The sequence below is a fragment of the Bacillus salacetis genome, from assembly GCF_049177075.1.
Lineage (GTDB): Bacteria > Bacillota > Bacilli > Bacillales > Bacillaceae_B > Rossellomorea > Rossellomorea salacetis_A.
Genome location: NZ_CP185377.1, coordinates 1 through 57,671, shown reverse-complemented (window position 1 = coordinate 57,671; position 57,671 = coordinate 1). Strand labels below are relative to the sequence as shown.

47 protein-coding genes, 5 tRNA genes, 6 rRNA genes, 1 other RNA gene and 1 other annotated feature (1 of these 60 running past the window's edge) are annotated in these 57,671 nt (G+C 44.9%); of the genes, 8 read left to right on the top strand and 51 right to left on the bottom strand.

Annotation, left to right across the window (positions count from 1 at the left end; genetic code table 11):
• Positions 1–15: the beginning of a biofilm formation stimulator Veg gene (veg, locus tag ACOJQI_RS00295; RefSeq protein WP_409252466.1), read on the bottom strand. Its footprint begins 252 nt before the window's first position; 15 of the gene's 267 nt are visible here — the first part of the coding sequence; its start codon is at positions 13–15; its stop codon lies off the left edge, out of view.
• A 403-nt stretch (positions 16–418) separates the two neighbouring features.
• Entirely contained in the window at positions 419–1,312 is an 894-nt protein-coding gene (yabG, locus tag ACOJQI_RS00290) for a sporulation peptidase YabG (protein ID WP_421382528.1), read from the bottom strand.
• Positions 1,313–1,499: 187 nt separating this feature from the next.
• Between yabG and ACOJQI_RS00285 the strand changes: the two genes are divergently transcribed.
• Entirely contained in the window at positions 1,500–1,901 is a 402-nt protein-coding gene (locus tag ACOJQI_RS00285; protein ID WP_421382526.1) for a VOC family protein, read from the top strand.
• 46 nt (positions 1,902–1,947) lie between these two features.
• On the opposite strand, the gene rsmA is transcribed toward ACOJQI_RS00285, so the two are convergent.
• From rsmA to metG, 5 genes are all read right to left on the bottom strand, one after another.
• A complete protein-coding gene (rsmA, locus tag ACOJQI_RS00280) occupies positions 1,948–2,826 on the bottom strand; it encodes a 16S rRNA (adenine(1518)-N(6)/adenine(1519)-N(6))-dimethyltransferase RsmA (protein WP_421382524.1) in 879 nt (292 codons plus the stop codon).
• Positions 2,819–3,379 (bottom strand): ribonuclease M5, encoded by a 561-nt coding sequence (gene rnmV / locus ACOJQI_RS00275; RefSeq protein ID WP_421382523.1) that lies wholly within the window; start codon positions 3,377–3,379, stop codon positions 2,819–2,821. The genes rsmA and rnmV overlap by 8 nt, the downstream gene beginning before the upstream one ends.
• A gap of 151 nt (positions 3,380–3,530) precedes the next feature.
• Positions 3,531–4,751 (bottom strand): ubiquitin-like domain-containing protein, encoded by a 1,221-nt coding sequence (locus tag ACOJQI_RS00270; RefSeq protein WP_421382521.1) that lies wholly within the window; start codon positions 4,749–4,751, stop codon positions 3,531–3,533.
• Between the two features lie 242 nt (positions 4,752–4,993).
• Positions 4,994–5,761, bottom strand: a complete 768-nt coding sequence (locus ACOJQI_RS00265) for a TatD family hydrolase (protein WP_421382519.1) — start codon at positions 5,759–5,761, stop codon at positions 4,994–4,996.
• Positions 5,762–6,185: 424 nt separating this feature from the next.
• Positions 6,186–8,150: a methionine--tRNA ligase gene (gene metG / locus ACOJQI_RS00260; protein WP_421382517.1), complete on the bottom strand. Its 1,965-nt coding sequence runs from the start codon at positions 8,148–8,150 to the stop codon at positions 6,186–6,188.
• A gap of 495 nt (positions 8,151–8,645) precedes the next feature.
• On the opposite strand from metG, the gene ACOJQI_RS00255 reads away from it, so the two are divergent.
• Complete coding sequence (locus ACOJQI_RS00255) at positions 8,646–8,930, top strand: AbrB/MazE/SpoVT family DNA-binding domain-containing protein (RefSeq protein ID WP_421382515.1); 285 nt, start codon at positions 8,646–8,648, stop codon at positions 8,928–8,930.
• Positions 8,931–9,359: 429 nt separating this feature from the next.
• Here the strand turns inward: ACOJQI_RS00255 and ACOJQI_RS00250 are convergent, their stop codons facing one another.
• From ACOJQI_RS00250 to tadA, 23 genes are all read right to left on the bottom strand, one after another.
• Complete coding sequence (locus ACOJQI_RS00250) at positions 9,360–10,214, bottom strand: STAS domain-containing protein (protein WP_421382513.1); 855 nt, start codon at positions 10,212–10,214, stop codon at positions 9,360–9,362.
• A gap of 94 nt (positions 10,215–10,308) precedes the next feature.
• Entirely contained in the window at positions 10,309–11,184 is an 876-nt protein-coding gene (rsmI, locus tag ACOJQI_RS00245) for a 16S rRNA (cytidine(1402)-2'-O)-methyltransferase (protein WP_421382511.1), read from the bottom strand.
• Between the two features lie 30 nt (positions 11,185–11,214).
• Positions 11,215–11,964, bottom strand: a complete 750-nt coding sequence (locus ACOJQI_RS00240) for a tRNA1(Val) (adenine(37)-N6)-methyltransferase (RefSeq protein WP_421382509.1) — start codon at positions 11,962–11,964, stop codon at positions 11,215–11,217.
• A 202-nt stretch (positions 11,965–12,166) separates the two neighbouring features.
• Positions 12,167–12,538 carry a DNA replication initiation control protein YabA gene (yabA, locus tag ACOJQI_RS00235; protein WP_006837667.1) on the bottom strand — a complete coding sequence of 124 codons (372 nt, stop codon included), beginning with the start codon at positions 12,536–12,538 and terminating at the stop codon, positions 12,167–12,169.
• Between the two features lie 14 nt (positions 12,539–12,552).
• Positions 12,553–13,380: a PSP1 domain-containing protein gene (locus ACOJQI_RS00230; protein ID WP_421382507.1), complete on the bottom strand. Its 828-nt coding sequence runs from the start codon at positions 13,378–13,380 to the stop codon at positions 12,553–12,555.
• A 6-nt stretch (positions 13,381–13,386) separates the two neighbouring features.
• Positions 13,387–14,370 (bottom strand): DNA polymerase III subunit delta', encoded by a 984-nt coding sequence (holB, locus tag ACOJQI_RS00225; RefSeq protein WP_421385359.1) that lies wholly within the window; start codon positions 14,368–14,370, stop codon positions 13,387–13,389.
• Between the two features lie 19 nt (positions 14,371–14,389).
• Complete coding sequence (locus ACOJQI_RS00220) at positions 14,390–14,830, bottom strand: YaaR family protein (RefSeq protein ID WP_421382505.1); 441 nt, start codon at positions 14,828–14,830, stop codon at positions 14,390–14,392.
• An 18-nt stretch (positions 14,831–14,848) separates the two neighbouring features.
• Entirely contained in the window at positions 14,849–15,178 is a 330-nt protein-coding gene (locus tag ACOJQI_RS00215; RefSeq protein WP_421382503.1) for a cyclic-di-AMP receptor, read from the bottom strand.
• 167 nt (positions 15,179–15,345) lie between these two features.
• Positions 15,346–15,990, bottom strand: a complete 645-nt coding sequence (gene tmk / locus ACOJQI_RS00210) for a dTMP kinase (RefSeq protein ID WP_421382501.1) — start codon at positions 15,988–15,990, stop codon at positions 15,346–15,348.
• 64 nt (positions 15,991–16,054) lie between these two features.
• The gene (locus ACOJQI_RS00205; protein WP_421382499.1) at positions 16,055–17,452 is read right to left on the bottom strand and encodes an aminotransferase class I/II-fold pyridoxal phosphate-dependent enzyme; all 1,398 of its coding nucleotides are present in this window, start codon (positions 17,450–17,452) and stop codon (positions 16,055–16,057) included.
• A gap of 109 nt (positions 17,453–17,561) precedes the next feature.
• Positions 17,562–17,759 (bottom strand): sigma factor G inhibitor Gin, encoded by a 198-nt coding sequence (locus ACOJQI_RS00200; protein ID WP_421382497.1) that lies wholly within the window; start codon positions 17,757–17,759, stop codon positions 17,562–17,564.
• 1,179 nt (positions 17,760–18,938) lie between these two features.
• Positions 18,939–19,055 (bottom strand): 5S ribosomal RNA (gene rrf, locus ACOJQI_RS00195).
• 86 nt (positions 19,056–19,141) lie between these two features.
• Positions 19,142–22,077: ribosomal RNA gene (locus ACOJQI_RS00190) — 23S ribosomal RNA — on the bottom strand.
• Positions 22,078–22,281: 204 nt separating this feature from the next.
• Positions 22,282–22,357, bottom strand: a tRNA-Ala gene (locus ACOJQI_RS00185).
• A 21-nt stretch (positions 22,358–22,378) separates the two neighbouring features.
• A tRNA-Ile gene (locus ACOJQI_RS00180) sits at positions 22,379–22,455 on the bottom strand.
• A 78-nt stretch (positions 22,456–22,533) separates the two neighbouring features.
• A 16S ribosomal RNA gene (locus ACOJQI_RS00175) occupies positions 22,534–24,084 on the bottom strand.
• Together the 16S, 23S and 5S rRNA genes with 2 tRNA genes alongside form the textbook arrangement of a ribosomal RNA operon.
• Before the next feature lie 294 nt (positions 24,085–24,378).
• Positions 24,379–24,645 carry a pro-sigmaK processing inhibitor BofA family protein gene (locus tag ACOJQI_RS00170; RefSeq protein ID WP_421382495.1) on the bottom strand — a complete coding sequence of 89 codons (267 nt, stop codon included), beginning with the start codon at positions 24,643–24,645 and terminating at the stop codon, positions 24,379–24,381.
• Positions 24,646–24,701: 56 nt separating this feature from the next.
• Positions 24,702–24,920 carry a YaaL family protein gene (locus tag ACOJQI_RS00165; RefSeq protein ID WP_421382493.1) on the bottom strand — a complete coding sequence of 73 codons (219 nt, stop codon included), beginning with the start codon at positions 24,918–24,920 and terminating at the stop codon, positions 24,702–24,704.
• 20 nt (positions 24,921–24,940) lie between these two features.
• The gene (gene recR / locus ACOJQI_RS00160; RefSeq protein WP_421382491.1) at positions 24,941–25,537 is read right to left on the bottom strand and encodes a recombination mediator RecR; all 597 of its coding nucleotides are present in this window, start codon (positions 25,535–25,537) and stop codon (positions 24,941–24,943) included.
• An 11-nt stretch (positions 25,538–25,548) separates the two neighbouring features.
• On the bottom strand, positions 25,549–25,869 hold the full coding sequence (locus tag ACOJQI_RS00155) for a YbaB/EbfC family nucleoid-associated protein (RefSeq protein ID WP_421382489.1): 321 nt from the start codon (positions 25,867–25,869) through the stop codon (positions 25,549–25,551).
• 25 nt (positions 25,870–25,894) lie between these two features.
• Complete coding sequence (dnaX, locus tag ACOJQI_RS00150; RefSeq protein WP_421382487.1) at positions 25,895–27,589, bottom strand: DNA polymerase III subunit gamma/tau; 1,695 nt, start codon at positions 27,587–27,589, stop codon at positions 25,895–25,897.
• A gap of 234 nt (positions 27,590–27,823) precedes the next feature.
• An RNA gene (gene ffs / locus ACOJQI_RS00145) (signal recognition particle sRNA large type) lies at positions 27,824–28,088 on the bottom strand.
• Between the two features lie 79 nt (positions 28,089–28,167).
• Positions 28,168–28,689 (bottom strand): tRNA adenosine(34) deaminase TadA, encoded by a 522-nt coding sequence (gene tadA / locus ACOJQI_RS00140; protein WP_421382485.1) that lies wholly within the window; start codon positions 28,687–28,689, stop codon positions 28,168–28,170.
• An 84-nt stretch (positions 28,690–28,773) separates the two neighbouring features.
• Between tadA and ACOJQI_RS00135 the strand changes: the two genes are divergently transcribed.
• The 4 genes from ACOJQI_RS00135 (at position 28,774) to ACOJQI_RS00120 (ending at position 32,170) form a co-directional block, all read left to right on the top strand.
• Positions 28,774–29,319: an isochorismatase family cysteine hydrolase gene (locus ACOJQI_RS00135; RefSeq protein ID WP_421382483.1), complete on the top strand. Its 546-nt coding sequence runs from the start codon at positions 28,774–28,776 to the stop codon at positions 29,317–29,319.
• A gap of 89 nt (positions 29,320–29,408) precedes the next feature.
• A complete protein-coding gene (locus ACOJQI_RS00130; protein WP_421382481.1) occupies positions 29,409–30,692 on the top strand; it encodes a LysM peptidoglycan-binding domain-containing protein in 1,284 nt (427 codons plus the stop codon).
• 171 nt (positions 30,693–30,863) lie between these two features.
• Positions 30,864–31,505 carry a deoxynucleoside kinase gene (locus tag ACOJQI_RS00125; protein ID WP_421382479.1) on the top strand — a complete coding sequence of 214 codons (642 nt, stop codon included), beginning with the start codon at positions 30,864–30,866 and terminating at the stop codon, positions 31,503–31,505.
• Positions 31,502–32,170, top strand: coding sequence for a deoxynucleoside kinase (locus tag ACOJQI_RS00120; RefSeq protein WP_421382477.1), 669 nt, complete (start codon positions 31,502–31,504; stop codon positions 32,168–32,170). Before ACOJQI_RS00125 ends, ACOJQI_RS00120 begins: the two co-directional genes overlap by 4 nt.
• Before the next feature lie 143 nt (positions 32,171–32,313).
• Here ACOJQI_RS00120 and ACOJQI_RS00115 read toward each other — a convergent pair.
• The 6 genes from ACOJQI_RS00115 to guaB form a co-directional block, all read right to left on the bottom strand.
• Positions 32,314–32,406: transfer RNA gene (locus ACOJQI_RS00115), tRNA-Ser, on the bottom strand.
• 133 nt (positions 32,407–32,539) lie between these two features.
• Positions 32,540–33,820 (bottom strand): serine--tRNA ligase, encoded by a 1,281-nt coding sequence (serS, locus tag ACOJQI_RS00110; RefSeq protein ID WP_421382475.1) that lies wholly within the window; start codon positions 33,818–33,820, stop codon positions 32,540–32,542.
• Positions 33,821–33,887: 67 nt separating this feature from the next.
• Positions 33,888–34,109, bottom strand: a binding site (T-box leader).
• A gap of 53 nt (positions 34,110–34,162) precedes the next feature.
• Positions 34,163–34,753, bottom strand: a complete 591-nt coding sequence (pdxT, locus tag ACOJQI_RS00105; protein ID WP_421385358.1) for a pyridoxal 5'-phosphate synthase glutaminase subunit PdxT — start codon at positions 34,751–34,753, stop codon at positions 34,163–34,165.
• Positions 34,754–34,755: 2 nt separating this feature from the next.
• Positions 34,756–35,637: a pyridoxal 5'-phosphate synthase lyase subunit PdxS gene (gene pdxS / locus ACOJQI_RS00100; protein ID WP_421382473.1), complete on the bottom strand. Its 882-nt coding sequence runs from the start codon at positions 35,635–35,637 to the stop codon at positions 34,756–34,758.
• A gap of 191 nt (positions 35,638–35,828) precedes the next feature.
• Positions 35,829–37,190, bottom strand: coding sequence for a D-alanyl-D-alanine carboxypeptidase family protein (locus tag ACOJQI_RS00095; RefSeq protein ID WP_421385357.1), 1,362 nt, complete (start codon positions 37,188–37,190; stop codon positions 35,829–35,831).
• Positions 37,191–37,561: 371 nt separating this feature from the next.
• On the bottom strand, positions 37,562–39,028 hold the full coding sequence (gene guaB, locus ACOJQI_RS00090; RefSeq protein WP_421382471.1) for an IMP dehydrogenase: 1,467 nt from the start codon (positions 39,026–39,028) through the stop codon (positions 37,562–37,564).
• A 111-nt stretch (positions 39,029–39,139) separates the two neighbouring features.
• On the opposite strand from guaB, the gene ACOJQI_RS00085 reads away from it, so the two are divergent.
• Positions 39,140–40,081 carry a YaaC family protein gene (locus ACOJQI_RS00085; protein ID WP_421382469.1) on the top strand — a complete coding sequence of 314 codons (942 nt, stop codon included), beginning with the start codon at positions 39,140–39,142 and terminating at the stop codon, positions 40,079–40,081.
• A 77-nt stretch (positions 40,082–40,158) separates the two neighbouring features.
• Complete coding sequence (locus tag ACOJQI_RS00080; protein WP_421382467.1) at positions 40,159–40,413, top strand: hypothetical protein; 255 nt, start codon at positions 40,159–40,161, stop codon at positions 40,411–40,413.
• A 51-nt stretch (positions 40,414–40,464) separates the two neighbouring features.
• Here ACOJQI_RS00080 and ACOJQI_RS00075 read toward each other — a convergent pair whose 3' ends face one another.
• The 15 genes from ACOJQI_RS00075 to dnaA all read right to left on the bottom strand — a co-directional run bounded on the left by ACOJQI_RS00075 (position 40,465) and on the right by dnaA (position 57,671).
• Positions 40,465–40,941 (bottom strand): glutathione peroxidase, encoded by a 477-nt coding sequence (locus tag ACOJQI_RS00075; RefSeq protein ID WP_421382465.1) that lies wholly within the window; start codon positions 40,939–40,941, stop codon positions 40,465–40,467.
• A 648-nt stretch (positions 40,942–41,589) separates the two neighbouring features.
• The gene (locus ACOJQI_RS00070; RefSeq protein WP_421382463.1) at positions 41,590–41,733 is read right to left on the bottom strand and encodes a hypothetical protein; all 144 of its coding nucleotides are present in this window, start codon (positions 41,731–41,733) and stop codon (positions 41,590–41,592) included.
• A 35-nt stretch (positions 41,734–41,768) separates the two neighbouring features.
• A 5S ribosomal RNA gene (gene rrf, locus ACOJQI_RS00065) occupies positions 41,769–41,885 on the bottom strand.
• Positions 41,886–41,969: 84 nt separating this feature from the next.
• Positions 41,970–44,905, bottom strand: a 23S ribosomal RNA gene (locus ACOJQI_RS00060).
• Between the two features lie 204 nt (positions 44,906–45,109).
• Positions 45,110–45,185: transfer RNA gene (locus ACOJQI_RS00055), tRNA-Ala, on the bottom strand.
• 21 nt (positions 45,186–45,206) lie between these two features.
• Positions 45,207–45,283: transfer RNA gene (locus tag ACOJQI_RS00050), tRNA-Ile, on the bottom strand.
• Between the two features lie 78 nt (positions 45,284–45,361).
• Positions 45,362–46,912: ribosomal RNA gene (locus ACOJQI_RS00045) — 16S ribosomal RNA — on the bottom strand.
• 323 nt (positions 46,913–47,235) lie between these two features.
• Complete coding sequence (locus ACOJQI_RS00040; protein WP_421382461.1) at positions 47,236–48,330, bottom strand: HD-GYP domain-containing protein; 1,095 nt, start codon at positions 48,328–48,330, stop codon at positions 47,236–47,238.
• 125 nt (positions 48,331–48,455) lie between these two features.
• Positions 48,456–50,990, bottom strand: coding sequence for a DNA gyrase subunit A (gene gyrA / locus ACOJQI_RS00035; RefSeq protein WP_421382459.1), 2,535 nt, complete (start codon positions 50,988–50,990; stop codon positions 48,456–48,458).
• 143 nt (positions 50,991–51,133) lie between these two features.
• Positions 51,134–53,050, bottom strand: coding sequence for a DNA topoisomerase (ATP-hydrolyzing) subunit B (gene gyrB / locus ACOJQI_RS00030; protein WP_421385542.1), 1,917 nt, complete (start codon positions 53,048–53,050; stop codon positions 51,134–51,136).
• A gap of 66 nt (positions 53,051–53,116) precedes the next feature.
• Positions 53,117–53,377, bottom strand: a complete 261-nt coding sequence (remB, locus tag ACOJQI_RS00025; RefSeq protein ID WP_421382457.1) for an extracellular matrix regulator RemB — start codon at positions 53,375–53,377, stop codon at positions 53,117–53,119.
• A gap of 9 nt (positions 53,378–53,386) precedes the next feature.
• The gene (recF, locus tag ACOJQI_RS00020) at positions 53,387–54,505 is read right to left on the bottom strand and encodes a DNA replication/repair protein RecF (RefSeq protein ID WP_421382455.1); all 1,119 of its coding nucleotides are present in this window, start codon (positions 54,503–54,505) and stop codon (positions 53,387–53,389) included.
• A gap of 14 nt (positions 54,506–54,519) precedes the next feature.
• Positions 54,520–54,741, bottom strand: coding sequence for a S4 domain-containing protein YaaA (yaaA, locus tag ACOJQI_RS00015; protein WP_421382453.1), 222 nt, complete (start codon positions 54,739–54,741; stop codon positions 54,520–54,522).
• A 244-nt stretch (positions 54,742–54,985) separates the two neighbouring features.
• On the bottom strand, positions 54,986–56,122 hold the full coding sequence (dnaN, locus tag ACOJQI_RS00010) for a DNA polymerase III subunit beta (RefSeq protein ID WP_421382451.1): 1,137 nt from the start codon (positions 56,120–56,122) through the stop codon (positions 54,986–54,988).
• Positions 56,123–56,324: 202 nt separating this feature from the next.
• The gene (dnaA, locus tag ACOJQI_RS00005; protein ID WP_421382449.1) at positions 56,325–57,671 is read right to left on the bottom strand and encodes a chromosomal replication initiator protein DnaA; all 1,347 of its coding nucleotides are present in this window, start codon (positions 57,669–57,671) and stop codon (positions 56,325–56,327) included.

The following is a 57,671-nucleotide window of genomic DNA, read 5'->3' as shown; positions in this document are numbered from 1 at the left end:
TAATGTTTTTGGCATTACGCTTCCACCTCACTGTAATTAGTATAACACTTTATGTAGCGAAAGTCAAATAAATTTATAATTTTATCAATAACTTTTAATCTCTGTCAATGCTTTTCATTCAACAAAATGCTTTTTTTTTCAACAAGTGTAGCTTTCCCTCACGGCTTTTATATTATGTAAGTGACTTTCTCAGGCTTTCGTATGTCTTTTTATAAGAATTTTTGTCGAATATTTTTTTGCATTTCCTTGATTTCTTTCCTACTATTTTCTCCCCTGCATTTCCTTCCTTTTTTGTATATATTACCCGCGGTACCTTCAATTCACACACCTTCCAGGATATTCAGTTGATTCTGATTTTCAGATAATGTAAGGACAGGCTAATAAAAAGAGCCGTAATGAATTTGCTTCATACGGCTGATTATTCATCTTCCACCGGCTTATAAGGCATTCCTGTCCTCAGTACACCTCTTGTTTCAATTCCGCCCAATCCCTTATCACCTGTCAGTGTGTTCCTTAAAATATCCCAGACATTGACCGGCTCAGTAAATGCGGTAAAGCTGATTTTCGCGACAATATAGACGGGGTCCAAGGCATGGATATTCACCCGTAATGGCGAACTGGCAAAGTTGGCTCCAGCATGGATCAAGGATTCAAAGTGGGATTGGCATGCACCTGCAAAGATGACAAGCTGATCCAGATGGGGCACCCTTCTTCTCGCCTCTTTTACCGTATTGACAAAGTAACGCGAATGTCGATAAGCATTTATATCCGATTTCTTGCCCTTGGTTTTCGTATACGCATCATGACCGGTGATCACGAGGATATCCGGGCGGTATTTTTCAACTAACTTACCGATCCTCTCAGGCATTTCCTTCTCATTGCAATGCACGCCTGTAACTGGGACTCCTATTTTTTCATATAAGTCGAGACATTTCTGCAAGTACGATTGATCTCCATCAAGGTGCAGCACTCTCCCGGGTATCTGGAAGTAGTTGTATTCCTCACGGTAAGCATTGGTTGCATTATACTCCTGCTTTTGTTTCTGCAGGTCGATATCCTGCCTGAACAGCTCCAGCGACTGCTGTTCCATGGACCTGAATTCCATGGTTCTCCTTTTGTGCTCACGCGGGTCAATAAGCTCCAGGTCGTCAATAGGGGCATCTGCAACCAGCCTGTAATCTTCTCCATATAATATCGCCGTTCGAACGCCGCCCGATTCCATTATGTCGATGATTCGAAATAGTATGTCACACTGATGGGATTTCCGGCCGACGATGGCATTGACCTCTAATTTCACTGGCGTCAACTCCATTGGATAGTACATCCTTTAAATAATTCTTCCTTTAGTAACCTATGCACCTGCCCGAAAATCGGTGTCTTGTCATCAGGGGTGCGTTTCTCTTGTAACCGGCCGTATTATTAACAACTTTTTATCCATTTGAAGGAATCCCGTATTTTTAATCGAATAGTTTACTGATTATAAAAAAGGGGGCGTTGATATGTCTGAATTCATTTCCCATGTGGCAACATTAGAGATCCCTGTAAGAAGCTTAGAGAAATCCATACCATTTTATAAAGAAGTAATAGGTGTGGAAGTGGAATTTAAGGGTGAAAAGAATGCCATGCTGACATTCAGGAAAAAAGGAGTACCAACTATATTTATGGTTGAAACAGAAGAATTAGACCGGATTTCTTTCAATAATTCAAATACTGGCATTGAGCACACAATCATCGATTTCTATACTGCTGACTTAGAAGGTTTCTATAATTGGCTGAAAGAGAAAAACGTTGAAGTCGGTCCGTTGAACATCAACCCAGACCATGGATTTGGGGGATTTGGATTCAGAGATCCGGATGGCAATTTCTTGAGTGCAACAAATGTTCTGCATGAAGGGCAGTAGCAATAAAACGAAAAAAAGGATCGGGAAGCCCCCGGTCCTTTTACTGTTATTTAAATAATGGAAGAAGCTCGTTGCTCAAACTGGCGAACTCTTGAATACTCAAGGTCTCTCCCCTTCTTCCCGGCTCTATCCCTGCTCTTTCCAAGCTGGCAAGTATTCCATCCTTTTTTTGTTTTCCGTCAGGCAGCTGGCTTGTCAGGTTATTTAAAATCGTTTTCCTCCTTTGAGCAAAAGAAGCCCTCGTCACTTTAAAGAAAAATTCCTCATCATCCACTTCAGCTGCAGGCTTGTCTCTCTTCATCAACCGGATTACTGCTGAATCAACATTAGGCTGAGGCATGAAAACGGTCTTCGGCACTGTCATGACTGTCTCTGCTTCCGTGTAGTACTGAATGGCAATAGACAGAGAGCCATATTCTTTTGTTCCCGGTTTGGCCGCTATCCTGTCGCCCACTTCCTTTTGGAGCATTACGCAGATCCCCTTAATCGGCAGTCCTTCTGTCAAAAGCTTCAGTATGATCGGAGTGGTTACATAATATGGAAGATTGGCAACAACCATGATATCCTCATATCCATCCAGTTCCTTCTCGATCATTTCCTGAACATTGGCTTTCAAAATATCTTCATTGACAATCGTTACATTTTTATATGGTGAGAGCGTATCTGCCAGGATAGGAAGAAGCCTCTGGTCAATTTCAAATGCAAGCACCTTTCCTGCCGTCCGGGCCAGATGTTCGGTCAGCGCTCCGATTCCGGGCCCGATTTCAATGGCTGCTGTTTTTTCCGTCAAGCCAGCATATTCAGTGATATTCCTTAATATATTAGGGTCAATCAAGAAGTTCTGACCCAGACTCTTCTTAAATGAGAAGCCGTACTTCTGCAATATCTCCTTTGTCCGTATAGGGGTCGCAATATCTTTATGCATCTGTTTCCTCCTGTAAAATGGTATTGATTGCTTCAACAAACTCCTCTTGCTTGATTTCAAACATTTTTAATCTTTTATGAAGCTGTTTTCCATTGGTGTATCCAATACGCAGCAATTCTCCCAGCCGTTCTCTTCTAGCCTTTGCCTTCGGACCTCCAACCAAACCTGCATCAATCAGATCGTCGACACTGATTTCTTCTTCAAAAGCTTCATTTATCATATGTGCTTCTTTAAGTGCCTCTTGTATGGCAGCCGGGGAGGCATGCTCCACTCCTATTCCCCTGCCGTACTTCGGAAGGGCATCCTGCTTTGATATGAATGCATGCTTGCAGCCGGGTATATTATCACTCACTATTTTCCTTATTCGTTCACCAGGATAATCAGGGTCGGTAAAAATAATGACTCCTCTTTTTTCCTGTGCATGTTTGATTTTCAATAATGTTTCCTTCGAAACAGCAGAACCATTCGTCTCAATTGTGTCAGCATCAACTGCACGGCGTATTGCCGTCGTATCATCCCTGCCTTCCACCACAATGATTTCTTTAATTTTCATATTTCCTCCAAAAAAATGAAACATTTTTGTAATGTAATCCGTCTAATAAGTAACAAGACTTTTTGCTTGTAAGGTTTATTATATCGTTTTCTGGGTCAAAGAGAAAAGGAAATCAAAAAAGCAGGAGGAAATCCCCCTGCCCTTAAAATTATCAGTTTAAGATTTTAATTTTCACTTGTTTTCTTCCCCAGCGATAAGCGTCGGATTTAGAAGAGAAGAATACATCAATCTTGTTCCCTCTTATAGCTCCGCCTGTATCGGCAGCTACTGCATATCCATAGCCTTCTACATACACTTTTGTTCCCAATGGAATGATAGAAGGGTCGACAGCAATGACCTTGATACCAGGATTGGCTCTTAGATTGATTCCAGTCGCCGTGACGCCCGAACAGCCGTTACAGTTCCCAGTGTATGCTGTTGAGCTCACATAGAATTCCTTGCCTCCGCTGCTTGGACTGGATGCAGAACTGGAGGAACTGCCGCGTGATACTTGGGCAACGAGTACCTTCGTACCAACATTGACAATCTTATCCCGGCTTTCTTTAACTGTTTCTTCACTGATCAGCTTGCGGGAAACCTCTTTGCCGTTTTCCTTCACGACTTCAAACTTCTTCTCGATCAATCCCTGCTGTCCAGCTTGAACAACTTCTTCTTTGCCTTTTATAAGGTCGGAGTCCTTCCGGGTTACAACAGCAAATTCTTTCGGTTCTTCCACTACATCGGTGACTTTTTCAACTCGAACGACATTTATGACATCATTTGCTTTAACAGTGCTGTCTAAATTGGGTTCCACTCGGTCTTCTTCCGCTAGTGTGATTCCTTGTTGCTTTAAAAAGTCAGCGACCGTAGTCGAAGTTGACCATGCATCCTTTTCATTTCCCCCATCAACAAGTTTTATAGGGAATGCAGGTGCAATCTCAACTTTTGTTTTTTCTGTTACCTTTTCATCAAGGCTGACATTCACCTTGTCATGTTCACCAACCTCGATCTTTTGATCAGCCAGCAGCTCCTTGACTGTCTTAGCTGTCGTCCAGACCTTCTTGGTTTCACTTCCAACCTTAATTTCTACCTGTTTTGCCGGTTCCCAAACCACTTTCATGTTATTTGTAACCTCGGTCGATCTTGTAGGATACAAATAGTCTTCTGATTGCAAAGGAATCTTTAAATCTTGCAAAATATCATGTATCGTATTTGCGTGTGTCCTAATTTCTTTTTCTTCGCCATTCAAAGTCAGCGCGACCGACTTCTTTGTCCCCTCGAACAGAAGGTACCCGAAAACTGCCGCAAAAGCTACTATACTTACGGTCAGAATGGCCCATTTCCTTTTTTTCATCGACTTGGAAAACAGGTTTTTCATGTTTTCTTCACTCATGAAAAACGCCTCCTTTTCTCGGAGTGATTATATTAGACTAGTAACACACTTGTCAAGCCTAACCCCCTTAGTTTTGAGTCTAGCAATTTTGGGAACATATCGCCATTATGCCAAAACCTCAAACCAAAAGGGAAGGATAACTTCTCGACAAGGTTATCCTATGAAAGAGATGAGAAATGTAGAACATTAGATTTTTCCACACTTGCGGGACAAGCTTTACCAAAACTCGACAAATTGATTTATCAATTTATGCCGAATATTTTTTTTGCATTCATGGTTGTTTTCTCTGCTACTTCTTCAAATGAGATGCCTTTAAGTTCTGCAATCTGCTCAGCAACCAATTTCACATAAGATGGTTCATTCCGCTTTCCGCGGTAAGGATGGGGTGCAAGATACGGGCAGTCCGTTTCGATCAAGAGCTTTTCAAGAGGGACCTCCTCCGCTACTTCCTTCGGCTTCTTCGCATTTTTGAAGGTCACGGGCCCTCCCAAGGAAATGAGAAAATTCATATCCAGGCAGACACGGGCTGTCTCCGGGCTTCCGCTGAAGCAATGCATGATTCCGCCGACTTCCTTTGCATCTTCTTCCTGTAAGATATCCACAATATCCTGTGTTGCTTCTCGGTTATGTATAACAATCGGCAGCTTGACTTTCTTAGCCAGCCTGATCTGTTTGCGGAACACTTCCTGCTGTATGTCCTTTGGCGACTTATCCCAGTGGTAATCCAATCCAGTTTCGCCTATGGCGACCACTTTCGGATGAGATGACAGTTCTTCTATCCAGTTTAAGTCTTCATCCGTCATATCAATGGCATCTACCGGGTGCCAGCCTATGGCCGCATAAAGAAAATCATATTTCTCGACGAGCTCCATGGCCTTATTGATGGTCGGACGGTCAAAGCCGACAACGACCATATTTTCGACTCCCTCATTCTGAGCCCTCTTTATGACTTCTTCTAAATCTTCGCTGAATTGATCAGCATTCAAATGGACATGGGTATCAAACAACATAATATGACTCCTTTTGATAGTAATATTTTATAATATTCTTCTATGACAAGCTTCTCACTTATGTAACGTTTTCCTAACAAATAGAAATAGTTATGAGTCATTACATACTTTTTAATCCCTTAAAATAAGTGCGCAACTTGATTTCCGCTACAGGTGCACGACTCCGCGGGGCGGGCAGTGAGCCTCCTCGGCTGCGCCTGCGGGGTCTCACCTGTCCCGCTATTCCCGCAGGAGGTCGTGCACCTTTCGCTTCAATCAAGAAACACATTTTATTATAAGAACCATTCTATTTTTAAAAGCCTGTTTAAAATATAGAATTTCACAACTCAATGCAGGTTTATTGTTACCCTGTTAAAAACCCATTAAACATTTTATGGAAAATTAAAGAGAGTGTTTCACGTGGAACACTCTCTCTATTAAGGTTTTATTTTACTTTTGCTCCGTTTGCCAATGATTCATCCACACTTGCCAATGAGAGTACCCCATCTTTTTCCCCGGCAAGAATCATTCCTTGAGACAATTCTCCACGAAGTTTAACTGGTTTGAGGTTCGTTACACAGATTACTTTCTTTCCGACGAGCTCTTCCGGCTTGTAGAATTTCGCAATTCCGGATACTACCTGGCGTTTTTCATAGCCGAGGTCAAGCTGGATCTTTAGAAGTTTATCCGCTTTTTTTACTGGCTCTGCATGTGTTACGGTCGCCACTCGGAAATCCACCTTCATGAAATCATCAATTGTGATTTCCTCGGATTCCGGTGCCTTTTCTTCTTGTTTCTCTTCTTCTTTTGGTTGAGATGCAGTGCCGCGCATCTTTTCCTGGATGTACTCAACCTCTTCGGAAATATCGAGTCTAGGGAAGATCGGCTCGCCTTTCTTCATCACATGTGTCCCGGCAGGAATCATGCCGAACTCTTCAAGGCTTTCCCAGCTTGTCAATTCTTCCTGATTCACATTCAGTTGTTCAAAGATTTTCTCAGGAGTCCTTGTCAGGAATGGCTGCAGCATCACCGCAGCACGGCGAAGCGTTTCCGCCAAATGGACCATGACATTTCCTAATTCATCTTTTTGCTCTTCTTCTTTTGCCAGGACCCATGGCTGTGTTTCATCGATATACTTGTTGGTACGGCTGATCAGCTGCCATAAGTTCGATAATGCCACTGAGAACTCCATATTTTCCATTGCTTCTTCATATTGAGCAACCGTTTCTTTATTAACCGAAAGGAGCTCTTTATCAAACTGTCCCTCTGATCCTTTGTATTGTGGAATTTCACCATCAAAATACTTATTGATCATTGCTACTGTACGGTTCAGCAGGTTACCCAGATCATTTGCCAGGTCAAAGTTGATTCTTTCGACAAACCCCTCCGGAGTGAAAACACCGTCAGATCCGAAAGGAACTTCACGTAACAAGTAATAACGCAGGGCATCCAATCCGTAACGATCAATAAGAGTTACAGGATCAACTACATTTCCTTTGGATTTCGACATTTTTCCATCTTTCATTAATAACCAGCCATGAGCAAAGACTTTCTTCGGCAGAGGAAGATCCAGGGCCATTAACATAATCGGCCAGTAGATTGTATGGAAGCGGACGATTTCTTTCCCGACCAAATGAACATCCGCCGGCCAGTACTTAAGATATTTCGTGTCATCCTCTGTTCCGTATCCAAGTGCCGTAATATAGTTGGAAAGAGCATCGATCCATACATAGATGACATGCTTGGGATCTCCAGGGACCTTTACACCCCAATCGAATGTAGTTCTGGAAACAGCGAGATCTTCCAGTCCTGGTTTAATGAAGTTGTTAATCATTTCATTCTTACGGGATTCCGGCTGGATAAACTCAGGATTTTCATTATAATACTCCACCAAGCGGTCGGCGTATTTACTCATTTTAAAGAAGTAAGATTCTTCTTTAACTTTTTCTACCGGACGGCCGCAGTCAGGGCAGTTTCCGTTTTCAAGCTGGCGCTCAGTAAAGAAAGATTCACATGGAGTGCAATACCAGCCTTCATATTGATCCAGATAGATATCTCCCTGTTCAAGCAAGCGGCTGAAAATCTTTTCAACAATATCTTTATGGCGTTTTTCCGTTGTGCGGATAAAATCATCATAAGAAATATCAAGCTTCTTCCATAAGTCTTGGATGCCAGAAACAATGTCATCCACATATTGTTGCGGTGTAATTCCGCTCTCTTCTGCTTTTCTCTGGATTTTCTGGCCATGTTCGTCCGTACCTGTCAAATACATTACATCATATCCGCGCATTCTTTTATAACGGGCCATGGCATCTCCTGCCACTGTTGTGTAGGCATGTCCGATATGTAAATTTCCACTAGGATAATAAATTGGCGTTGTTAGATAGAAGGTTTTTAGCTTTTCCTTCATTTCTCTGTTCCTCCCTTTTCATTTCAATATGTGTTTTATTAGACTCACAATTTCCCCTTCCAATCTTCATTAGAGGAGGAGAAGAAACTGTTATTTTAAGCGCTGTAATAAATACATCATAACCTCTTGTATCCTCAAAATATACCTAAAATAAGTTGATTCTGCAACTAACTGAGGACATCCCTCCCACACATTCGACATAGGATTATAAACTTTGTCGTTTTTTGTCGAAAACATCAAAAGTGTTAACCTATAATTCGACATTGGTTAACTCAAGTTTGTTTTCAGATAATAATAATAAATTGGGAATTTTATTATAAGGCTCCTCGCAAAAACCCTTTAAAATCAACATTATTTCGATAGTCAAAATATAAAAATTTACAATTTTTATTATTGACGGATTTTGGAATCGCTGTTATTATAGATTCATAATCAAAAATATGTCGAAAAATGACGAATTCAAATATAGCATTTTTTCGAGAGGAGATATTAATAATGAAATCAACTGGTATTGTACGTAAGGTCGATGAACTTGGACGTGTGGTAATTCCAATTGAATTACGCCGTACTTTAGGAATTGCTGAAAAGGATTCTTTGGAAATTTATGTGGATGATGAGAGAATCATCTTGAAAAAATATAAGCCAAGCATGACTTGCCATGTGACTGGTGAAGTATCTGAAGACAACATTAAGTTGGCTGATGGCAAATTGATCTTAAGCCGTGAAGGTGCAGAAAAGATCATCAAGGAAATCCAGGACTCTTTCCAACTTGAAAAATAATAGATAAATAAAAGTCCCCTGAGAACAGACACTTTTTAAAAGGTGTGTTCTCAGGGGACTTTTTGTTATTGTTGTGATTTCCGCTCCAGGACCACGACTCCGCGGGGCGGGCGGTGAATTAAAAAGCGGAAGCGGCCGTTTAGCACCGTACAGATTGGAGGAATCTCGGATGAGATAAAGGAAACACAACGAACAAAGTGAGTTGATGTTGACTTATCGCAAGAAGAGAGACCGAAATCTGCTAGGTTCTGGCCGCTGGAGCTGGATTGGCCTCCTCGACTGCGCCTACGGGGTCTCACCTATCCCGCTATTCCCGCAGGAGGTCGTGTCCCCTCCGCTCCAATCAATCCTTGTTTGTATTATTTGTATTTTAAAATATTCTCTATTCAAAGAAATAGGATGAAATCATAAGAGATTTCATCCTTCAAGTTAAGCTTCTATCTTCCGGCCCATTTTCTGCAGAGCTTGCTGTAATGTGTTAAAGGTCTTGATGTCTTTTAAGTCGAAGCCGAGCTGGACAGATGTCATCGCTACTTCCGGGCTGATGCCGGACAGGGCTGTTTTAATGCCCAGGAGGGATAACGCCTGAATGATGGAGTAAATCTGCTGTGCAACCATGGTATCGACAACAGGTACACCCGAAAGGTCAATGCATAGCTTGTCCACTTGTTTCTCTATACATTTGGCTGGCACGGTTTCCATTATCCTTGTTGCCCGTTCAGTATCAATCTCCCCTATCAGCGGCAGGACAGCGATTGTGTCTCCCACAGGAATAATCGGTGCGCCTAATTCTGCAATTAGTTCATACTGAGCTTTCATCCGTTCCCTGGTGATATGATAATACATTTTGGAAAATTCCTGGATTAAAAGATCGAATGCAGAATGAATCGAATGATTCCACTTCAGGATCTGCTGCTTGGTGATGTCATTTTCCTGTTCCTCCACAAATGTATCCAGGAAATCCATAATGACCGTCCGGAATTGATGGACAGCTTCCAGTACTTCATAAATTGGGGTGCCAAGGTCTGCCCGGCTCTTCGCTACCATGGCTGCCCATTGCTCACGGTTTTGCTGATATTGTTCTTTATCCTCCAGTAACGAGCTGGCAATTGTTTTTGTCGTTAAGGCATTCTGCTCCCTCAAAAGCGCCTCATACTTTTCATCAGCATCAGAAGAATATATGGAGTTAGGCCTTTTCTGCCTCATCTTTAACCATTGATCAGCCAGAGTCTCTATATTATCAATCATTGCTTGAAATAATTTCTCATCCATATGTTTTGTCATAGCTAACTCCTTTTGGAAAGTCGTTTCCATTCAAGTGTAGCAAACCCGTTCTGGATTGAACACTAAAGACCCTTATCAGAATTCCGGCAGTCTGTTACTCAACGTGGAATGCCTGGTAGACATCGCGTTTTGGGAGCCCTCTTTCTTTGGAAACCATTTTAATCGCTTCTTTTGAGGATACTTCTTTCTCATCAATGTAATGCTGCACATGCTCATAAAGTGTCAGTTCCGTCCACCACTGTTCTTCTTCCTTTTCACCCTGTACCTCTTTGCTTCCGTCGACAATCAGGCAGAACTCTCCCCGGATTTCTCCCTCGCTGCTCCATTCAAGTGCATCTTCAAGAGTGCCTCTTATAAATTCCTCAAATTTCTTCGTCAGCTCTCTCGATAGAACGATGGACCTGTTGCCGAGAATCTCCTTCATTTCCTTCAGAGTCTCTTTCAACCGGTGAGGGGATTCATAGAAAATCAACGTGCTGTTCTGTCTGGAGAGGATTTCAAGTTCCCTGCGCTTTTCTTTTTTGTTTCTGGAAAGAAAACCATAGAAATAAAAGGGCTGCGGTACTAATCCTGATGCAACCAAAGCGGTAAGGGCTGCATTTGCACCCGGAAGAGGAATGACAGGAATCCCCCTGTCCACCGCCTCTCTTACAATTTCAAATCCTGGATCAGATATACAGGGCATGCCGGCATCACTTACAAGAGCGACTGTTTCACCTTTCTCTATCCGTTCTATAAGCTTTACTCCGCTGGTCTCTTTATTGTGCTCATGATAACTGACGACAAAGGTATCAATCTCGAAATAATTACATAGCTTCTTAGTGTTTCTTGTATCCTCTGCTGCGATGACATCGCATTCTTTTAAAATCCGGACCGCCCTGAACGACATATCCTCAAGGTTGCCAATCGGGGTCGGCACGAGATAGAGGGACCCTGCTTCAGAATCCTGAAAGCTTTTCTGTGTTTTCATCCTCTTCACCTTCTTTCGGTTAGTATACCTTTAACTGTCTTGTTGTCCATATAGCATCTTGTGGACTTCGCTTCGATAACTATTATCTTCATTATATACAATCAACGGCTGCAGAACTTTTAAGTCGGGACTGCCGTCTTTTATCCCCTCCACCAAAACGGTGTTGGCTTCCTTATGCTTATTGGGATAAACAAACCGAATCCGCTTTGGCTCTATTCGGTATTCTCTCATGAGGGTAAGCAGGTCCACTCCTCTGCCGGGCCTGTGAACAAATGAAGCCTTGCCTCCCTGTTTGAGAAGAAAACTCACCGTCTTCACTACATCCTCAAGTGTACACAGCAGCTCATGGCGTGCTATTGCGTAATGTTCATTGCTGTTGATTTTCTCTTTCTCCGCTTTAGAAAAATAAGGCGGATTGCAGGTAACAGCATCAAACTTGTCGTTTCCAAAGCGGGCAGGCATGTCCTTGATATCACCATGAATCATTGAAATTTGGTTCCCGAGCTGGTTATAATCAATACTCCGGTTGGCCATTTCAAATAACCTTTCCTGAATTTCGACCCCGGTAATCGGCGCACTGGTCCTGTTGCTCAGCATCAACGGGATCACCCCGTTACCTGAACACAAATCGATGATCTTCCCCTTCCGCTTAGGAATACTTGCAAAGTTCGCCAGTAAAACAGCATCAAGCGAAAATGAGAACACCGAGGGACTCTGGATGATCCGTAAATTTTCCGCAAGCAGATAATCCAGCCTTTCATCTTCTTTCAACAAAACCATATTTTCTCCTCCGTAAACTTCTATGTAAACCTTTATAATTACTATTGTTCGATATCTGCCTGTTTTTTAATAAAACTTTTACCTATATTTTATCATCTTACTTGATTTTGTGGTTTGCAGCGGAGTTGCGCATCTTGAGCGGAATTCCCCCTTCATCTAAAAACGAAGCCTCCCTGCTGAGCAGGAAGGCTTAAAATTGAAGCTATTTCTTATTGAGAAAAGATAAACAGAACAAACAGTCTTCATCTTTCCGGGGACTGCCAAAGTGGATATTGCAGATATGGAAACCTTCCTGATACAGCCGGGCCAGATTGTCATACCCTTCACCGACATCTAATGATTTATCCTCGGAATGAGACTGCTTGGATCCCTTTTTACCTTTTCGTGCAGCGCCTTTTGATGAGTTCCCTGTTTGCTCCAGTCTTCTGCGCAAATGTTCATTTTCCAGCTGAAGGGAATTGTTTTCTTCCAGAATTTCCGCTAAGACCTGTTTCAATTCACCCAGCTGCTGGTAAAGCTGTCCTATTTGTTGCTCCATGTTACTGACTGAATCAAAGAACTCTTTTTTATCCACTAAACTCCACCCCGTTACTCTGTGGCTTGAATTGAGACGGCACTTTCGTTTGAGATTTCATCCAAAGTAAATTCAAGAACCCGTTCAACTTCTTTAATATCGACTTTGATGACACGCTCCAAAATATTAAGACCGACTACTTTACCTTCACCCTGCGGCGTGCTGATGATCTCTCCAACATCCGGCAGTTCTTCCTTGGCCGTTTCATATTCGTCATTCTCATATTTCAGGCAGCACATGAGACGGCCGCATAAACCGGAGATCTTTGTCGGATTAAGGGAAAGATTTTGATCTTTCGCCATTTTGATTGATACTGGTTCAAAGTCGCCCAGATAAGTTGAGCAGCAAAGCATCCTGCCGCAAGGGCCGATTCCGCCGAGCATTTTGGCTTCGTCCCTGACTCCGATTTGACGGAGTTCAATACGTGTGCGGAATATGGATGCCAAATCCTTAACTAATTCACGGAAGTCCACCCTGCCGTCAGCCGTGAAATAAAATATCACTTTATTTCTATCGAATGTATATTCTACATCAACCAGTTTCATATCCAGCTGATGTTCGGTAATTTTTTTGCAGCAGACTTCATACGCCTCTTCTGCTGCTTCTTTATTTTCCTGTACGGCCATCTGATCTTTATGATCGGCCAGTCTTATTACTTTCTTCAGGGGCAGGACCACATCGTTTTCGCCAACCTGTTTACGGTCAACAACCACTTTGCCGTACTCCACTCCCCTGACTGTTTCTACGATTACATAGTCATTCTTTTCAATCTCCAGTTCGCCTGGATCAAAATAATATATTTTACCCGCTTTTTTAAAGCGTACGCCTACAACATCGTACAAAGGAAATCACCCCTGTAATTTTAGCACAAGCTGTTCCAATAACAGCTGAGTATTCATATTTGCGTTAAGCTTCCGTTTTGCTTCAAGTACGGCCGTCATCTTATCAGACAGACTGTTTGTGGAAACCTGAAGCGCATCTGACTCCCATTCCTGCCTCTTATCCGGGTAAACCAGCTTATCTCCTTTATCTATCTGTATATACAGGAGATCTTTATATATAAGAAGTAAAAGATCCAATGCTCGATCTATTTGATGTTTCTCTTTGAAATGCTCGTTAAAATCCTCCTGCAAACTGATCATTGCCTGAAATGGACTTTTGCGAAGGACTTCATACAATTTTAACACTATTATTCTTGCTTGTGCAAACCACTCTTCGCCGCTTAATTCAAATGCTTCCTGGTAATTATTAGTTAAACTTGCTGTCAGGGCAGCCAAATTCACATTTACTCCCTCGGCAACAAGCCTTTCTTTTATCAATTCCCTTGGAAGGGGCTGAAAGGAGACCACTTGGCAGCGCGATATGATAGTCGGCAGGATCCGGTGAACCTGTTCCGTTATCAGGATGGCTGTGGTTTCGGACGATGGCTCCTCAAGGAATTTCAGCAGGCTGTTCGCCGCATTAGGGGTCATTTTATCCGCATGAGATACAATATAAATCTTCTGTTTGGATTCAACCCCGGTTTTGCTGAATTCACTTTGCAATGTCCTGATTTGTTCCTTTTTTATCGAAAGGCCATCCGGTTCAATTGCATGGACATCTGGATGATTATGATTATTGATCCTTTTACAGTTGTTGCATTGGTCACAAGCTATCCCATTCACTGGTTGTTCGCATAAAAGCGACTTAGCAAAGAGGACAGCAATATCTTTTTTCCTTGTTCCTCTTTCTCCCTCAAAGAGATAAGCATGTGCCACCCGCTCTCTCTTGATACTGTTAGCCAGCATCTGCAGGACAACAGGCTGTATTTCATTGAGTTCTTCCCAGGTCATGGACAACACGATCACTCACTTACGTATATAAATTAATTAACAGGCCTCTTACTTCACCTATTTTTCCTAATATATCAATGGATTGCTTTTCTTCGTTCAATATATCCTCAGTCAATTCCATGAGCTTACGGTCAACATTTTCGACGATATTCAGCTTTCTGCCTTCCCCATGCTGATTCCACGTATGGGACTGCTTCAGATCCAGGCCATAATCGACCGCTTCCTTAACAAACCTCTTTACCAGTGTCTTATATTTAGCAAGATCCTTAAAGGTCCTTGAACGAGCCAGCCTTTCTCCTGCACTGGTGATATCACCCATCAGTTTTCCCAGCTGCTCCATCTGCAGCTTTTGGTCCTGTTTGCTTACAAGCGCGCTGAACCTCGTCGAACCTCCGGTGTTCGGTTTCTGTTCGGTATGCACCTTATCGACACCGACACGGAGATCATGGTTGATTTTCATTGCTGATTCCCTCTCATTCTAAAAATGGTGAAACTGTTCAACAGGCAGTACAAACACGGTTGCCCCGCCAACTTCCACTTCCACCGGATAGGGGACATAAGAATCGGCATTGCCGCCCATAGGGGACACAGGTGCTACCATTTGATCTCTTGACTTACAGCTATCCCGGATGACCTGGAGCGCCTTCTCAACCCTGATATCTTCAACCCCGATCAAGAAGGTCGTGTTACCCGATCTTAGAAACCCGCCAGTACTTGCCAGCTTCGTCGACCTGAAATTATGCTCCATCAACGCATTGGATAGACGGTTGCTGTCCTGATCCTGTACTACCGCCATTATCATTTTCATCTCTTCCACTTCCTCCCAAAAGTTTTTCCGAAAATCTGTTTATATACTATTATAGCAAGAATATTCCTTACATAATATCGCATATTGTTCAAACTGGCCAAATAAATTATGGAAAATTCAAACAAATGTTGATTCCCTGTATACAGCTATCACAAGAAGACCAGTCTTTATTTGACTGGTCTCTCCGCTATAAACTTCTCAACTATATCGAAAGCATTCTGATAAACGTCATCAAAGGGCCTGCTGGCATCGATTTTTGTGATACGATCGGGGAACTGGTCGAGGAGCATGAAATAACCCTCTCTAACCCGTTCATGAAAATCGATGGCTTCCAGATCCAGCCGGTTCACTTCCCTGCCTTTATGTTTGCTGATACGGCCCAAACCTACGTCCGGCTCTACATCGAAGTAAAGTGTGAGATCAGGCATAGTATTCTCTATGGCAAACTTGTTGATGCTGTAGACCTCATCCATTCCTATCCCTCTGGCATGCCCCTGATAAGCAAGCGAGCTGTCCAGGAAACGGTCACACAAGACAATACCGCCTTTTTCTAAAGCCGGGATGACTTTCTCTGCTAAATGCTGTCTTCTGGCAGCTGCGTATAACAGCGCTTCCGTTCTTTCATCCATAGCTGTATTCTTAGGGTTTAATATGACTTCACGGATTTCCTCTGCAATCGAAATTCCTCCGGGCTCTCTTGTCAGCATGACATCAATTCCCTTTTCCGCCAGTTCATCAGCCATCTTTTGAATAATCGTTGACTTTCCTGCACCTTCAGGCCCTTCAACTGTTATGAATAATCCCTGTCTCATCCTAAAACCTCCGCCATTCATTGATGCTTGTTTCATTATAACTTATTTCAGGGGAAACTGCCGATTACAATAGGATCCTAATCTTTCCTTCTCCCAGCAAATGTTCACCCTGAAACCTTGCTCCATGTGCCATCAGCCATTTAAGCTCCTGAATGCTTTCTTCTGTAATTTCTTCACCGGGATAAAATAGAGGGATTCCAGGCGGATAAGGAGTAAGCATCTCTCCTGCTGTTTTGCCCGCTGCCTCCTCTAAGGAGACCCACTCCTTCGTTTTCTTTTCTATTTCTTTAAAGGAAAACCGCAGCGCAGTAATGTTTTTATATTTCTTAAAGAAAATAGGTTTGTCAGATTTACTTCCCGGTCTGATTTCTGTCATTTTTTCCAATGTTTTTTGGAATGGGAAAGGATCATCTTGTTTTAACAGGGGCAGGACGAACAGAACTTGATAAGGATCGGCCAATTCTGTAAAAATGCCCTTATGCTCCAACTCTTCCTGAAGCTGAAAACCGGTCAGCCCCGGAAGCCGGACCATGATCTTCAGCGGATCATCGCCTTCAATGACGTGATACCCTGCCTCTTTCAATCTATTGATAAAATCTTTTCTATTCCATAAAAAATAGTCGAGGTCATCATTTGAATAGGATGCTATATAATGACGTGCATAATCAAGTGAACCCATAATCGGATAAGATGGGCTGCTCGACTGAAGCATCCCTAAATACAACTCAACCTTTTTACTATTTATCTCGTCAGTTCGTATATGAAGATAGGAGCCCATTGTCATCGCAGGCAGGGTTTTATGAGCTGATTGAACAACAATATCCGCCCCCCATTTAAGTGCAGACACAGGAAACGGCTTCCCTATTGAAAGATGGGCGCCATGGGCCTCATCAATCAGTACCCTCACTCCATGGCTGTGACAAACCTCAATGATACTTTTCAAATCATAGACCATGCCATAATAAGTCGGATAAGTGAGGATCAGTGCCTTGACGTCTGGGTAGGTTTTAAGTGCTTCTTCTAACGTTCCCTGGGAAATGCCTGTGGATGTCGCGCTATGCTCATCAAACTCCTGATGAAGAAACACTGGATTCACATTGGCAAGCTTCAACCCATTCAGAATCGACTTGTGGCAATTCCGCTGTACAAAAACAGTGTCCCCTTCTTCACATACACCCAGGATCATCGCCAGATTTCCAACAGTGCTTCCATTCACAAGAAAGTAACTCTTCCTCGTTTGATAATGATCAGACAATAAGGCCTGTGCTTCCTTGATCGCTTCCGAAGGGGCATGCAGATCATCCAGCCCAGTCAGCTCCGTGACATCATATTGAAGGAACTCACCGGCTTGTCCACCCGCAAGTTCACCATTCTTATGCCCTGGAACATGGAAAGAAACAGTATCTTTTCTAATATGGGATTGCAGTGCCTCCACTAAAGGCATCCTGCTTTGATTGTTCATAAAAGCAACCCTTCCTGAATATGAAAATTAACCCTTCTATCTTATCACATTGCTTCCGGAATCCTATTTATCCAAAATAAAAAAACCGGGGACTTCCTCCCGGCTCCGTCTATGAATATATTTGCGGTGTATTGACTTTCTTCAACCTCTCTACAAAAAACTTATATTGAGGACTGTTCGTTTCAGCACCAACCATATCTTTCTCACAATCTATGCAGACAAACGATGTGTACAGATGTATGCCTGTCGCCTTCTGCTGACTGCAAATGATACATGTTTCCCTTAACGTTTTCTCTGTATTCAACACCAGTCTCTCCACCTCCATACACCTATTCTGCCCCGAAGCCGGTCAAATATACACAAAATTTAAATTAAGTGAATTATCTCATGTTGCTATACTATGTAAGGAAAATCATGTCTGTGTATGTCTAAAGGGAAATTCTTTAAAAAGGAACAGGCGTGGTGGGTTCTGGAATTTATGCAGGGGAGAATTACGTGTGAGTGGACATCCGGCAGCTGGCTGGAAGCTTTATTTACTATCCAGTTTGAGGTTATGCGCGGAATTCTGGAGTTATGCGCCAAACTTCTTTGGTTATGCATCTAAGACGAAAGTTATGCGCGAAAATCAGATACTTTTGCATCTATAATGGAGGTTATGCCTCAAAACAAATCTACGTTATGTCTCTTTAACAGTGTAAATTTTTAATCGTGCCATTTTGAAGATAATCGTTCCAACTGGGGATTTATCGTGCCAAATTTGAAATATTCATGCCAAATCTCGAACATTTGCGACTAAATTTAAAATAATTGTGCCAAATGTCTATTTCCTTCATATGAAAATTATGATTGCGAACTCTTCTTTAAACCTTTCGGTTTCAATTACAATTTATACAAACAGAGAGCCTCACTTCGGTTACTCTTTGCTTGCCTGGCGACGTCCTACTCTCACAGGGGGAGCCCCAACTACCATCGGCGCTGAAGGCTCGGCCGGCGATGAGCGGCGAATCTCTTCGTCCGCTTCGCTCGTTCACATCCTCATGGGCAGAGCCCACTCCGGTGTTCTCTCCCTCTCGTCCTCGACCTTCTTGCTCCTCCCCACCCTCGCTCCTGCTTTTGATAAACATTAAGGGAAAGATCTCTCCAAACCTTTCGGTTTCACCTCTCTTTAAACACAAAAAAGAGCACCCATCAGGGTACCCTCTCATTTGCCTGGCGACGTCCTACTCTCACAGGGGGAGGCCCCAACTACCATCGGTGCTGAAGGCTCGGCCGGCGATGAGCGGCGAATCTCTTCGTCCGCTTCGCTCGTTCACATCCTCATGGGCAGAGCCCACTCCGGTGTTCACTCCCTTTCGTCCTCGACCTTCTTGCTCCTCCCCACCCTCGCTCCTGCTTTTGATGAATGTCCAGGCAAGATCTTTTCAACCTTCGGTTTCCTTTTCATTTCAAACACAAAAAAGAGCACCACATCGGGTACTCTCTTGGTGCCTGGCGACGTCCTACTCTCACAGGGGGAGATCCCCCAACTACCATCGGCGCTGAAGAGCTTAACTTCCGTGTTCGGCATGGGAACGGGTGTGACCTCTTCGCCTTAATCACCAGACTATGTATGAAGTTGAAAGAACATCGTTCTCTCAAAACTAGATAAAGGTATGAAGAAAAGAAAGTATTCCGAGTTCGCTATAAATTGTGGTTAAGTCCTCGATCGATTAGTATCTGTCAGCTGCACGTGTCGCCACGCTTCCACCTCAGACCTATCTACCTGATCATCTTTCAGGGATCTTACTCACATAAAGTGATGGGAAATCTCATCTCGAGGGGGGCTTCATGCTTAGATGCTTTCAGCACTTATCCCTTCCGCACATAGCTACCCAGCGATGCCTTTGGCAAGACAACTGGTACACCAGCGGTGCGTCCATCCCGGTCCTCTCGTACTAAGGACAGCTCCTCTCAAATTTCCTGCGCCCACGACGGATAGGGACCGAACTGTCTCACGACGTTCTGAACCCAGCTCGCGTACCGCTTTAATGGGCGAACAGCCCAACCCTTGGGACCGACTACAGCCCCAGGATGCGATGAGCCGACATCGAGGTGCCAAACCTCCCCGTCGATGTGGACTCTTGGGGGAGATAAGCCTGTTATCCCCGGGGTAGCTTTTATCCGTTGAGCGATGGCCCTTCCATGCGGAACCACCGGATCACTAAGCCCGACTTTCGTCCCTGCTCGACTTGTAGGTCTCGCAGTCAAGCTCCCTTGTGCCTTTACACTCTGCGAATGATTTCCAACCATTCTGAGGGAACCTTTGGGCGCCTCCGTTACTCTTTAGGAGGCGACCGCCCCAGTCAAACTGCCCACCTGACACTGTCTCCCACCCCGATCAGGGGCGCGGGTTAGAAGTTCAACACAGCCAGGGTAGTATCCCACCGACGCCTCCACCGAAGCTGGCGCTCCGGTTTCCAAGGCTCCTACCTATCCTGTACAAGCTGTGCCAAAATTCAATATCAGGCTACAGTAAAGCTCCACGGGGTCTTTCCGTCCTGTCGCGGGTAACCTGCATCTTCACAGGTACTATAATTTCACCGAGTCTCTCGTTGAGACAGTGCCCAGATCGTTGCGCCTTTCGTGCGGGTCGGAACTTACCCGACAAGGAATTTCGCTACCTTAGGACCGTTATAGTTACGGCCGCCGTTTACTGGGGCTTCGGTTCGCACCTTCGCTTGCGCTAAGCACTCCCCTTAACCTTCCAGCACCGGGCAGGCGTCAGCCCCTATACTTCGCCTTACGGCTTCGCAGAGACCTGTGTTTTTGCTAAACAGTCGCCTGGGCCTATTCACTGCGGCTCTCTCGGGCTTGCACCCTACCAGAGCACCCCTTCTCCCGAAGTTACGGGGTCATTTTGCCGAGTTCCTTAACGAGAGTTCTCTCGCTCACCTTAGGATTCTCTCCTCGCCTACCTGTGTCGGTTTGCGGTACGGGCACCTTTTTCCTCGCTAGAGGCTTTTCTTGGCAGTGTGGAATCAGGAACTTCGGTACTATATTTCCCTCGCTGTCACAGCTCAGCCTTAACGGTGACGGGATTTGCCTCATCACCAGCCTAACTGCTTAGACGCGCATATCCAGCAGCGCGCTTACCCTATCCTCCTGCGTCCCCCCATCACTCAAACGGAAAAGAGGTGGTACAGGAATATCAACCTGTTATCCATCGCCTACGCCTTTCGGCCTCGGCTTAGGTCCCGACTAACCCTGAGCGGACGAGCCTTCCTCAGGAAACCTTAGGCATTCGGTGGACAGGATTCTCACCTGTCTTTCGCTACTCATACCGGCATTCTCACTTCTAAGCGCTCCACCAGTCCTTACGGTCCAGCTTCACAGCCCTTAGAACGCTCTCCTACCACTGACACCAGACGGTGTCAATCCACAGCTTCGGTGATACGTTTAGCCCCGGTACATTTTCGGCGCAGAGTCACTCGACCAGTGAGCTATTACGCACTCTTTAAATGGTGGCTGCTTCTAAGCCAACATCCTGGTTGTCTAAGCAACTCCACATCCTTTTCCACTTAACGTATACTTTGGGACCTTAGCTGGTGGTCTGGGCTGTTTCCCTTTCGACTACGGATCTTATCACTCGCAGTCTGACTCCCATGGATAAGTCTTTGGCATTCGGAGTTTGTCTGAATTCGGTAACCCGATGAGGGCCCCTAGTCCAAACAGTGCTCTACCTCCAAGACTCTTACTACATGAGGCTAGCCCTAAAGCTATTTCGGAGAGAACCAGCTATCTCCAAGTTCGATTGGAATTTCTCCGCTACCCACACCTCATCCCCGCACTTTTCAACGTGCGTGGGTTCGGGCCTCCATTCAGTGTTACCTGAACTTCACCCTGGACATGGGTAGATCACCTGGTTTCGGGTCTACGACCACATACTCATTCGCCCTGTTCAGACTCGCTTTCGCTGCGGCTCCGTCTTTCCGACTTAACCTTGCATGGGATCGTAACTCGCCGGTTCATTCTACAAAAGGCACGCCATCACCCGTTAACGGGCTCTGACTACTTGTAGGCACACGGTTTCAGGTTCTATTTCACTCCCCTTCCGGGGTGCTTTTCACCTTTCCCTCACGGTACTGGTTCACTATCGGTCACTAGGGAGTATTTAGCCTTGGGAGATGGTCCTCCCAGCTTCCGACGGGATTTCTCGTGTCCCGCCGTACTCAGGATCCACTCAAGAGGGAACGAAGTTTCGACTACAGGGTTGTTACCTTCTGTGACGAGCCTTTCCAGACTTCTTCGTCTACTTCATTCCTTTGTAACTCCGTATAGAGTGTCCTACAACCCCAAGAGGCAAGCCTCTTGGTTTGGGCTAATCCCGTTTCGCTCGCCGCTACTCAGGGAATCGCGTTTGCTTTCTCTTCCTCCGGGTACTTAGATGTTTCAGTTCCCCGGGTCTGCCTTCCATACCCTATGTATTCAGATATGGATACTGCACCATTACGTGCAGCGGGTTCCCCCATTCGGAAATCTCCGGATCAAAGCTTACTTACAGCTCCCCGAAGCATATCGGTGTTAGTCCCGTCCTTCATCGGCTCCTAGTGCCAAGGCATCCACCGTGCGCCCTTTCTAACTTAACCAAATGGTTAATCAAACAAAATATCTCATAAGAGATATCCTAAAATGGCGAATTCTCGGTTCTTTCTTGACTTTCTTCATATATCTTTATCTAGTTTTCAAAGAACAATGTAACTTTAGCTCCGTTAAAAAAATCTCCGTTGCTTCGCTTTCATTCGCGATGCTAGGGAGGATTATTTTACTTCGCTGCGCTACGTAAAAAATCTTGGTGGAGCCTAGCGGGATCGAACCGCTGACCTCCTGCGTGCAAAGCAGGCGCTCTCCCAGCTGAGCTAAGGCCCCGTAATGGAATGAGAAGAAGAATGGTGGGCCTAAGTGGACTCGAACCACCGACCTCACGCTTATCAGGCGTGCGCTCTAACCAGCTGAGCTATAGGCCCCTCTCATTTATATGAAGTTTAATTACATTAAACATTCAAAACTAAACAATCAAAACGTCACGTCTCATATATCCTTAGAAAGGAGGTGATCCAGCCGCACCTTCCGATACGGCTACCTTGTTACGACTTCACCCCAATCATCTGTCCCACCTTAGGCGGCTGGCTCCAAAAGGTTACCTCACCGACTTCGGGTGTTACAAACTCTCGTGGTGTGACGGGCGGTGTGTACAAGGCCCGGGAACGTATTCACCGCGGCATGCTGATCCGCGATTACTAGCGATTCCAGCTTCATGCAGGCGAGTTGCAGCCTGCAATCCGAACTGAGAACGGTTTTATGGGATTTGCTGAACCTCGCGGTCTCGCTGCCCTTTGTACCGTCCATTGTAGCACGTGTGTAGCCCAGGTCATAAGGGGCATGATGATTTGACGTCATCCCCACCTTCCTCCGGTTTGTCACCGGCAGTCATCTTAGAGTGCCCAACTGAATGCTGGCAACTAAGATCAAGGGTTGCGCTCGTTGCGGGACTTAACCCAACATCTCACGACACGAGCTGACGACAACCATGCACCACCTGTCACTCTGTCCCCCGAAGGGGAAAGCCCTATCTCTAGGGTTGTCAGAGGATGTCAAGACCTGGTAAGGTTCTTCGCGTTGCTTCGAATTAAACCACATGCTCCACCGCTTGTGCGGGCCCCCGTCAATTCCTTTGAGTTTCAGTCTTGCGACCGTACTCCCCAGGCGGAGTGCTTAATGCGTTAGCTGCAGCACTAAAGGGCGGAAACCCTCTAACACTTAGCACTCATCGTTTACGGCGTGGACTACCAGGGTATCTAATCCTGTTTGCTCCCCACGCTTTCGCGCCTCAGCGTCAGTTACAGACCAGAAAGTCGCCTTCGCCACTGGTGTTCCTCCACATATCTACGCATTTCACCGCTACACGTGGAATTCCACTTTCCTCTTCTGCACTCAAGTCCCCCAGTTTCCAATGACCCTCCACGGTTGAGCCGTGGGCTTTCACATCAGACTTAAGAGACCGCCTGCGCGCGCTTTACGCCCAATAATTCCGGACAACGCTTGCCACCTACGTATTACCGCGGCTGCTGGCACGTAGTTAGCCGTGGCTTTCTGGTTAGGTACCGTCAAGGTGCCGCCCTATTCGAACGGCACTTGTTCTTCCCTAACAACAGAGCTTTACGATCCGAAAACCTTCATCACTCACGCGGCGTTGCTCCGTCAGACTTTCGTCCATTGCGGAAGATTCCCTACTGCTGCCTCCCGTAGGAGTCTGGGCCGTGTCTCAGTCCCAGTGTGGCCGATCACCCTCTCAGGTCGGCTACGCATCGTCGCCTTGGTGAGCCGTTACCTCACCAACTAGCTAATGCGCCGCGGGTCCATCTGTAAGTGGCAGCCGAAGCCGCCTTTCCACTCTTCCCCATGCGGGGAAAAGAACTATCCGGTATTAGCCCCGGTTTCCCGGAGTTATCCCAGTCTTACAGGCAGGTTACCCACGTGTTACTCACCCGTCCGCCGCTGACTTCAGGGAGCAAGCTCCCATCAGTCCGCTCGACTTGCATGTATTAGGCACGCCGCCAGCGTTCGTCCTGAGCCAGGATCAAACTCTCCGATAGAAGTTTGACTTGCTCATTTGCTAATTATAGTATTAGCAACTTTGTAAGAACTAGGTTCTTACTAGAATTAACGTTGACGTTTTGATTTGTTTAGTTTTCAATGTTCAATGCTTGTCTCTCTTGAGCACCCCTTTAATATATCATATAACTTTAAGCGGCGTCAATGTTTTTTAGAAAAAATATTCGATGTCGTTTCAGCGACAAGTAATATAATATCACGCTGACTCCATTAGAGTCAACACACAAATAAAAGTTTTTTAAAAAACAAAAACTCCGCTAACGATCCAGCGGAGTTTATACAATGATATACATCTGGATGATCGTCAATCCTACTACTCCCGGAATGCCTAGGATGCCGGAAATCGAGGAAGTGACCAGGTTAATGGGTACATGTACGCCGAATTGGCTTCCGAATGCATTTAAAAAGAATAAGAACAAAGCGCCAATCAATACTTTCATACATAGCTGCCCGACAAACTTTGCCGGTTTGAACGGCGTCCCTGCTGCAAGCAGGAAGACAATCAGGCTGCTTATAACAGCGATAACTATAACCGGACTCATCTACTCCCCTCCTTCAAGGTAAAATGGATACCTTATAGAGAGGATATGAGGGTTGTCTACCTTTTTATGACGACTTTTCTATTTTTCGCTTCTCTGAAAAAGAAAAAATATTTTGCTTCTGCTATCTTGGAAAGATAGTTGATTTCAAAAGAATTCTCAATGCTCATATCTTCCAATGCCTTCTGGGAAATCCAGTCTTTCTTGGCGTCTTCCAATGAATGAAGCAATTTAGTATCATACTCTTTTCGTAATTTACCCTTTTTTTGAAAGAACATAGAAACTTTCCACTCCTGATCTAGACATCTCTTCTTCCTTCTAATGCTTTGGAGAGAGTGACTTCATCTGCATATTCCAAATCCCCGCCGACTGGAAGGCCGTGAGCAATCCTTGTAATCCGGATGCCGGATGGTTTCAGGAGCCTCGAAATATACATGGCTGTGGCTTCCCCTTCAATATTCGGGTTGGTTGCGAGAATGACTTCTTCCACTTCTTCATCTTGAAGCCTTTTTAATAAGTCAGGAACATTGATGTCTTCCGGACCAATCCCATCCATCGGGGAAATAGCTCCATGCAGGACATGGTAAAGCCCGGTGTACTCTTTCATTTTTTCCATGGCGATAACATCTTTCGGATCCTGGACGACACAGACAACACTCCGGTCCCTTCGTTGATCTTCACAGATATAGCAAGGGTCCTGATCTGTAATATGTCCGCACACAGAACAATATGTCAGTTTTCTTTTGGCGTTAACAAGCGCCTTGGCAAATTCCAGGACGGTGTCCTCTTTCATGCCTAAAACAAAAAACGCTAGTCGGGCCGCGGTTTTCGGCCCAATTCCCGGCAGTTTCATGAAGCTGTCAATGAGCTTCGATATTGGTTCAGGATAATGCATATTAAAGCCTCCTAGAACATTCCCGGTAAATTCATTCCTTTAGTGAATTGTCCCATTGTCGAGTTCGTTAGTTCATCCGCTTGTTTCAAAGCATCATTTGTTGCAGCAAGCACAAGGTCTTGCAGCATTTCGATATCTTCCGGATCTACAACATCTTCCTTGATGTTCACTTCCAATACTTCTTTATGGCCTGATACGATTACGGTTACCATTCCACCGCCGGCAGTCCCTTCCAGACGCTTCTCACCAAGTTCCTCTTGAGCTTTCGCCATCTGTTTCTGCATCTTTTGCATTTGTTTCATCATACCTTGCATATTTCCCATTCCACGCATAGTAAAAAACCTCCAATTGTATTTTTTATTCTTTTATTTCTATTAGATCTTCCCCTACAAGCTTTCTCGCTTCTGCGATAAGTGGATCTTCTTCAGCTTCCTCGCCTGCAGCAGCAGCATCCGGATCATCATTTCGCTGATGCTTAATGAATTCTTCCCTTACACTCTGCCATTGACTTTCCGGGATGCCGATCGGCTGATATTCAGTTCCGGTCAGCTGTCCCATGATAGAACCTAATGCCTCGGTGAAGCTTGCGTTCTCCATTGCCATCTGGCAGTGAATATCGTATTTGAATTTAAGGATAAAGGACTGCGAGGAAGCAGCCACAGGTTCGGCATCATTGAGCAGAGCAGCTTGAGAGCGCATCTGCCGCTGATTAAGGACTTCGAGCATTTCACCCCAGCGGCTTTTAATAAGATTAAGATCTTCTTTTGTCGCTGTTTTCAATACTCCCTGAACCATTCCGGTCGGCGCCTTGAATCCCTTCCTGGAAGCGGATGGCCTCTTTTTAGGGGCAGGTGCAGCTTCAGCTTGGGCAGGAATGCCTTTTGCTTTGAGCTGTTTCAGTTCATTTTCAAGGCTTTGGACCTTCTGAAGGAGCTGCCCTATTTCCGGTGAAGAGACATTGCTTTCAACTTCTGTCTGGCAGAGTTTCACAATCGACACTTCAATATAGATGCGGGCATGATTGGTGAATTTCATCTCTTGCTGTGCTTCATTTAGTATATCAATAAATTTATAAATATGCTGTGGTGAGACTCTTTCAGCCAGCTCCTTGAATTCCTCATCAAGCATGACCCTTTCCAATGATTCCTCCAGGTTGGGGGCTGTCTGATGAAGCAGCATATCCCTGAAGTACAGGACAAGGTCCTCTGTCAGCCTTGCCGGGTCCTTTCCTTGAAAAAGGAGCTCCTCTAGCGCTTGGAGGGCATCTGCCACATTATTCTCAAAGATCGCTCTGGCTAATCTATTAAGAAATACCTGGGACACCGCCCCGGTTACAGTCAGCGCATCATCCACCGTCACCCGGTCCTGGCTGAAGGAAATCGCCTGGTCCAGGAGGCTGAGGGCATCACGCATACCGCCTTCAGCTGCCCTGGCGACCACATGCAGCGCTTTTTCTTCATATTGTACACCCGATTCATCGGCAATATGAGTCATTCTCCCCACGATATCCCTTGCCGTAATCCTCTTGAAGTCAAAGCGCTGGCACCTTGAGATGATGGTCAGCGGGATCTTATGAGGCTCTGTGGTTGCAAGGATAAAGATGACATGTTTAGGCGGTTCCTCGAGTGTCTTCAACAGCGCATTGAACGCTCCAATGGAAAGCATATGAACCTCGTCTATGATATATACCTTATAAGAAACCACGTTAGGAGCATACTTTACTTTATCGCGGATATCACGGATTTCCTCGACTCCATTATTGGAAGCCGCGTCAATTTCAATGACATCAGGTATGGAACCATCGGTGATTCCCAGACAGGAATCACACTCATTACAAGGTTCCGCAACCGGTGCTTTCTCACAGTTGACTGCCTTGGCCAGGATCTTGGCCGCACTTGTTTTCCCCGTCCCCCTCGGTCCCGAGAAAAGATAGGCGTGTGATATCTTCTGCTGGAGGAGAGCATTTTGCAGTGTTTTTGTTACATGCTGCTGTCCGACTACATCGATGAATTGCTGCGGCCGCCAGACTCTATATAAAGCTTGATAACTCAAAACGATCTCCTCCTTTTATATGTATTCTTAATAGATTGAAGCTGTCTCTGTTTTTTCCCTGTAAAAAAGTTTCTTGTGCCATGCAGATAAAAATTGATCTCATCTATCTATTATAACTTATGTAAATTTACTTTTACAAAGGCTGTTTTACTATAATGCCGTTTTTATTGCAGTTCTTTCGTATACAAAAAACTCACCCTGAAAAGGATGAGTTTTGTTATTAGTATTAAACTGCCGTGCACCTTCCGTCGACATGCATCCATAAGCGTTACTCAAGCAGTTAGCTCGGCCCAGGCAACCCCGCGGCACATGGGAGAGTCCACTTAATGCTGCTTCCTTCCGGACCTGACATGGTTCATGGATTCCCATTGCGCAGGACCCGGGCGTCAACACCACTTACTTGAGGCAGGCCTTACAGAGTGCAAGCCTCGGGAAGGGATTCAGCCTCGCTAGAGCGGATTGCGAGTACAGGGCACCGCTACCTCCCCGCCTAGCACGGCAAAATTGATACCATATTTGGTTGCGCCATGTCCGACGCAAATATTAGTATACTAGCTCTTACGGAAAAAAGCAACGGGTTACCCATTGTCAATTCCTGTATGTTGTTCCATTTCTTCTTTCCTGCGTTTCTTTTCTTCTTTTTTCCTTGCCCGAAGTTCACGGAAGAAGCTGGTCAGGAGCTCGCCGCATTCTTCTTGCAGCACACCAGGCACAACCTCACACTGGTGATTGAAGCGGTCATCCTCCAACAGGTTCATCAATGTCCCTGCACATCCCGCTTTTGGATCCGGCGCTCCGTATACGACTGTCTTGACCCTCGATAAAATGATTGCTCCGGAACACATAGGGCATGGCTCCAATGTAACATAAAGTTCAGCATTTTCAAGGCGCCAAGTTCCCATCTTCCTGCAGGCTTCCTCGATTGCCAGCAGCTCCGCATGCGTTACGGCATTCTGGGTGGTTTCCCGCAGATTATGGGCTGATGCGATAACTTCACCATCAAGTACGATGACGGCTCCAATCGGGACCTCTGATTTTTCCTCTGCCTTTTTAGCCTCTTCGATAGCGAGCTTCATAAAGTATTCTTGTTTCGTATCCACCTATATAACCCCTTACTGAAAAAGATTGCTGCTTATGGATAAAACCAATTACTGCTTCCAAAACTATATATAAGGAGGTAACCGATGAATCCAATCGACAGCAAATCCGCTCTATTAATTATAGATATATTAAATCCATTCGATTTCGATCATGGAGACACACTTGCCAATCATACTGAAAAAATAGTCGAACCGCTTCAAACCTTGCGCAGCTCCTGTCGTCAAAGCCGCGTTCCTGTCATTTATATTAATGACCATTATAACCTTTGGCAGGCAGATTTGAAAAAAATTTATGAAAAATGCCTGAATGATGCCAGCCGTCCGGTCATAGAACCTTTGAAGCCGGGAGAGGAGGATTACTTTCTGATTAAACCAAAGCACTCTGCTTTTTACGGCACGGCCTTGAATACCCTCCTTCACACTTTAAAAGTGGAGACACTTATCCTCTCGGGAATTGCCGGAAATATCTGCGTGCTGTTCACAGCCAATGATGCTTATATGAGGGAATTCAATTTGGTGATCCCGCAAGACTGCATCGCTTCAGTCAGCGAGGATGACAATCAGTACGCCCTGGAAATGATGCGAAATGTGCTGAAAGCTGAGATTGTGGATTCAGGTGATATCGTTTAGAAAATAAAAATATTCCTTATCACCATCATACTTCCCCCTTTTTAAACATACATTTCTTACAGTGAAAAATGTAAAAGGGAGGGCAAGTTATGCAAATCCATGTAGTCCAGCCTAATCAGTCGTTATTCGGAATCGCTCAAACATATAACACGACTGTTGAAGATATTGTGGAAGCGAACGATCTTCCTAACCCTGATAATTTAGTCGTCGGCCAGACCCTGGTCATTCCCATAGTAGGCCTGTTTTATTTTGTCCAGCCGGGTGACAGCTTATGGTCTATCAGCAGGAGGTTCGGCCTTACTGTACAAGAGCTTGCACAAATCAACAGCATCTCAGCCAACCAGCCGCTTCAGGTAGGGTATCGTTTATATATCCCTGAACGGCCAAAAAGAGATGGGGAATTCAATGCGTATGTTGAACCATATGGCACAACGGTACAGCCCAATTTAGAGGAAAGCGCCCGGGATGCTGCACCATATCTGACGTATCTTGCTCCTTTTGACTTTGAAGCTAAGCGTGACGGTACATTGAAAGAACCTCCGCTTGGCAACCTGCTTGAAATCGGGCGGGCCAATGGCAATGTGCTGATGATGGCCATTACCAACCAGGAGGAAGGACAATTCAGTGATGAAGTCGGCAGAATCCTTCTAAATGATACCAACATCCAGAATAAATTCCTGGAAAATGTCGTGACTACAGCCAAGAAATACGGCTTCCGGGATATCCATTTTGATTTTGAGTATCTCCGCCCGCAGGACCGTGAAGCATATAACCGCTTCCTCCGCAAAGCAAAGAACCGTTTCAATCAGGAAGGCTGGCTCCTTTCCACAGCCCTCGCTCCCAAGACGAGTGCCGGCCAAAAAGGCAAATGGTATGAAGCCCATGATTATAAGGCACATGGGGAAATTGTCGACTTCGTTGTCATCATGACCTATGAGTGGGGTTACAGCGGCGGTCCGGCCATGGCTGTTTCCCCGATAGGGCCAGTCCGTGAAGTATTGGAGTATGCAATAAGCGAAATGCCGTCTTCCAAAATCATGATGGGGCAGAATCTGTACGGGTATGACTGGACACTTCCTTTTAAACAAGGGGATGTTGCCAAGGCTGTCAGTCCGCAAAGAGCAATTGAAATCGCTGCCCAGAATAATGTACCTATTCAATATGACACCAAAGCACAGGCGCCGTTCTTCAAGTATCAGGATGCGGAAGGAAACCAACATGAGGTTTGGTTTGAAGATGCCCGCTCCATCCAGGCTAAGTTTGACTTGATGAAAGAGCTCAAATTAAGGGGAATGAGTTACTGGAAGCTCGGACTGCCTTTCCCTCAAAACTGGCTGTTGATTACCGACAACTTCGATGTTGTTAAAAGATGATTTTTATGAAGCTGTTTTCCTGAACGAACCGGGAAGATGGCTTTTTTTATTTCTTTCTTACCATAAAAATTCCACCCTAAGGACTATATATTGTGTTAAAATAACACTTGTCGTCATTTGACGAGTAGATGTCGAATATGAATCCATAATGTCGGAAAAGGAGGACATTGTATGGGGAGCATTCCATTCATAACGGTTGAAGGACCTATTGGAGTAGGAAAAACTTCTTTGGCGAAAGCCATTTCAGCTCATTTCAATTATCATCTTTTAAAAGAGATTGTTGATGAAAATCCATTTTTAGATAAATTTTATGACAACATAGATGAATGGAGCTTTCAAACTGAAATGTTTTTCTTATGCAACCGCTACAAGCAGCTAGAGGATATTGAAACACATTTCATTTCACAGGATAAACCAGTCGTCGCTGATTATCATATTTTAAAGAATCTCATCTTCGCTGAGAGAACATTAAAAAATAAACAGTTTGATAAATACTTGAACATTTATCAAATACTAACGGAAGATATGCCGGTGCCGAATGTCGTCATTTATTTGAACGCCAGCCTGGATACCCTCCTGCAGCGGATCGCCATGAGAGGAAGGGATTTCGAAAAGAAAATCAGCCCTCTTTATCTGGAACAGCTTTCACTGGACTACGAACGCCACATGCAGCAGTTCGAAAGCAAATACAGCAACATCCCGGTTCTCCGCTTTAATGGCGACGAGATGGATTTTGTTAAGAATAAAGATGATTTAGCCATTATTATAGATAGTTTAGATCAAACATTGAAAAAAGGAGCCACTTTAACATGAATCTTCGGACTAAATACGGGATTCCGAGCAATGCTGTTATCACCATTGCCGGAACCGTCGGAGTTGGAAAATCGACGATGACCAATGGACTTGCCAGCGCACTTGGTTTCCGCACCTCATTTGAAAAAGTCGATACTAACCCATACCTGGACAAATTTTATGAGGATTTCAAAAGCTGGAGCTTCCATCTTCAAGTCTATTTCCTCGCTGAACGTTTTAAAGAGCAGAAGAAGATCTTTGAATATGGCGGAGGCTTTATCCAAGATCGATCCATCTATGAGGATACGGGCATTTTTGCGAAAATGCATTACGAAAAAGGGAACATGTCTGTAGTGGACTACGACACTTACAGAAGCCTTTTTGATGCTATGGTGATGACACCTTACTTCCCGCATCCTGATCTTCTTATCTACTTAGAAGGTTCCATTGATGATGTAGTGGACCGCATCCGGGAAAGAGGACGCCCGATGGAACAGCAAACACCAATTGAATATTGGCAGGAAATGCATGGCCGCTATGAAAATTGGATTGATTCCTTCAATGCATGTCCTGTGCTGAGACTGAATATCAATGATTATGATTTGATCAATAACGAAAACTCAATTGAACCGATTGTTGAGAGAATTGGATATTTCATTGAACAGACACGATTACTGAAATCTTAATGTAAAGAGGATGGACGAGCAGCTGCTCGTCCATCCTTTTTTTATCCTACCGCAAATCCCCTTTGAAACAGTAAAAAACCGCTGCACGGGGCAGCGGTTTTTTTATCTCCAATATTTATGCGCTATGGTTAATTTAAAATCAATGGCGGAGGAAGAGGGATTCGAACCCCCGCGGGCTTTAACACCCCTGTCGGTTTTCAAGACCGATCCCTTCAGCCGGACTTGGGTATTCCTCCGTATCGACAAGAATTATAATATCATGGGGTTGTCCTATAAGTCAACAACTTATCAATAATTTTTTTGAAAAACTTTATCCTAAGATAATATCGAGCGGAAAAGTACTGCTTCCCCGCTCGAATGACATGACGATTATTTTGGTTTGATGACTTCCAACCCGCCCATGTAAGGTCTAAGTACCTCAGGGATAACAATGCTGCCATCTTCCTGCTGATAGTTCTCCAGGATGGCTGCCACTGTACGGCCAAGTGCCAGTCCAGATCCATTCAATGTGTGGACATGTTCCGGCTTGGCGCCTGTCTCACGGCGGAATCGGATATTAGCACGGCGCGCCTGGAATGCCTCGAAGTTACTGCAAGAAGAGATTTCACGGTACGTATCGTAGCTTGGGATCCACACTTCGATGTCGTATTTCTTGGCAGCCGTGAAGCCCAAGTCTGCTGTACACATAGACATAACACGATATGGAAGGTTCAATAGCTGAAGCACTTTTTCTGCATGGCCTGTCAGTTTTTCAAGCTCATCGTAAGATTCTTCCGGACGTACAAAGCGGACAAGCTCTACTTTATTGAATTGGTGCTGACGGATCAGTCCTCTCGTATCGCGTCCCGCAGAACCTGCTTCAGAACGGAAGCATGCACTGAAAGCTGTATAAGCAATCGGAAGCTGATCGTTTGGCAGGATCTCATCACGGTGATAGTTTGTCACCGGCACTTCCGCAGTCGGTATGAGGAAGTAGTCTTCGCTTTCTATCAGGAAAGCATCTTCTTCAAACTTAGGCAGCTGGCCTGTACCTGTCATGCTGTCACGGTTGACCATGTATGGCGGCAGCATTTCTTCATAACCATGTTCATCCATGTGAAGATCCATCATGAAGTTAATCAAAGCACGCTCCAATCTGGCACCTAATCCTTTATAGAATACGAAGCGGCTTCCTGTTACCTTGCTTGCTCTTTCAAAGTCAAGGATACCCAGTTCAGTCGCCAGGTCCCAGTGAGGCTTTGGTTCAAAACCAAAAGAACGCACTTCCCCCCACTTGCGGGCTTCCACGTTATCATCTTCCGTAGCTCCTACCGGCACGCTCTCATGAGGGATATTCGGGATTGAAAGCATCAGGCGGTCCAGTTTTCCTTCTACCTCTTTCAATTCTTCATCGAACTTCTTAATCATGCTTCCGACTTCACGCATCTCGATAATAAGGTCATCCGCATTTTCCTTATTTTTTTTCATTTCTGCGATTTTCTGAGATACTTCATTCCGCTTGCTTTTTAAGTTCTCTGTTTCTACAAGCAATTCCCTTCTTCTGACATCCAATTCTTCAAACTTCTCAAAGTCGCTTAAATCTTCCCCGCGGTCTTGAAGGCGGTTCTTCACTTCTTCAAAGTTCGCTCTTAAATGTTTAATATCAAGCACTTTCATTTCCTCCTTTTAATCCACTCAACCGTCGAGGGCTTATAAACACAAAAAACCCCCATCCCATAAAAGGGACGGAGGTTCCGCGTTGCCACCCTGATTGAAAATAGTATAGAACTACTTTCCTCTTAGTAATATAACGGTTTTCACCGAAAGCACCTACTGACAGTTCCCTGTGTTCAGCACTTTACTCGAGGACGGATTCATGGGGTACTTCCATCGGTTTTCACCAGCCACCGACTCTCTGAAGAAAGCAGTCCGCATTACTATTTCCTCTCAACGATTTCGAGCGATTAAGTTTGTATAATAAGTTACTACAATTATTTCCACATTGCAATAGGTTTATGCCATTTGTTTTTCTTTTGCTTCTTCGACCATCTTGATGAAATAACCAGTCAGGCGATTATCGGAAGTCAATTCCGGATGGAAGGAGCAGCCTAAGAACTGCCCTTCACGAGCAAGGACAATTCTTCCGTCATGCTTCGCCAGGATTTCGACATTCTCTCCCGCCTCGACAATATGAGGCGCGCGGATGAAGACGGCATTGTACCCTTCCCCGACATGCGCTATATCCAAGTCGACTTCGAAACTTTCACGCTGGCGTCCGAAGGAATTCCTTTCGACTGTTACATCCATTACACCAAGGTGGGGTTCATCATAGCCGACAATGTTTTTTGCAAGAAGGATCAGTCCGGCACAAGTACCGAACACAGGTTTCCCCTGTGCAATAAACTCCTTCATTGGTTCCATGAAGCCATAGAGATCGATCAAACGGCGCATTGTTGTACTCTCGCCGCCAGGGAAGATCAGTCCATCAATCCCCTCAAGCTGTGTCGCTTTCTTTACGACCACAGCTTCAGCACCATTCTCCTGGATTGCCCGGACATGTTCCCTGACAGCCCCTTGAAGCCCTAATACCCCGATGGTAACCATTCTTACCAACCGCGTTCTTGCATGCGAGTTTCAGGAGTCAGAGACGAGATCTCGATCCCTTTCATCGCAATACCAAGATTTTTAGAAAGCTTTGCAATGAGTTCATAATCTTCATAGTGTGTAGTCGCTTCTACAATCGCTCTTGCGAAACGTTCAGGGTTGTCTGATTTGAAGATACCAGAGCCAACGAACACTCCATCTGCGCCAAGCTGCATCATAAGAGCCGCATCAGCAGGTGTCGCTATACCGCCGGCAGCAAAGTTAACTACTGGCAAACGGCCATTTTCTTTGATTTCTAAAAGAAGTTCATATGGAGCACCAAGCAATTTAGCTTCTGTCATGATCTCATCCGTGCTCATGTTCACAAGCTTGCGTACTTGTGCATTTACTTGTCTCATGTGGCGGACAGCTTCAACGATGTTTCCAGTACCAGGCTCTCCTTTTGTACGGAGCATGGAAGCACCTTCACCGATACGGCGGGCTGCTTCACCCAGGTCACGGCATCCGCAAACAAATGGTACTGTATAGTCTCTTTTGTTCAAGTGGTACTCTTCATCAGCCGGAGTCAACACTTCACTCTCGTCGATGTAGTCTACACCCATCGCTTCCAAAATACGAGCTTCCACGATATGGCCGATACGAGCTTTTGCCATAACAGGGACTGAAACAGCTCCCATAACTTCTTCAACAATACGAGGATCTGCCATCCTAGCAACTCCACCCGCAGCGCGAATGTCTGCAGGAACACGTTCAAGTGCCATTACCGCAACAGCACCTGCTGCTTCTGCGATCTTTGCCTGTTCAGCATTAACAACGTCCATGATGACGCCGCCTTTTTGCATTTCAGCCATTCCACGTTTTACTACGTCTGTACCCGTTTTCATTCCTATATGTCCCCCTTCATGATCCTATGTATATTTTCAACCAAAGTAACAGTATTATTGTAAGGAAAAAATTGACTAACTTACTCAGGAATATATTTTTCCCCCATGCTAAATAAACAACAAAAACCACCTCATGTCAAGACAAGCGGTGGTTTTTGAATATAAACTATATAATTATTCTGTTTCAGGAATTAGAACCAGCCTTTTACGGTTGATGTTACGCTGCCCCAGATATCAGAAAAGAATCCGCCAACGGCTCTCATTGATAATACGAACCAGTTCGCCTTCTCTACTGCTTCCGCTGTTACAACAGGGACTTGTCCATGTGCAGAAGCCTTCTCTGTGATATAACCAAGATCATCTCCACCCTCGATTGTCAGGTAGCCGACCTTTTCTTCATCTTTTACAGGAGCTGTAAGCTGCTGATCTTCATTTAATTTTTTCTTATCCAAAACCAGTTTAGGTTTGAATTCTTTTTCGCCGTTCTTCACAACCATTTTCAGTGGTTCCTTAGAATGAATAGCTACTTCTTTTTCTTTTCCTTTTACAACCGGAAGGACTTTTTGTCCTTTCACTTCATAGTTGGCAGGGAAAATTTCTTCTTTTGTGAAATTGTTGAAAGCATAGTTCATCATATTGGCTGTCTGGGCAAAACGGGCATGATATGGATTTTCTCCTTCATTCGGATGAGCATCCATAACAACAGTGATGTATCTTGTGCCGTTTCTTTCAGCAGTCCCTGTAAAACAGTAACCGGCAAAATCGGTTGTCCCAGTTTTCAATCCGTCCATGCCTTCATATGCATAAACCAATTCTGGAAGCATCCAGTTCCAGTTTTCCATTTTGACTGCGTCTTCAGTGCCTTCATCAAAAATCATCCTTGGAATGCGGGACGTCTCCAGTACTTCTGGATATTCATTGAGCAAATGATAGGCCAATTTAGCTGTATCTTTTGCAGACATCACATTTTCTTCCTCTGCTCCGGTGCCCTCAGGACGCATTTCGCCAAGATCACGGTTGTTCAAGCCAGTGGCATTAACAAACTTATAAGATTCAAGGCCAAGTTCCCCAGCCTTGTCATTCATCATTTTGATAAAGTTCGATTCAGATCCGGCAACGATATTGGCAATCGCCATAGTTGCGGCATTCGCAGAGTATATCGCCATTGCCTGATACAATTCTTTTACTGTATATTGAGCTTCAGCTCTTAGCGGAACATTACTAAGTCCAGTTTTATGCGATAGATTTGAAAGCGGCACAGGGATTGTATATTCCTGTTCCCAATCGACTTTTCCTTCATTGACTGCTTCCAGCAGCAAGTACTCTGTCATCATCTTTGTCATACTGGCAATTCCCAGGGCCGTTTCAGAGTTTTTCTCGTATATGATTTTGCCTGTTTCGGCTTCAACGATGATTGCTGCTTCCGCATTGACGTTTAACGCATCTTCAGCATTTACAGAGATTGCCGGCTGGAAAACTCCTGCGGCTAATATCAAGACCAAAAAAGAGACGACAGATTTTTGAAACCATTTTTTCACTTTGTAGCCCTCCATCAATTTATGTACACACTTTTGTTATTTTAACATATTACCCCTATTTATAATAGAAAGAGTATTTTCCTAGTTTAGGAAAATAAAAAAAGGACTCTCGTGAAGAAAGTCCTGAATAAAAAGCGATAGCGGCCGTTCAGCGACGTACAGATTGGAGGGCTCTCGCATGAGATAAAGGAAACACAACGAACGGAGTGAGTTGATGTTGACTTATCGCAAGGAGAGAGACCGAAATCTGCTAGTCGCTGGCCGCTGGAGCTGGATTGCGAGGTCTCACCTGTCCCGCTAGTCCCGCAGGAGATCGAACACCTTCCGCTTCAATCAACTACTGTTAACATCATTGCTTAATACGAAAACAGTACTTTTTATTAAATCTATTGTAATGAATAGTTCGGTGCCTCTTTGGTGATCTGCACATCATGCGGATGGCTTTCACGAAGTCCCGCGCCTGTCATCCGGATGAATTGAGCTTCCTCCCTTAAAGCCTGAAGGTCTTTTGCTCCGCAGTATCCCATTCCTGAACGCAGTCCGCCGATCAGCTGATAAAGCGAATCCGCAAGCGGCCCTTTGTAAGGAAGTCGCCCTTCAATTCCTTCAGGAACGAACTTCTTGTTTTCCTCTTGGAAATAGCGGTCTTTCGAACCTTTTTCCATGGAGCTGACAGAACCCATTCCGCGGTACACTTTAAAGCGGCGTCCTTGGAAGATTTCCGTTTCTCCCGGGCTTTCGGTCGTTCCGGCCAGGAGGCTTCCCAGCATGACTGCGTGTCCGCCTGCAGCCAGTGCCTTCGCAATATCCCCGGAGTACTTGATGCCTCCATCGGCAATGATCGCTTTCCCATGTTTTCTGGCTTCAGTGGCACAGTCATAAATGGCTGTGATTTGCGGCACACCGACGCCTGCTACAACACGAGTTGTACAGATAGAACCAGGACCGATTCCTACCTTCACGACATCTGCTCCTGCTTCGATCAATGCACGTGTAGCTTCTGCTGTCGCCACATTGCCCGCAATGATATTCAATTCCGGATATAGCTCGCGGATTTCCTTTACAACCTTCAGAACCCCTGCGGAGTGGCCATGTGCTGTATCAATGACGATGACATCGACTTGTGATTTCACAAGCTGTTCAACCCTCTTCATCGTATCTCCTGAAATACCTACTGCTGCACCCGCAAGCAAACGGCCGTATTTATCTTTGGCTGAGTTCGGGAATTCAATTACTTTTTCAATGTCCTTGATGGTGATAAGACCTTTCAGCACACCATTTTCATCAATCAATGGCAGCTTTTCAATCTTATATTGCTGCAGGATTTTTTCTGCTTCATCTAGAGTCGTTCCCACAGGAGCTGTAACCAGGTTCTCCTTTGTCATGACATCGGAAATCTGGATAGAGTAATCCTGGATGAAACGTAAATCCCTGTTTGTCAGGATTCCTACAAGCTTTTGTTCTTCAAAATTATTCACGATTGGAACACCTGAAATACGGTACTTGCCCATCAGGTGTTCAGCATCAAAAACCTGATGCTCTGGAGATAAGAAAAATGGATCGGAAATGACTCCGCTTTCTGAACGTTTTACTTTATCTACTTGTTCAGCTTGCTGCTCAATGCTCATGTTCTTATGAATAATACCTAAACCGCCCTGCCTTGCCATGGCAATCGCCATTTCGGCTTCAGTCACCGTATCCATACCGGCACTGATCACTGGAACATTTAAATTCAAAGTATCTGTCAAACTGACTTTAATGCTTACATCCTTCGGTAAAACCTCTGACTTTGCAGGAAGCAGCAAAACATCATCGAACGTTAAACCCTCTTTAGCAAATTTCGTTTCCCACATCTTTCTTGTCCCCCTTTTCCCAAAATATTATTAGTAGGTTATCAATTGGTTAAAATACTGTCAAGATGATATTTAGTAGTTAGATTATTCGGATAACTTGGAGGTTTTAATATGATATCCCCCTCATCAGTCTGGGAATCATTAAGCTGCTTTCATTCAGCAGAAATGGCTCAAAAATATTTAAAGAAATGCTATCAAAAACTATCGCTTAAAGAAGCTGATGTACAAAGCTATAATAATTGCTACCCGTTTATATACTATCTGGAACAAGGGGAACTATACTTCAAACAGGCACTTATAACTCCACTGTCCATTCAGCCTATCCTGTTGTTCTATGGTTACATTCACTTGATAAAAGCCTGTGTCCTGACCCTGGACCCTTTTTACCCGCAAAACACCTCTGTCCTTGCACACGGGGTCACCAGCCGGAAGAGGAAAAAACAGCAATACAGCTTCCTGAAAGATGAAATAAAAATCCAGAAAAATGGACTTCTTTCCCACTTCGCCCAGGAAATGTTTCACGTGAAACATTTGGAAGCGGAAAAGTTTCAAATGGGAGAACTCTTGTCAATTATCCCGGAAATGAATGACACTTTTAAAATGGTCCTAGATAAGAGAACCCATTTTAGTCTTTCTCAGCAAGATGGGACATTCTCTTTTTCAGATGAGATACTGGATCATTATCATATGTCTGAAGAGCGTTTCATCCAATTTTTAAAAGAAAAGACGGAGGATGGAATCGAGGTAAGAGAGGGACGACAGCTGCTGGTGAAAGGCAGACAAGGGGAATTACCCCCAATACGCCTGAATATCCGCAATAACCAGTTTTCACTCCCAATTGACCGGTCAGAGGCCTATACCCTGCCTGAACCTATCATCCATTACCTCCTTCTTTATAACCTGAGCATGATAGCCAGGTATGAAACTGAATGGTGGAGTGAGCTTCTTAAGTCCAATTCAACAAATGACTATCCAATCATTAAGAACTTCCTAAGTCTCTCCCTGGAAAAGCCGCCGGTTTTGGTTATGAATTACCTTCTTTCAAAAATTTAAGCATTTCTGAAACAGGTATCTTAACGACCTGACCATCATACTTTCTAAAGAAGACAAGTCAGGGGGAGATGTTGATTTTGAAGCTATTTATCATTGCTGTCCTTGCTATTCTACTGTTACTGTTTGTTCTGTACACCTACAAATACATCAGACATAAATATCACGCGGTTCAGATTATCACATTGGAAAGTTTTTTAAATGCACATCCAATAAGTGAACAGGAGAGCAGCGCATCTAAAAGCTTAGTGGAAAAGATTAATGATTTTTTTGATGGCTCTGGAGGGATGGATACAGGAGACAGTGATGATCGCGGAGATGACGGAGGGGAGTAGATCTACCCATAAAGAAAAGCGTGAATTCCCTTTGAATTCACGCCTTACTCTCTATAAGACCTTCTCAATATCCTCTTTAATCTTGGAGGGAGCAGTCTGGGGTGCGTATCTCTTTACTACATTCCCCTCTTTATCTACGAGGAATTTTGTGAAGTTCCACTTTACTTCAGAAGTCACTAATCCTTTTTTCTCTTTAATCAAATATTTAAATAACGGGTGTGCCCCGGCTCCCTTGACATCCACTTTTGAAAACATTGGAAAACTGACACCGTAGTTCACCTGGCAAAATTCCATTATCTCCTCATCTTTTTCAAATTCCTGATTCATGAATTGATCAGATGGGAAACCAAGGACGATTACCCCTTTATCTTTATATTCCTCATAAAGAGACTGCAGCTCTTCAAATTGAGGTGTAAAACCGCACTTACTGGCAGTATTTACAATGACCATTGCCTGGCCTCTGTATTCGCCCAGAGATACTTCTTCCCCGTTCGGCTTCACGGCACTGAAATCGTAAATTGAGGACATCTTCATCTCTCCTTTACTCTATATACCTTAAGCGTACGGGATAGGCTGGAGATAAGCAAATTTGAATGTTGGATTGCTTTACAGTCTTTGTCGCTTAATTGAACAGGCTAACAGGCAGCTTAAATAAAGTTAATCTTTAAGCGTTACTGTTATGTGCTTATACCTATTTTATGCAATTATGCGCGGGTTTCCGGAGGTTATGCGCCAAACTTCTTTGGTTATGCATCTTAGACGAAAGTTATGCGCCAAAATCAGATGCTTTTGATCTGAAATGGGGAATGTGCCTCAAAACAAATCTACTTTATGTCTCTTTAACAGTGTAAATGTATAATCGTGCCATTTTGAAGATAATCGTTCCAACTGGGGATGTATCGTGCCAAATTTATAATATTCATGCCAATTATGGAATATTTACGACTAAATGCAGAATAATTATGCCTAATGGCTATTTCCGTCAGGCAGATAAATAGCTAATTTCTCTCTAAACCTTTCGGTTTCATTTTTCTATACACAAAAAAAGAGTACCACATCGGGTACCCTCTCATTCGCCTGGCGACGTCCTACTCTCAGAGCGGGAGACCCAACTACCATCGGCACTGAAGGCTCGGCCGGCGATGAGCGGCGAATCTCTTCGTCCGCTTCGCTCGTTCACATCCTCATGGGCAGAGCCCATTCCGGTGCTCTCTCCCTCTCGTCCTCGACCTTCTTGCTCCTCCCCGCCCTCGCTCCTGCTTTTGAGTAATATTCAGGAAGGATCACTTCAAACCTTTCGGTTTCAATTCTTTTAAACATAAAAAAAAGAGCACCACATCGGGTACTCTCTAGTCGCCTGGCGACGTCCTACTCTCACAGGGGGAGATCCCCCAACTACCATCGGCGCTGAAGAGCTTAACTTCCGTGTTCGGCATGGGAACGGGTGTGACCTCTTCGCCTTAATCACCAGACTGTATGAAATTGAAAGAACATCGTTCTCTCAAAACTAGATAAAGGTATGAAGAAAAGAAAGTATTCCGAGTTCGCTATAAATTGTGGTTAAGTCCTCGATCGATTAGTATCTGTCAGCTGCACGTGTCGCCACGCTTCCACCTCAGACCTATCTACCTGATCATCTTTCAGGGATCTTACTCACATAAAGTGATGGGAAATCTCATCTCGAGGGGGGCTTCATGCTTAGATGCTTTCAGCACTTATCCCTTCCGCACATAGCTACCCAGCGATGCCTTTGGCAAGACAACTGGTACACCAGCGGTGCGTCCATCCCGGTCCTCTCGTACTAAGGACAGCTCCTCTCAAATTTCCTGCGCCCACGACGGATAGGGACCGAACTGTCTCACGACGTTCTGAACCCAGCTCGCGTACCGCTTTAATGGGCGAACAGCCCAACCCTTGGGACCGACTACAGCCCCAGGATGCGATGAGCCGACATCGAGGTGCCAAACCTCCCCGTCGATGTGGACTCTTGGGGGAGATAAGCCTGTTATCCCCGGGGTAGCTTTTATCCGTTGAGCGATGGCCCTTCCATGCGGAACCACCGGATCACTAAGCCCGACTTTCGTCCCTGCTCGACTTGTAGGTCTCGCAGTCAAGCTCCCTTGTGCCTTTACACTCTGCGAATGATTTCCAACCATTCTGAGGGAACCTTTGGGCGCCTCCGTTACTCTTTAGGAGGCGACCGCCCCAGTCAAACTGCCCACCTGACACTGTCTCCCACCCCGATCAGGGGCGCGGGTTAGAAGTTCAACACAGCCAGGGTAGTATCCCACCGACGCCTCCACCGAAGCTGGCGCTCCGGTTTCCAAGGCTCCTACCTATCCTGTACAAGCTGTGCCAAAATTCAATATCAGGCTACAGTAAAGCTCCACGGGGTCTTTCCGTCCTGTCGCGGGTAACCTGCATCTTCACAGGTACTATAATTTCACCGAGTCTCTCGTTGAGACAGTGCCCAGATCGTTGCGCCTTTCGTGCGGGTCGGAACTTACCCGACAAGGAATTTCGCTACCTTAGGACCGTTATAGTTACGGCCGCCGTTTACTGGGGCTTCGGTTCGCACCTTCGCTTGCGCTAAGCACTCCCCTTAACCTTCCAGCACCGGGCAGGCGTCAGCCCCTATACTTCGCCTTACGGCTTCGCAGAGACCTGTGTTTTTGCTAAACAGTCGCCTGGGCCTATTCACTGCGGCTCTCTCGGGCTTGCACCCTACCAGAGCACCCCTTCTCCCGAAGTTACGGGGTCATTTTGCCGAGTTCCTTAACGAGAGTTCTCTCGCTCACCTTAGGATTCTCTCCTCGCCTACCTGTGTCGGTTTGCGGTACGGGCACCTTTTTCCTCGCTAGAGGCTTTTCTTGGCAGTGTGGAATCAGGAACTTCGGTACTATATTTCCCTCGCTGTCACAGCTCAGCCTTAACGGTGACGGGATTTGCCTCATCACCAGCCTAACTGCTTAGACGCGCATATCCAGCAGCGCGCTTACCCTATCCTCCTGCGTCCCCCCATCACTCAAACGGAAAAGAGGTGGTACAGGAATATCAACCTGTTATCCATCGCCTACGCCTTTCGGCCTCGGCTTAGGTCCCGACTAACCCTGAGCGGACGAGCCTTCCTCAGGAAACCTTAGGCATTCGGTGGACAGGATTCTCACCTGTCTTTCGCTACTCATACCGGCATTCTCACTTCTAAGCGCTCCACCAGTCCTTACGGTCCAGCTTCACAGCCCTTAGAACGCTCTCCTACCACTGACACCAGACGGTGTCAATCCACAGCTTCGGTGATACGTTTAGCCCCGGTACATTTTCGGCGCAGAGTCACTCGACCAGTGAGCTATTACGCACTCTTTAAATGGTGGCTGCTTCTAAGCCAACATCCTGGTTGTCTAAGCAACTCCACATCCTTTTCCACTTAACGTATACTTTGGGACCTTAGCTGGTGGTCTGGGCTGTTTCCCTTTCGACTACGGATCTTATCACTCGCAGTCTGACTCCCATGGATAAGTCTTTGGCATTCGGAGTTTGTCTGAATTCGGTAACCCGATGAGGGCCCCTAGTCCAAACAGTGCTCTACCTCCAAGACTCTTACTACATGAGGCTAGCCCTAAAGCTATTTCGGAGAGAACCAGCTATCTCCAAGTTCGATTGGAATTTCTCCGCTACCCACACCTCATCCCCGCACTTTTCAACGTGCGTGGGTTCGGGCCTCCATTCAGTGTTACCTGAACTTCACCCTGGACATGGGTAGATCACCTGGTTTCGGGTCTACGACCACATACTCATTCGCCCTGTTCAGACTCGCTTTCGCTGCGGCTCCGTCTTTCCGACTTAACCTTGCATGGGATCGTAACTCGCCGGTTCATTCTACAAAAGGCACGCCATCACCCGTTAACGGGCTCTGACTACTTGTAGGCACACGGTTTCAGGTTCTATTTCACTCCCCTTCCGGGGTGCTTTTCACCTTTCCCTCACGGTACTGGTTCACTATCGGTCACTAGGGAGTATTTAGCCTTGGGAGATGGTCCTCCCAGCTTCCGACGGGATTTCTCGTGTCCCGCCGTACTCAGGATCCACTCAAGAGGGAACGAAGTTTCGACTACAGGGTTGTTACCTTCTGTGACGAGCCTTTCCAGACTTCTTCGTCTACTTCGTTCCTTTGTAACTCCGTATAGAGTGTCCTACAACCCCAAGAGGCAAGCCTCTTGGTTTGGGCTAATCCCGTTTCGCTCGCCGCTACTCAGGGAATCGCGTTTGCTTTCTCTTCCTCCGGGTACTTAGATGTTTCAGTTCCCCGGGTCTGCCTTCCATACCCTATGTATTCAGATATGGATACTGCACCATTACGTGCAGCGGGTTCCCCCATTCGGAAATCTCCGGATCAAAGCTTACTTACAGCTCCCCGAAGCATATCGGTGTTAGTCCCGTCCTTCATCGGCTCCTAGTGCCAAGGCATCCACCGTGCGCCCTTTCTAACTTAACCAAATGGTTAATCAAACAAAATATCTCATAAGAGATATCCTAAAATGGCGAATTCTCGGTTCTTTCTTGACTTTCTTCATATATCTTTATCTAGTTTTCAAAGAACAATGTAACTTTAGCTCCGTTAAAAAAATCTCCGTTGCTTCGCTTTCATTCGCGATGCTAGGGAGGATTATTTTACTTCGCTGCGCTACGTAAAAAATCTTGGTGGAGCCTAGCGGGATCGAACCGCTGACCTCCTGCGTGCAAAGCAGGCGCTCTCCCAGCTGAGCTAAGGCCCCGTAATGGAATGAGAAGAAGAATGGTGGGCCTAAGTGGACTCGAACCACCGACCTCACGCTTATCAGGCGTGCGCTCTAACCAGCTGAGCTATAGGCCCCTCTCATTTATATGAAGTTTAATTACATTAAACATTCAAAACTAAACAATCAAAACGTCACGTCTCATATATCCTTAGAAAGGAGGTGATCCAGCCGCACCTTCCGATACGGCTACCTTGTTACGACTTCACCCCAATCATCTGTCCCACCTTAGGCGGCTGGCTCCAAAAGGTTACCTCACCGACTTCGGGTGTTACAAACTCTCGTGGTGTGACGGGCGGTGTGTACAAGGCCCGGGAACGTATTCACCGCGGCATGCTGATCCGCGATTACTAGCGATTCCAGCTTCATGCAGGCGAGTTGCAGCCTGCAATCCGAACTGAGAACGGTTTTATGGGATTTGCTGAACCTCGCGGTCTCGCTGCCCTTTGTACCGTCCATTGTAGCACGTGTGTAGCCCAGGTCATAAGGGGCATGATGATTTGACGTCATCCCCACCTTCCTCCGGTTTGTCACCGGCAGTCATCTTAGAGTGCCCAACTGAATGCTGGCAACTAAGATCAAGGGTTGCGCTCGTTGCGGGACTTAACCCAACATCTCACGACACGAGCTGACGACAACCATGCACCACCTGTCACTCTGTCCCCCGAAGGGGAAAGCCCTATCTCTAGGGTTGTCAGAGGATGTCAAGACCTGGTAAGGTTCTTCGCGTTGCTTCGAATTAAACCACATGCTCCACCGCTTGTGCGGGCCCCCGTCAATTCCTTTGAGTTTCAGTCTTGCGACCGTACTCCCCAGGCGGAGTGCTTAATGCGTTAGCTGCAGCACTAAAGGGCGGAAACCCTCTAACACTTAGCACTCATCGTTTACGGCGTGGACTACCAGGGTATCTAATCCTGTTTGCTCCCCACGCTTTCGCGCCTCAGCGTCAGTTACAGACCAGAAAGTCGCCTTCGCCACTGGTGTTCCTCCACATATCTACGCATTTCACCGCTACACGTGGAATTCCACTTTCCTCTTCTGCACTCAAGTCCCCCAGTTTCCAATGACCCTCCACGGTTGAGCCGTGGGCTTTCACATCAGACTTAAGAGACCGCCTGCGCGCGCTTTACGCCCAATAATTCCGGACAACGCTTGCCACCTACGTATTACCGCGGCTGCTGGCACGTAGTTAGCCGTGGCTTTCTGGTTAGGTACCGTCAAGGTGCCGCCCTATTCGAACGGCACTTGTTCTTCCCTAACAACAGAGCTTTACGATCCGAAAACCTTCATCACTCACGCGGCGTTGCTCCGTCAGACTTTCGTCCATTGCGGAAGATTCCCTACTGCTGCCTCCCGTAGGAGTCTGGGCCGTGTCTCAGTCCCAGTGTGGCCGATCACCCTCTCAGGTCGGCTACGCATCGTCGCCTTGGTGAGCCGTTACCTCACCAACTAGCTAATGCGCCGCGGGTCCATCTGTAAGTGGCAGCCGAAGCCGCCTTTCCACTCTTCCCCATGCGGGGAAAAGAACTATCCGGTATTAGCCCCGGTTTCCCGGAGTTATCCCAGTCTTACAGGCAGGTTACCCACGTGTTACTCACCCGTCCGCCGCTGACTTCAGGGAGCAAGCTCCCATCAGTCCGCTCGACTTGCATGTATTAGGCACGCCGCCAGCGTTCGTCCTGAGCCAGGATCAAACTCTCCGATAGAAGTTTGACTTGCTCATTTGCTAATTATAGTATTAGCAACTTTGTAAGAACTAGGTTCTTACTAGAATTAACGTTGACGTTTTGATTTGTTTAGTTTTCAATGTTCAATGCGCTTGTCATAAGCGACTTTTATAATATAACATCTTTACTGTTATAATGTCAACAACTTTTTTTGAAGTTGTTTTGCCGGCTTTTTTGCCAACGAGATTCATTATACACAGATTAAATCATAAATTCAAGGATTTATTTCATCTTTTTTATAATTAAGTAGATTGATTGAGCAGCCAGCGGATCAGCAAGTGCTGATCCGCATTATTTAAACATTAAGAGAGTACTTCTTCTATGAACAAATCTCTTCTTTTCGTCAAATCCATTATGACCCCTGTCTCCTTGATTTGAATCAATGGCCGAGTCAGGTTCTCTCTGGTTGTGAACATGACCTCACCGGTTTCTCCGCTTGAAATGCGGATGACGGTGCCAATGGATAAGTCTGCTGTTATATCCAATAAAGCCTGTACTACTTGGATATCATATTTTCCAAAATGGTCCTCTCTGATCTGCTCGAGCACCTGGAATGGAAGCTGCCTTCCTCTGTATACCCGTTCAGATGTCATCGCATGGAAAACATCTGCGACAGCGATGATTTGTGAAAATTGGTGGATTCGTTCTTTTTTCTCACCTGTTGGATAACCACTGTCATCCAATCTTTCATGATGCTGAAAGATCGCCAGCTTCGTTTCAGGTTTCAATAAGGAGATTTCTTTCACCATTTTATAGCTGTATACTGGGTGCATTTTGATTTCTTTAAATTCAGCTTCTGTCAGCGCTGACTGTTTTGTAAGTATGGAAACAGGAATTTTGGCCATTCCGCTGTCTGCCAGCACTCCCGCAAGAGTGACTTGAATCTTTTTTCCTGTATCAAAGCCCATTTTTTTTGCAATCACTCCGCTAAGAAGACCGACGGCCACTGGATGATGATAGATATAATCCGATTTGGAGCTATATTGATGCAGGTGGGTGATATTCTTAGGATTTTCCTCCAACTGTTCCAGTAAAGGCAGGATGATGTTTCTAATATTAGAAATGGATACTGGCATACCAGACTGCCAATTCTGGAATTCATTCTTGAACTCTTGTACTTTATTTAAATAAAGCTTTAAGAAATCGTCGTAGCTCCGTGCTGGTTCCGGCTCTTTTGCTTTATCTTCTTCAGAGTCATCAATTTGTTTTGGCGTAAATTGGGTTCCATCTGCTTTTGTTCTTTTTATAGATAATTCTTCAATATGAAAGGCATGCAGTACTTTAATATGTATATCTTCAATAACAGTATTTTTCGGGATGATGGGCATTGCTGTCATTCCCTTGATGTCCTGGTCAAGGATACAGCCTTCTTCTGCCTCGCGTGTTCTTATCTTCATGTTTTCACCTCTGTCCGACTTCATTTCTTAATTTTACCAGATAACTGTCAGGCAATGTTTGAAAAATTTTATCGACGGATACTTTTAAAAAAATCACTCCCCAGAATGGAGAGTGATTCTATGAATTATTCGTTTTCGCTGTCGCTGTCGTTTTCTTGTGGAGTTTCCTCTGTTACTTGATCTGTGCTTTCATCCGTCAGATCAACTGGAATCTCTTCTTCTTCTTTTTCTTCCTCTTTTTCAACTTTTGCCACAGTGGCTACAGAACTGTTCTCGTCCAGACGAATCAGTTTGACACCTTGCGTATTTCTTCCTGTTGTTGATATATCATTTACATCCATACGGATCAGGACGCCGTGTGCAGTGATCAGCATCAGGTCCTCTTCCCCTGTAACAGCTTTAACAGAGACAAGTTCTCCGTTTCTTTCGGTGATGTTACAAGTTTTCAACCCTTTACCGCCGCGGGTCTGGATACGATACTCTTCAGCAGGTGTACGCTTCCCGAATCCTTTTTCAGTGACAACAAGTACATCGTCTTTTTCTTCAAGGATTTCCATCCCTACCACTATATCTTCAGAGTCCAGGTTAATCCCTTTAACGCCGGTGGCTGTTCTTCCCATGGAACGTACATCTGTTTCAGGGAATCGGATCAGCATCCCTTTTTGGGTTCCGATAATGATGTCTTTACTTCCGTCAGTCAGCCTGACAGATATAAGTTCATCATTTTCCCTTAAATTAATCGCAATCAGTCCGTTTGTTCTGATATTAGCAAAGTCAGATACCGGAGTACGCTTGGAGATACCCTGCTTGGTTGTAAAGAACAGGTACCAGTCATCCACGAATTCTTCAACACGGATCATGGCATTGACCCACTCGTCCTTTTCCACACTCAGCATGTTCACAATCGGGATCCCTTTTGCCGTTCGGCTGAATTCAGGAATTTCATATCCTTTTGCTTTAAACGCCTTTCCTTTGTTCGTGAAGAAAAGGATGGTGTCATGGGTGGACGTTGTCAGAAGATGTTCAACAAAATCATCTTCATTGGTACCCATCCCTTGTATTCCGCGTCCGCCGCGTTTCTGGCTCCTGTAGGTGGAGACAGGCAGACGTTTGATATACCCATTATGAGTAAGTGTCAGGATGATATTCTCGCGCGGGATGAGGTCTTCATCCTCAATCTGCTCGATACCGCCTGCCACGATTTCAGTACGGCGCTCATCGTTAAAGCGATCTTTAAGTTCGCTCAATTCTTCCCGGATGATTTCCAATACTTTTTCTTCATCCGCAAGAATCGCTTTTAGTTCAGCAATGAGTTTAACCAGTTCTTGATACTCATTTTCAATTTTGTCGCGTTCCAATCCAGTTAAGCGCTGCAGACGCATATCCAGGATCGCCTGAGCTTGCTTTTCGGAAAGGGAGAATTTCTCCATAAGTCCTTCACGGGCAATATCTGTCGTTTCAGACCCCCGGATCAAGGCAATAATTTCATCGATATGGTCAAGCGCTATCCGCAGCCCTTCTAAAATATGGGCGCGGGCTTCCGCTTTTCTCAATTCGAATTCCGTTCTTCTGCGGATGACGACTTGCTGGTGCTCCAGGTAGTAATGCAGGCATTGCTTTAAATTCAGGACCTTAGGCTGGCCGTCTACAAGTGCCAGGAGGTTGATTCCAAAACTTGTTTGCAGTGCAGTCTGCTTATATAGGTTATTCAGGAGGACATTAGCATTGGCGTCTTTACGGACTTCAATGACAATCCTCATACCATTACGGTCTGATTCATCACGAAGGTCGGTAATACCCTCGATCTTCTTATCCCTTACAAGGTCTGCGATTTTTTCAATCAATTTAGCTTTGTTGACCTGATATGGAATCTCATCGACGATGATTGTTTCTTTACCGTTCGCCTTAGTTTCAATTCTTACTTTTGCCCTCATCGTTATGGAGCCTTTTCCTGATTCATAGGCTCTGCGGATACCGCTTCGGCCGACAATCATCCCTGCCGTCGGGAAATCCGGCCCAGGAATATAATCCATCAATTCCTGGATAGTGATCTCAGGGTCCCTGCTTAAGGCAAGGAGACCGTCAATCACTTCACCAAGCTGGTGCGGAGGGATATTCGTTGCCATCCCTACAGCGATACCGGATGATCCATTCACCAATAGGTTCGGGAATCTGGAAGGAAGAACGATAGGCTCGCGCTCTGAACCATCATAGTTATCTCTGTAATCGATTGTATCCTTGTTGATATCACGGATCAGTTCCATGGAAATTTTCGACATTCTTGCTTCTGTATAACGCATAGCCGCTGCTGAATCTCCATCAACAGATCCGAAGTTACCGTGGCCGTCCACAAGCATGTAACGGTAGTTGAAATCCTGCGCCATACGCACCATTGTGTCATATACAGCAGAGTCACCATGCGGGTGATATTTACCGATAACTTCACCGACGATACGGGCAGATTTCTTATAGGCTTTATCAGCTGTCATTCCCAGGTCGTTCATGGCATACAGGATTCTTCGGTGTACGGGTTTCAAACCGTCACGCACATCCGGCAATGCACGGGAAACGATGACACTCATTGCATAATCCAGGAAGGATGTACGCATTTCATGGCTTATATTTATTTCTTTTACATTAGAACGGGGTGTTTCCGCCATAATAGAAGGGACCTCCTTTTAAAGGTATTGGTTACTTACCTATGTCCGCTTTGTTTCTGATTGAATTATTTAAGCTGTATTCCCTTATTTATAAGGGTTCTATGTAAAAGACAGGATAGAAATACTTCTATCCTGCTTATGAATTAAACATCCAGGTTTTTTACATATGCAGCATTGTCTTCAATGAAGTTCCTGCGCGGTTCTACTTTGTCACCCATCAGCATTTCGAAGGTTTCATCTGCTTCGATTGCGTCTTCAAGGCTCACTTGCAGGAGCGTCCTGAATTCAGGGTCCATCGTTGTTTCCCAGAGCTGCTCCGCATTCATCTCACCGAGACCTTTATAGCGCTGGATACCAGGTTTAGGCTGTGCAGGCAGCTGTGCCAATGCTTCTTCCAGCTGTTTATCTGAATACACATATTCAACTTTTTTACCCTGCTTGATTTGGTACAATGGCGGCTGGGCAATATAGATGTAACCTGCTTCGATGATCTGTCTCATATAGCGATAGAAGAATGTAAGCAGCAATGTGCGGATATGCGCTCCATCAACATCGGCATCTGTCATGATGACCACTTTTTGATAACGGGCTTTGGAAATATCGAAGTCTTCTCCGATTCCTGTTCCCAAGGCGGTAATCATGGCACGAACTTCATTGTTGGAAAGTATTTTATCAAGACGCGCTTTTTCAACGTTGATGATTTTCCCTCTAAGAGGCAGGATTGCCTGGAAGTGACGGTCACGACCCTGTTTGGCAGATCCGCCTGCAGAGTCACCCTCAACGATGTAGATTTCACTGATCTTCGGATCTCTTGAAGAACAGTCAGCGAGTTTACCAGGCAAGCTTGATACTTCGAGAGCACTCTTGCGCCGGGTGAGTTCACGGGCTTTTTTCGCTGCCAGCCGCGCTCTTGCAGCCATCAGGCCTTTATCAACTACTTTTCTGGCTACCACCGGGTTCTCTAGCAGGAAGGATTCAAAGTGCTCAGAGAAAAGAGCATCAGTGATCGTTCTTGCCTCGGAATTACCCAGTTTTGTTTTTGTCTGTCCTTCAAATTGCGGATCAGGATGTTTGATTGAAATGATAGCCGTAATCCCTTCACGTACATCTTCACCTGATAGGTTGGCATCACTTTCTTTATATAAATTGTTTTTACGGGCATAATCATTGATGACACGAGTCAGGGCAGTTTTGAAACCTGATTCATGTGTGCCGCCTTCATATGTGTGGATATTGTTGGCGAAAGAATAAATATTGCTCGCGAATCCATCATTATACTGAAGGGCTATTTCCACGGAAATGTTCTCTTTCTCACCTTCAACGAAAATAGGTTCTTCATGGACAACTTCTTTAGTGCGGTTCAAATGCTCGACATAAGACTTGATCCCGCCCTCATAGTGATACTCATTCTTTTTGTCTTCCACGCGTTTATCTTCGATGATGATTTTAATCCCTTTGTTGAGGAAAGCCAGCTCTCGAAGACGGTTTGCCAAAATATCGAAATCATATTCAGTTGTTTCCGTGAAGATTTCAGGATCCGGCTTGAAGCGGGTCACAGTACCTGTGACATCTGTTTCACCGGTAATCTTCAAATCAAAGCTCGGTACACCTTTTTCGAATTTCTGATAGTGGATCTTGCCGTCACGGTGTACAAATACCTCTAGTTCCGTTGACAGGGCATTAACGACTGATGCACCTACACCATGGAGACCACCTGATACTTTATAGCCTCCGCCCCCAAACTTACCTCCGGCATGGAGAACTGTCATGATAACTTCCACAGCAGGCCTTCCCATTTTTTCATGGATGCCGACCGGGATTCCGCGGCCGTTATCTTGTACTGTAATACTGTTGTCCTCTCCGATGCTTACCTTGATTTCAGAGCAGTAACCTGCCAATGCCTCATCGATACTGTTATCGACGATTTCCCAAACCAAGTGATGCAGTCCTTTGGAACTTGTGGAACCGATATACATTCCCGGACGTTTCCTTACGGCTTCTAATCCTTCTAAAACCTGTATCTGATTCTCATCATAAGATTGTCTTTGTTCTTGTTCCATTGTCAAACCAATTCACCTACACTTCCTGTGCATGTAATCATGCTTGAATATAAATGTTTTATCTCACTATCTATTTAAAAGATTGTCATGAGTATTCCATTTTTTCGAACGCTTCTTCAATGTGGCAGATGCCAATGGTGAAAGATACAGCTGGTCAACGGTGACCACCAGAGACTTATATGTACCTTTTGCCAGGTTGCTCGTCTGTTTTTCTTTCTTTTTCAAAAATAATTGCATCTCTTCAGAAAACTGGACAGTGTCCTTATCAATAATCGCAACTATTTCATCCGTTCTTACCATCACATCTTCTCCAACATGAATATACATGGAAACACCTCACTTCACTCTCTTGATATTGCCGGCTTCAACTTCGAATGTTGTTGCCTCATTCAACGTCTGGTGATCGATGCCATCAACACTGGTGGTCGTCACAAAGGTCTGGACTTTGCCTTGAATGGTATTCAGCAAATGTGACTGTCTGAAGTCATCGAGTTCTGACAGCACATCATCCAGTAAAAGAATCGGATATTCTTTAATTTCCGAATGGATCAGTTCAATTTCGGCCAGTTTCAAGGAAAGAGCTGTTGTACGCTGCTGGCCCTGTGAACCGAAAGTCTGAACATCCCTGTCATTGACGAAAAATTGAAGATCATCCCGATGGGGGCCTGCAAGCGTCACCCCTCTATCAATTTCCCGCTGGCGGATACTTTTGAACTTATCCTCTACTATTTCTACCATTTTCGACCAATCTTGATCATCGCATACATCTATAGACGGTTTATATTGAATATCAAGGGTTTCCAGCCCCCTTGATATTCCTGAATGGATAGGGCGTGCCCATTCCTGCAGAAGCTTGATGAAATCAAACCGCTTCCTGATGATCTTGCCTGTCATCTCAATCAGTTGCTCGGTCAGCACGTCAAGCATCGTTTCGTCCTTCTGCTTTTTGGTCTGCAGCATTTTCAAGTAATGATTCCGCTGCTGCAGGATCTTTTGATACAAAGCGATATCATGCAAATAGACAGGTGATACCTGCCCGATTTCCATATCAATAAAACGACGCCTTACTTGAGGGCTCCCTTTCACAAGGTGGAGATCTTCAGGCGCAAACATGACGACGTTCATATTTCCAACATATTGGCTTAATTTCTTTTGTTCAATATGATTGGATTTGGCTTTCTTACCCTTTTTGGATATCACCAATTCAAGTGGAATAGAGCCATTGTATTTTTTTATCCTGCCTTCTATTTTAGCATATTCCTCATCCCAGCGTATTAAATCTTTATCATTTGAGGTCCTGTGGGATTTTGCCATCGCCAAAACATAAATGGACTCCATGATATTGGTCTTCCCCTGGGCATTTTCCCCTAAAATGACATTCACATTGTTTTCAAAAGAGATATCTACAGAGTCATAGTTCCGATAGTTTTTGAGCTGTATTTCTTCAATGTACATGTACAGACATCCTCTTATTCTTCGTCAGAGATGATGAAAACCCCGTTTTCCTCTATTTCGATCTTGTCTCCAACCCTCAATTTTCTTCCTCTTCTTTGGTCTTGCTCCCCGTTTACGTATACTTCATATTCGCTCAGGAACCACTTGGCCATTCCGCCTGATTGAATCATGTCCGCAAGCTTCAGAAATTGGCCCAATGTAATATATTCCGTATCAATTGCAATTTGCTTTTCCACGTTATATCACTACTTTCCGACATTAATATCTAATAATATATTTTACTATATTTTCACCTTAATACAAAACCCAACCTAAGTTGGAGTGCCGAAGCCCCCGCACGCCGGGATTTTAGCGCTTTAAAGCAGCGGGGGACAGTCCCCCATCGCGGCAGTGTGTTAAAGAGCCCCTTCTCCATATAAAGAAAAATTGACTGGCTGCATAACTCTGATTGGGGGTTAAATAGCCAGTCAATTTCTTGTATTAGTAAGTTCTTACAGGCAGGATCAGCTGCAGGATGGAATCATCATGAAGCGGCCTGATCACGAATGGTCTCATGGCGCCTGTAAAGTTGATGTGAATCTCCGTTCCTTCCAATGCTTTCAAAGCATCCATCATATATTTGGCACTAAAGGAGATCTTCAATTCTTCTCCTTCAACGGATTGACTTTGAACCTGCTCGATTACCTTACCGATTTCAGGTGTATTTGAAGAGATTTCAATAATGCCGCTTTCGATTGTTGATAACTTAACGACATTATTTCTTCCTTCCCTCGCCAATAACGAAGCACGGTCAATGGCTTGAAGGAACTCTTTCGTTGTCAGGGTCAGTTCAGTTTTGCTCTCATTTGGAATCAGACGGCTTGTATCAGGATAATTTCCTTCAAGCAGTCGCGAGAAGAACAACAAATGCTTTGCTTTGAAAAGCACCTGGTTATCTGTGATGACAATTTCAACAGGTTCCGAATTGTCATCCAGGATTTTGCTTAGCTCAGTCAGGCTTTTCCCCGGGATGACAATATTGTATTCTTGCCCATTATCATTTTCGAGCGGTGCTTTTCTCATTGCCAGGCGATGGCTGTCTGTTGCAATACAGGAAAGCTCACCATTTTCCACCTTCCAGTTTACACCTGTCAAGATGGGGCGTGTTTCTGAGGTGGACACTGCGAATACAGTTTGTCTGATCATTGTTTTTAAAAGGTCAGTCGGAACCTTCAAAGCATTGCCTTCTTCAATTTGAGGAAGGTGAGGATATTCTTCCGGATCCAGCCCATTCAGGTTGAATTCTGCTTTTCCTGAACGGATCACTGTTTGAAGATGATTTTGAACCTCAATTTCTACTGTATCCATTGGAAGCTTCTTAACGATTTCGCTGAAGAATTTCGCTTGCAGTACGATTCCGCCTTTTTCAATGACCTCTACAATTTCATTGCCTTCTTCCTCTTTTGGAATAAAAGACTCGATCGAGATATCAGAATCACTTCCTGTTAGTGTAACTCCTTCATCATTTGCGATGATTTTAATACCCGTCAGAATCGGAATCGTCGTTCTGGACGTTACGGCTTTCATGACATCTCCGACACTTTGTACGAGATCATCCCTTTGGATAACAAATTTCATTATCTTTTCCTCCAGTTTCAGCATAATTTTTTTACTGCAGCATATACTAATATATTTATAAAAAAAATAGTACTAGTAGTAATAGGGGCTGTTAGTATGTGGATAAGTGCGAAAAACGAAAGTAAACACAGCCTATCCACATGTGGACAGACTGTGTGAAAACATAGCAGAGTTATTAACAGTATTCAGGATAACTCTCTATTTAATTTTTAAGAAGATCCCTTATTTCTTTCAACTGATGCTGAAAACCAGAATCGGCTCCGAGCATTTTAGAAATTTTCTCATGAGCATGAATGACGGTCGTATGGTCCCTTCCGCCGAACTCTTCTCCGATTTTCGGAAGTGAGAAATCTGTCATTTCCCTGGATAGATACATGGCGATCTGCCTTGGGAACGCTATTGATTTGGTCCGCTTCTTCGCCTTGAAATCTTCTATTTTGACATTGAACTGCTCACCGACAACTCTTTGGATATCAGCAATTGTAATGACTTTCGGTTTGGAACTCGGAATAATATCTTTCAAAGCTTCTGCTGCAAGATCGGCATTGATATCTTTATTAATCAGTGATGAATAAGCGACAACCCTGATTAATGCACCCTCAAGTTCACGGATGTTGGAATCTATTTGATTGGCGATATAAAGCATCGCTTCATTCGGAATATCCAGGCCTTCCGCTTTTGCCTTCTTCCTTAAGATGGCGATCCTGGTTTCAAGGTCAGGAGGCGTGATGTCCGTAATCAATCCCCATTCAAAGCGTGAACGAAGCCTGTCCTCAAGTGTCGGAATTTCTTTTGGCGGCCGGTCACTTGAAATGACAATTTGTTTGCTTTCTTCATGCAGAGTATTGAACGTGTGGAAGAACTCTTCCTGTGTTTGTTCTTTTCCTGCAAGAAACTGAATATCATCAATCAGAAGGACATCGACATTTCGATATTTATTGCGGAAATCGACAGCTTTATTGTCACGGATCGAATTAATGAACTCATTCGTAAATTTTTCAGATGACAAATAAACCACTTTTGCTGCGGGGTTATGCTCCAGTACATAGTGGCCTATGGCATGCATCAAGTGGGTTTTCCCCAGTCCTACTCCCCCATAGATGAACAGTGGATTGTATGCCTTGGCCGGTGCTTCTGCTACCGCAAGGGATGCCGCATGGGCAAAGCGGTTGCCGGATCCAATGACAAAGGTATCAAACATATATTTAGGGTTCAGCATATTCTGCTGAAAGTCCTGGCTGTCATCATTATCGGCGACTTTCTTAGGCGGTACGGGTATATCAAATTCTTCCGGTTCCTGGTTTTGCGGGATAATAAATTTAACTATGAGTTCTTCACCTGTGATATCTAAAAGAACATCGGAAATTAATTGAGAGTACCTTCCTTCAAGCCAATCTCTCGCAAATTCGTTGGGAGCGGTGATGACAAGTGTGTCTCCTTGTATGGAATGAGCTTTTGTAGACTTTAACCAAGTATCAAAACTGGGTTTACTGATCTTTTTCTCTATATTTGAGAGGGCTTTATTCCACAAGTCCCCTATATTCTCCAA

What these genes read in the sequence shown, in the direction of transcription:
- yabG (WP_421382528.1), bottom strand. Translation starts at nt 1,312, where the DNA reads ATGGAGTTGACGCCAGTGAAATTAGAGGTCAATGCCATCGTCGGCCGG.
- ACOJQI_RS00285 (WP_421382526.1), top strand. Translation starts at nt 1,500, where the DNA reads ATGTCTGAATTCATTTCCCATGTGGCAACATTAGAGATCCCTGTAAGA.
- rsmA (WP_421382524.1), bottom strand. Translation starts at nt 2,826, where the DNA reads ATGCATAAAGATATTGCGACCCCTATACGGACAAAGGAGATATTGCAG.
- rnmV (WP_421382523.1), bottom strand. Translation starts at nt 3,379, where the DNA reads ATGAAAATTAAAGAAATCATTGTGGTGGAAGGCAGGGATGATACGACG.
- ACOJQI_RS00270 (WP_421382521.1), bottom strand. Translation starts at nt 4,751, where the DNA reads ATGAGTGAAGAAAACATGAAAAACCTGTTTTCCAAGTCGATGAAAAAA.
- ACOJQI_RS00265 (WP_421382519.1), bottom strand. Translation starts at nt 5,761, where the DNA reads ATGTTGTTTGATACCCATGTCCATTTGAATGCTGATCAATTCAGCGAA.
- metG (WP_421382517.1), bottom strand. Translation starts at nt 8,150, where the DNA reads ATGAAGGAAAAGCTAAAAACCTTCTATCTAACAACGCCAATTTATTAT.
- ACOJQI_RS00255 (WP_421382515.1), top strand. Translation starts at nt 8,646, where the DNA reads ATGAAATCAACTGGTATTGTACGTAAGGTCGATGAACTTGGACGTGTG.
- ACOJQI_RS00250 (WP_421382513.1), bottom strand. Translation starts at nt 10,214, where the DNA reads ATGACAAAACATATGGATGAGAAATTATTTCAAGCAATGATTGATAAT.
- rsmI (WP_421382511.1), bottom strand. Translation starts at nt 11,184, where the DNA reads ATGAAAACACAGAAAAGCTTTCAGGATTCTGAAGCAGGGTCCCTCTAT.
- ACOJQI_RS00240 (WP_421382509.1), bottom strand. Translation starts at nt 11,964, where the DNA reads ATGGTTTTGTTGAAAGAAGATGAAAGGCTGGATTATCTGCTTGCGGAA.
- holB (WP_421385359.1), bottom strand. Translation starts at nt 14,370, where the DNA reads ATGACCTGGGAAGAACTCAATGAAATACAGCCTGTTGTCCTGCAGATG.
- ACOJQI_RS00220 (WP_421382505.1), bottom strand. Translation starts at nt 14,830, where the DNA reads ATGAAAATCAACCATGATCTCCGTGTCGGTGTCGATAAGGTGCATACC.
- ACOJQI_RS00215 (WP_421382503.1), bottom strand. Translation starts at nt 15,178, where the DNA reads ATGAAAATGATAATGGCGGTAGTACAGGATCAGGACAGCAACCGTCTA.
- tmk (WP_421382501.1), bottom strand. Translation starts at nt 15,990, where the DNA reads ATGAGACAGGGATTATTCATAACAGTTGAAGGGCCTGAAGGTGCAGGA.
- ACOJQI_RS00205 (WP_421382499.1), bottom strand. Translation starts at nt 17,452, where the DNA reads ATGAACAATCAAAGCAGGATGCCTTTAGTGGAGGCACTGCAATCCCAT.
- ACOJQI_RS00170 (WP_421382495.1), bottom strand. Translation starts at nt 24,645, where the DNA reads ATGAGTCCGGTTATAGTTATCGCTGTTATAAGCAGCCTGATTGTCTTC.
- ACOJQI_RS00165 (WP_421382493.1), bottom strand. Translation starts at nt 24,920, where the DNA reads ATGTTCTTTCAAAAAAAGGGTAAATTACGAAAAGAGTATGATACTAAA.
- recR (WP_421382491.1), bottom strand. Translation starts at nt 25,537, where the DNA reads ATGCATTATCCTGAACCAATATCGAAGCTCATTGACAGCTTCATGAAA.
- ACOJQI_RS00155 (WP_421382489.1), bottom strand. Translation starts at nt 25,869, where the DNA reads ATGCGTGGAATGGGAAATATGCAAGGTATGATGAAACAAATGCAAAAG.
- ACOJQI_RS00135 (WP_421382483.1), top strand. Translation starts at nt 28,774, where the DNA reads ATGAATCCAATCGACAGCAAATCCGCTCTATTAATTATAGATATATTA.
- ACOJQI_RS00130 (WP_421382481.1), top strand. Translation starts at nt 29,409, where the DNA reads ATGCAAATCCATGTAGTCCAGCCTAATCAGTCGTTATTCGGAATCGCT.
- ACOJQI_RS00125 (WP_421382479.1), top strand. Translation starts at nt 30,864, where the DNA reads ATGGGGAGCATTCCATTCATAACGGTTGAAGGACCTATTGGAGTAGGA.
- ACOJQI_RS00120 (WP_421382477.1), top strand. Translation starts at nt 31,502, where the DNA reads ATGAATCTTCGGACTAAATACGGGATTCCGAGCAATGCTGTTATCACC.
- pdxT (WP_421385358.1), bottom strand. Translation starts at nt 34,753, where the DNA reads ATGGTTACCATCGGGGTATTAGGGCTTCAAGGGGCTGTCAGGGAACAT.
- pdxS (WP_421382473.1), bottom strand. Translation starts at nt 35,637, where the DNA reads ATGAAAACGGGTACAGACGTAGTAAAACGTGGAATGGCTGAAATGCAA.
- ACOJQI_RS00095 (WP_421385357.1), bottom strand. Translation starts at nt 37,190, where the DNA reads ATGGAGGGCTACAAAGTGAAAAAATGGTTTCAAAAATCTGTCGTCTCT.
- guaB (WP_421382471.1), bottom strand. Translation starts at nt 39,028, where the DNA reads ATGTGGGAAACGAAATTTGCTAAAGAGGGTTTAACGTTCGATGATGTT.
- ACOJQI_RS00085 (WP_421382469.1), top strand. Translation starts at nt 39,140, where the DNA reads ATGATATCCCCCTCATCAGTCTGGGAATCATTAAGCTGCTTTCATTCA.
- ACOJQI_RS00075 (WP_421382465.1), bottom strand. Translation starts at nt 40,941, where the DNA reads ATGTCCTCAATTTACGATTTCAGTGCCGTGAAGCCGAACGGGGAAGAA.
- ACOJQI_RS00070 (WP_421382463.1), bottom strand. Translation starts at nt 41,733, where the DNA reads ATGTTTAAAAGAATTGAAACCGAAAGGTTTGAAGTGATCCTTCCTGAA.
- ACOJQI_RS00040 (WP_421382461.1), bottom strand. Translation starts at nt 48,330, where the DNA reads ATGAAGATAAGAACACGCGAGGCAGAAGAAGGCTGTATCCTTGACCAG.
- gyrA (WP_421382459.1), bottom strand. Translation starts at nt 50,990, where the DNA reads ATGGCGGAAACACCCCGTTCTAATGTAAAAGAAATAAATATAAGCCAT.
- gyrB (WP_421385542.1), bottom strand. Translation starts at nt 53,050, where the DNA reads ATGGAACAAGAACAAAGACAATCTTATGATGAGAATCAGATACAGGTT.
- remB (WP_421382457.1), bottom strand. Translation starts at nt 53,377, where the DNA reads ATGTATATTCATGTTGGAGAAGATGTGATGGTAAGAACGGATGAAATA.
- recF (WP_421382455.1), bottom strand. Translation starts at nt 54,505, where the DNA reads ATGTACATTGAAGAAATACAGCTCAAAAACTATCGGAACTATGACTCT.
- dnaN (WP_421382451.1), bottom strand. Translation starts at nt 56,122, where the DNA reads ATGAAATTTGTTATCCAAAGGGATGATCTCGTACAAAGTGTCGGAGAT.